General features: G+C 65.9%; 55 protein-coding genes and 2 tRNA genes (2 of these 57 only partly in view). 30 read left to right on the forward strand and 27 right to left on the reverse strand.

Annotated features, from left to right (window positions below; translation table 11 throughout):
- The 3 genes in view from queC to ACP7BH_RS00585 are tightly spaced (each overlapping or abutting the next) and all read left to right on the forward strand, a layout consistent with a single transcriptional unit that may run on beyond the window.
- On the forward strand, positions 1-469 hold the 3' portion of the coding sequence (queC, locus tag ACP7BH_RS00575) for a 7-cyano-7-deazaguanine synthase QueC (protein WP_425984570.1). It extends 275 nt beyond the left edge of the window; only the last 469 of its 744 coding nucleotides appear in the window; its start codon lies beyond the left edge, outside the window; the stop codon is at positions 467-469.
- Entirely contained in the window at positions 466-1,101 is a 636-nt protein-coding gene (gene queE / locus ACP7BH_RS00580) for a 7-carboxy-7-deazaguanine synthase (RefSeq protein WP_425984568.1), read from the forward strand. Before queC ends, queE begins: the two co-directional genes overlap by 4 nt.
- Entirely contained in the window at positions 1,101-1,469 is a 369-nt protein-coding gene (locus ACP7BH_RS00585) for a 6-pyruvoyl trahydropterin synthase family protein (protein WP_425984566.1), read from the forward strand. Before queE ends, ACP7BH_RS00585 begins: the two co-directional genes overlap by 1 nt.
- Here ACP7BH_RS00585 and ACP7BH_RS00590 read toward each other — a convergent pair whose 3' ends face one another.
- Together ACP7BH_RS00590 and ACP7BH_RS00595 are read right to left on the reverse strand one after the other, a co-directional pair.
- Positions 1,470-1,748: a hypothetical protein gene (locus ACP7BH_RS00590; RefSeq protein WP_425984564.1), complete on the reverse strand. Its 279-nt coding sequence runs from the start codon at positions 1,746-1,748 to the stop codon at positions 1,470-1,472.
- A gap of 57 nt (positions 1,749-1,805) precedes the next feature.
- Entirely contained in the window at positions 1,806-2,654 is an 849-nt protein-coding gene (locus ACP7BH_RS00595) for a thioesterase family protein (protein ID WP_425984562.1), read from the reverse strand.
- A 179-nt stretch (positions 2,655-2,833) separates the two neighbouring features.
- Here ACP7BH_RS00595 and ACP7BH_RS00600 point away from each other — a divergent pair, with 179 nt between their 5' ends.
- The gene (locus ACP7BH_RS00600; protein ID WP_425984560.1) at positions 2,834-3,322 is read left to right on the forward strand and encodes a winged helix-turn-helix transcriptional regulator; all 489 of its coding nucleotides are present in this window, start codon (positions 2,834-2,836) and stop codon (positions 3,320-3,322) included.
- 10 nt (positions 3,323-3,332) lie between these two features.
- Here the strand turns inward: ACP7BH_RS00600 and ACP7BH_RS00605 are convergent, their stop codons facing one another.
- Positions 3,333-4,298 carry an oxidoreductase gene (locus tag ACP7BH_RS00605; RefSeq protein WP_425984558.1) on the reverse strand — a complete coding sequence of 322 codons (966 nt, stop codon included), beginning with the start codon at positions 4,296-4,298 and terminating at the stop codon, positions 3,333-3,335.
- 81 nt (positions 4,299-4,379) lie between these two features.
- Between ACP7BH_RS00605 and ACP7BH_RS00610 the strand changes: the two genes are divergently transcribed.
- Genes ACP7BH_RS00610 through ACP7BH_RS00620 form a run of 3 tightly spaced genes read left to right on the forward strand, consistent with a single transcriptional unit; the run spans position 4,380 to position 6,462 of the window.
- Positions 4,380-5,312 (forward strand): AraC family transcriptional regulator, encoded by a 933-nt coding sequence (locus ACP7BH_RS00610; protein WP_425984556.1) that lies wholly within the window; start codon positions 4,380-4,382, stop codon positions 5,310-5,312.
- 40 nt (positions 5,313-5,352) lie between these two features.
- Complete coding sequence (locus ACP7BH_RS00615; RefSeq protein WP_425984554.1) at positions 5,353-6,054, forward strand: helix-turn-helix transcriptional regulator; 702 nt, start codon at positions 5,353-5,355, stop codon at positions 6,052-6,054.
- A gap of 57 nt (positions 6,055-6,111) precedes the next feature.
- Positions 6,112-6,462, forward strand: a complete 351-nt coding sequence (locus tag ACP7BH_RS00620; RefSeq protein ID WP_425984552.1) for a VOC family protein — start codon at positions 6,112-6,114, stop codon at positions 6,460-6,462.
- A 69-nt stretch (positions 6,463-6,531) separates the two neighbouring features.
- On the opposite strand, the gene mnmA is transcribed toward ACP7BH_RS00620, so the two are convergent.
- The 5 genes from mnmA to ACP7BH_RS00645 all read right to left on the reverse strand — a co-directional run bounded on the left by mnmA (position 6,532) and on the right by ACP7BH_RS00645 (position 11,890).
- Positions 6,532-7,734, reverse strand: a complete 1,203-nt coding sequence (gene mnmA, locus ACP7BH_RS00625) for a tRNA 2-thiouridine(34) synthase MnmA (RefSeq protein WP_425984550.1) — start codon at positions 7,732-7,734, stop codon at positions 6,532-6,534.
- 101 nt (positions 7,735-7,835) lie between these two features.
- Entirely contained in the window at positions 7,836-8,120 is a 285-nt protein-coding gene (locus ACP7BH_RS00630; RefSeq protein WP_026108337.1) for a DUF1153 domain-containing protein, read from the reverse strand.
- A 172-nt stretch (positions 8,121-8,292) separates the two neighbouring features.
- Positions 8,293-10,050, reverse strand: coding sequence for a flagellar hook protein FlgE (flgE, locus tag ACP7BH_RS00635; protein WP_425984548.1), 1,758 nt, complete (start codon positions 10,048-10,050; stop codon positions 8,293-8,295).
- Positions 10,051-10,098: 48 nt separating this feature from the next.
- Entirely contained in the window at positions 10,099-10,827 is a 729-nt protein-coding gene (locus ACP7BH_RS00640) for a flagellar hook assembly protein FlgD (protein WP_425984546.1), read from the reverse strand.
- A gap of 4 nt (positions 10,828-10,831) precedes the next feature.
- On the reverse strand, positions 10,832-11,890 hold the full coding sequence (locus ACP7BH_RS00645) for a flagellar hook-length control protein FliK (RefSeq protein ID WP_425984544.1): 1,059 nt from the start codon (positions 11,888-11,890) through the stop codon (positions 10,832-10,834).
- A 1,092-nt stretch (positions 11,891-12,982) separates the two neighbouring features.
- On the opposite strand from ACP7BH_RS00645, the gene flgK reads away from it, so the two are divergent.
- From flgK to ACP7BH_RS00690, 9 genes are all read left to right on the forward strand, one after another.
- The gene (gene flgK / locus ACP7BH_RS00650) at positions 12,983-15,100 is read left to right on the forward strand and encodes a flagellar hook-associated protein FlgK (protein WP_426043321.1); all 2,118 of its coding nucleotides are present in this window, start codon (positions 12,983-12,985) and stop codon (positions 15,098-15,100) included.
- A complete protein-coding gene (locus ACP7BH_RS00655; RefSeq protein ID WP_425984540.1) occupies positions 15,097-16,062 on the forward strand; it encodes a flagellin in 966 nt (321 codons plus the stop codon). Before flgK ends, ACP7BH_RS00655 begins: the two co-directional genes overlap by 4 nt.
- A 66-nt stretch (positions 16,063-16,128) precedes the next feature.
- The gene (locus ACP7BH_RS00660) at positions 16,129-17,367 is read left to right on the forward strand and encodes a putative DNA modification/repair radical SAM protein (protein ID WP_425984538.1); all 1,239 of its coding nucleotides are present in this window, start codon (positions 16,129-16,131) and stop codon (positions 17,365-17,367) included.
- Entirely contained in the window at positions 17,367-18,929 is a 1,563-nt protein-coding gene (locus tag ACP7BH_RS00665; protein ID WP_425984536.1) for a UdgX family uracil-DNA binding protein, read from the forward strand. Before ACP7BH_RS00660 ends, ACP7BH_RS00665 begins: the two co-directional genes overlap by 1 nt.
- A gap of 230 nt (positions 18,930-19,159) precedes the next feature.
- Positions 19,160-20,275, forward strand: a complete 1,116-nt coding sequence (locus tag ACP7BH_RS00670; protein ID WP_409715665.1) for an MlaE family ABC transporter permease — start codon at positions 19,160-19,162, stop codon at positions 20,273-20,275.
- Entirely contained in the window at positions 20,272-21,048 is a 777-nt protein-coding gene (locus ACP7BH_RS00675) for an ABC transporter ATP-binding protein (protein ID WP_425984534.1), read from the forward strand. The genes ACP7BH_RS00670 and ACP7BH_RS00675 overlap by 4 nt, the downstream gene beginning before the upstream one ends.
- Positions 21,049-21,060: 12 nt before the next feature.
- Positions 21,061-21,999 (forward strand): MlaD family protein, encoded by a 939-nt coding sequence (locus ACP7BH_RS00680; RefSeq protein ID WP_159845126.1) that lies wholly within the window; start codon positions 21,061-21,063, stop codon positions 21,997-21,999.
- Positions 21,996-22,649, forward strand: coding sequence for an ABC-type transport auxiliary lipoprotein family protein (locus ACP7BH_RS00685; RefSeq protein ID WP_425984532.1), 654 nt, complete (start codon positions 21,996-21,998; stop codon positions 22,647-22,649). The genes ACP7BH_RS00680 and ACP7BH_RS00685 overlap by 4 nt, the downstream gene beginning before the upstream one ends.
- An 83-nt stretch (positions 22,650-22,732) precedes the next feature.
- Complete coding sequence (locus ACP7BH_RS00690; protein WP_425984531.1) at positions 22,733-23,614, forward strand: hypothetical protein; 882 nt, start codon at positions 22,733-22,735, stop codon at positions 23,612-23,614.
- Between the two features lie 52 nt (positions 23,615-23,666).
- Here the strand turns inward: ACP7BH_RS00690 and uvrA are convergent, their stop codons facing one another.
- Positions 23,667-26,612: an excinuclease ABC subunit UvrA gene (gene uvrA, locus ACP7BH_RS00695; protein WP_425984529.1), complete on the reverse strand. Its 2,946-nt coding sequence runs from the start codon at positions 26,610-26,612 to the stop codon at positions 23,667-23,669.
- A 90-nt stretch (positions 26,613-26,702) separates the two neighbouring features.
- On the opposite strand from uvrA, the gene ACP7BH_RS00700 reads away from it, so the two are divergent.
- Together ACP7BH_RS00700 and ACP7BH_RS00705 are read left to right on the forward strand one after the other, a co-directional pair.
- Positions 26,703-27,029, forward strand: coding sequence for a hypothetical protein (locus ACP7BH_RS00700; RefSeq protein ID WP_425984527.1), 327 nt, complete (start codon positions 26,703-26,705; stop codon positions 27,027-27,029).
- The gene (locus ACP7BH_RS00705) at positions 27,026-27,313 is read left to right on the forward strand and encodes a type II toxin-antitoxin system RelE/ParE family toxin (protein ID WP_425984525.1); all 288 of its coding nucleotides are present in this window, start codon (positions 27,026-27,028) and stop codon (positions 27,311-27,313) included. The genes ACP7BH_RS00700 and ACP7BH_RS00705 overlap by 4 nt, the downstream gene beginning before the upstream one ends.
- A gap of 1 nt (position 27,314) precedes the next feature.
- Here the strand turns inward: ACP7BH_RS00705 and ACP7BH_RS00710 are convergent, their stop codons facing one another.
- Together ACP7BH_RS00710 and ACP7BH_RS00715 are read right to left on the reverse strand one after the other, a co-directional pair.
- The gene (locus tag ACP7BH_RS00710) at positions 27,315-27,809 is read right to left on the reverse strand and encodes a group III truncated hemoglobin (RefSeq protein ID WP_425984523.1); all 495 of its coding nucleotides are present in this window, start codon (positions 27,807-27,809) and stop codon (positions 27,315-27,317) included.
- 25 nt (positions 27,810-27,834) lie between these two features.
- On the reverse strand, positions 27,835-28,269 hold the full coding sequence (locus ACP7BH_RS00715; protein ID WP_425984521.1) for a hypothetical protein: 435 nt from the start codon (positions 28,267-28,269) through the stop codon (positions 27,835-27,837).
- Between the two features lie 175 nt (positions 28,270-28,444).
- Between ACP7BH_RS00715 and ACP7BH_RS00720 the strand changes: the two genes are divergently transcribed.
- Positions 28,445-30,055 (forward strand): ABC-F family ATP-binding cassette domain-containing protein, encoded by a 1,611-nt coding sequence (locus tag ACP7BH_RS00720; protein WP_425984519.1) that lies wholly within the window; start codon positions 28,445-28,447, stop codon positions 30,053-30,055.
- A 13-nt stretch (positions 30,056-30,068) separates the two neighbouring features.
- Here ACP7BH_RS00720 and ACP7BH_RS00725 read toward each other — a convergent pair whose 3' ends face one another.
- From ACP7BH_RS00725 to ACP7BH_RS00740, 4 genes are all read right to left on the reverse strand, one after another.
- Positions 30,069-31,646, reverse strand: a complete 1,578-nt coding sequence (locus ACP7BH_RS00725; RefSeq protein ID WP_425984517.1) for an EAL domain-containing protein — start codon at positions 31,644-31,646, stop codon at positions 30,069-30,071.
- Between the two features lie 88 nt (positions 31,647-31,734).
- Positions 31,735-32,184: a flagellar basal-body protein FlbY gene (locus ACP7BH_RS00730; RefSeq protein WP_425984515.1), complete on the reverse strand. Its 450-nt coding sequence runs from the start codon at positions 32,182-32,184 to the stop codon at positions 31,735-31,737.
- Complete coding sequence (locus ACP7BH_RS00735) at positions 32,181-32,483, reverse strand: rod-binding protein (protein WP_425984513.1); 303 nt, start codon at positions 32,481-32,483, stop codon at positions 32,181-32,183. Before ACP7BH_RS00735 ends, ACP7BH_RS00730 begins: the two co-directional genes overlap by 4 nt.
- A 2-nt stretch (positions 32,484-32,485) precedes the next feature.
- Positions 32,486-33,607, reverse strand: coding sequence for a flagellar basal body P-ring protein FlgI (locus tag ACP7BH_RS00740; RefSeq protein WP_409715623.1), 1,122 nt, complete (start codon positions 33,605-33,607; stop codon positions 32,486-32,488).
- A gap of 183 nt (positions 33,608-33,790) precedes the next feature.
- On the opposite strand from ACP7BH_RS00740, the gene ACP7BH_RS00745 reads away from it, so the two are divergent.
- Both ACP7BH_RS00745 and dksA read left to right on the forward strand, forming a co-directional pair.
- The gene (locus ACP7BH_RS00745) at positions 33,791-34,216 is read left to right on the forward strand and encodes a flagellar assembly protein FliX (RefSeq protein ID WP_425984511.1); all 426 of its coding nucleotides are present in this window, start codon (positions 33,791-33,793) and stop codon (positions 34,214-34,216) included.
- A 179-nt stretch (positions 34,217-34,395) separates the two neighbouring features.
- Positions 34,396-34,830, forward strand: a complete 435-nt coding sequence (gene dksA, locus ACP7BH_RS00750; protein ID WP_425984509.1) for an RNA polymerase-binding protein DksA — start codon at positions 34,396-34,398, stop codon at positions 34,828-34,830.
- Between the two features lie 12 nt (positions 34,831-34,842).
- Here dksA and ACP7BH_RS00755 read toward each other — a convergent pair whose 3' ends face one another.
- Positions 34,843-35,238, reverse strand: coding sequence for a type II toxin-antitoxin system VapC family toxin (locus tag ACP7BH_RS00755; protein WP_425984507.1), 396 nt, complete (start codon positions 35,236-35,238; stop codon positions 34,843-34,845).
- Positions 35,235-35,498, reverse strand: coding sequence for a type II toxin-antitoxin system VapB family antitoxin (locus tag ACP7BH_RS00760; protein ID WP_425984505.1), 264 nt, complete (start codon positions 35,496-35,498; stop codon positions 35,235-35,237). The genes ACP7BH_RS00755 and ACP7BH_RS00760 overlap by 4 nt, the downstream gene beginning before the upstream one ends.
- Positions 35,499-35,602: 104 nt before the next feature.
- Between ACP7BH_RS00760 and gltX the strand changes: the two genes are divergently transcribed.
- Positions 35,603-36,937, forward strand: a complete 1,335-nt coding sequence (gene gltX / locus ACP7BH_RS00765; protein WP_425984503.1) for a glutamate--tRNA ligase — start codon at positions 35,603-35,605, stop codon at positions 36,935-36,937.
- 16 nt (positions 36,938-36,953) lie between these two features.
- Here the strand turns inward: gltX and ACP7BH_RS00770 are convergent, their stop codons facing one another.
- Together ACP7BH_RS00770 and ACP7BH_RS00775 are read right to left on the reverse strand one after the other, a co-directional pair.
- On the reverse strand, positions 36,954-37,247 hold the full coding sequence (locus ACP7BH_RS00770) for a CC_3452 family protein (protein ID WP_425984501.1): 294 nt from the start codon (positions 37,245-37,247) through the stop codon (positions 36,954-36,956).
- A gap of 105 nt (positions 37,248-37,352) precedes the next feature.
- Positions 37,353-37,958, reverse strand: a complete 606-nt coding sequence (locus ACP7BH_RS00775; protein ID WP_425984499.1) for a TIGR00730 family Rossman fold protein — start codon at positions 37,956-37,958, stop codon at positions 37,353-37,355.
- Positions 37,959-38,069: 111 nt separating this feature from the next.
- Here ACP7BH_RS00775 and ACP7BH_RS00780 point away from each other — a divergent pair, with 111 nt between their 5' ends.
- Positions 38,070-38,801, forward strand: a complete 732-nt coding sequence (locus ACP7BH_RS00780; RefSeq protein ID WP_425984497.1) for a hypothetical protein — start codon at positions 38,070-38,072, stop codon at positions 38,799-38,801.
- Positions 38,802-38,908: 107 nt separating this feature from the next.
- Here ACP7BH_RS00780 and mnhG read toward each other — a convergent pair whose 3' ends face one another.
- Genes mnhG through ACP7BH_RS00810 form a run of 6 tightly spaced genes read right to left on the reverse strand, consistent with a single transcriptional unit; the run spans position 38,909 to position 44,861 of the window.
- Positions 38,909-39,250: a monovalent cation/H(+) antiporter subunit G gene (gene mnhG / locus ACP7BH_RS00785; protein ID WP_425984495.1), complete on the reverse strand. Its 342-nt coding sequence runs from the start codon at positions 39,248-39,250 to the stop codon at positions 38,909-38,911.
- Positions 39,247-39,528 carry a K+/H+ antiporter subunit F gene (locus ACP7BH_RS00790; protein WP_045810222.1) on the reverse strand — a complete coding sequence of 94 codons (282 nt, stop codon included), beginning with the start codon at positions 39,526-39,528 and terminating at the stop codon, positions 39,247-39,249. Before ACP7BH_RS00790 ends, mnhG begins: the two co-directional genes overlap by 4 nt.
- Entirely contained in the window at positions 39,525-40,013 is a 489-nt protein-coding gene (locus ACP7BH_RS00795; RefSeq protein ID WP_425984493.1) for a Na+/H+ antiporter subunit E, read from the reverse strand. The genes ACP7BH_RS00790 and ACP7BH_RS00795 overlap by 4 nt, the downstream gene beginning before the upstream one ends.
- On the reverse strand, positions 40,010-41,605 hold the full coding sequence (locus ACP7BH_RS00800) for a monovalent cation/H+ antiporter subunit D (RefSeq protein WP_425984491.1): 1,596 nt from the start codon (positions 41,603-41,605) through the stop codon (positions 40,010-40,012). Before ACP7BH_RS00800 ends, ACP7BH_RS00795 begins: the two co-directional genes overlap by 4 nt.
- Positions 41,602-41,946, reverse strand: a complete 345-nt coding sequence (locus ACP7BH_RS00805; RefSeq protein WP_425984489.1) for a Na+/H+ antiporter subunit C — start codon at positions 41,944-41,946, stop codon at positions 41,602-41,604. Before ACP7BH_RS00805 ends, ACP7BH_RS00800 begins: the two co-directional genes overlap by 4 nt.
- Positions 41,943-44,861, reverse strand: a complete 2,919-nt coding sequence (locus ACP7BH_RS00810) for a monovalent cation/H+ antiporter subunit A (protein ID WP_425984487.1) — start codon at positions 44,859-44,861, stop codon at positions 41,943-41,945. The genes ACP7BH_RS00805 and ACP7BH_RS00810 overlap by 4 nt, the downstream gene beginning before the upstream one ends.
- A gap of 418 nt (positions 44,862-45,279) precedes the next feature.
- Between ACP7BH_RS00810 and ACP7BH_RS00815 the strand changes: the two genes are divergently transcribed.
- A complete protein-coding gene (locus ACP7BH_RS00815; RefSeq protein WP_425984485.1) occupies positions 45,280-46,116 on the forward strand; it encodes a methyltransferase domain-containing protein in 837 nt (278 codons plus the stop codon).
- Between the two features lie 73 nt (positions 46,117-46,189).
- On the opposite strand, the gene ACP7BH_RS00820 is transcribed toward ACP7BH_RS00815, so the two are convergent.
- Positions 46,190-46,264 (reverse strand) — tRNA-Asn (locus ACP7BH_RS00820).
- Positions 46,265-46,306: 42 nt separating this feature from the next.
- On the opposite strand from ACP7BH_RS00820, the gene ACP7BH_RS00825 reads away from it, so the two are divergent.
- On the forward strand, positions 46,307-47,140 hold the full coding sequence (locus ACP7BH_RS00825; RefSeq protein WP_425984483.1) for a TrmH family RNA methyltransferase: 834 nt from the start codon (positions 46,307-46,309) through the stop codon (positions 47,138-47,140).
- Positions 47,141-47,188: 48 nt separating this feature from the next.
- Here the strand turns inward: ACP7BH_RS00825 and ACP7BH_RS00830 are convergent.
- Positions 47,189-47,262 (reverse strand) — tRNA-Cys (locus tag ACP7BH_RS00830).
- Between the two features lie 162 nt (positions 47,263-47,424).
- Between ACP7BH_RS00830 and ACP7BH_RS00835 the strand changes: the two genes are divergently transcribed.
- From ACP7BH_RS00835 to ACP7BH_RS00855, 5 genes are all read left to right on the forward strand, one after another.
- Positions 47,425-48,027, forward strand: coding sequence for a protein-L-isoaspartate O-methyltransferase family protein (locus ACP7BH_RS00835; protein WP_425984481.1), 603 nt, complete (start codon positions 47,425-47,427; stop codon positions 48,025-48,027).
- A 140-nt stretch (positions 48,028-48,167) separates the two neighbouring features.
- Positions 48,168-49,703 (forward strand): TolC family outer membrane protein, encoded by a 1,536-nt coding sequence (locus ACP7BH_RS00840; protein WP_425984479.1) that lies wholly within the window; start codon positions 48,168-48,170, stop codon positions 49,701-49,703.
- Between the two features lie 164 nt (positions 49,704-49,867).
- Complete coding sequence (locus tag ACP7BH_RS00845) at positions 49,868-50,476, forward strand: DUF2497 domain-containing protein (RefSeq protein ID WP_425984477.1); 609 nt, start codon at positions 49,868-49,870, stop codon at positions 50,474-50,476.
- Between the two features lie 117 nt (positions 50,477-50,593).
- The gene (locus ACP7BH_RS00850; RefSeq protein WP_425984475.1) at positions 50,594-53,434 is read left to right on the forward strand and encodes a valine--tRNA ligase; all 2,841 of its coding nucleotides are present in this window, start codon (positions 50,594-50,596) and stop codon (positions 53,432-53,434) included.
- Positions 53,431-54,092, forward strand: the 5' portion of a protein-coding gene (locus tag ACP7BH_RS00855) for a TlyA family RNA methyltransferase (RefSeq protein ID WP_425984473.1). 64 nt of this gene lie beyond the right edge of the window; only the first 662 of its 726 coding nucleotides appear in the window; it begins with the start codon at positions 53,431-53,433; its stop codon lies beyond the right edge, outside the window. Before ACP7BH_RS00850 ends, ACP7BH_RS00855 begins: the two co-directional genes overlap by 4 nt.

Raw genomic sequence — 54,092 nt, forward strand, 5'->3', positions numbered from 1 at the left:
GAGCGCCCTGACCGCCGACCGCAAGATTGAGATGGACGCGCGCGGCCTGCCGACGACCTTCGTGCCGGGTCGCAACCTAATCTTCCTTGTGGCTGCGGCGGCTCTGGCGGATCGACGGGGGCTGGAGGTGCTGGTCGGCGGCATGTGCGAGACGGATTTTTCGGGCTACCCGGATTGCCGCCATGAGACCATGGAGGCCATGGCGCGGGCGCTGTCGCTGGGGCTGGACAAGCCGGTGGTGATCGACACGCCGCTGATGTGGCTGACCAAAGCCCAGACCTGGGAACTGGCCGATAGACTAGGCGGGGCCAAACTGGTCGAGCTGATCGTCGAGGATAGCCATACCTGTTACCGGGGCGACCGGACCCATCGGCACGCCTGGGGCTATGGCTGCGGCGAATGCCCGGCCTGCGAACTGCGCGCGGCGGGGTATGAAGACTGGGTCGCGTCCCAAGGCGCCAAGACGTGACCTATTCGGCCAAGGAAGTCTTTCTGACGGTGCAGGGCGAGGGCGGGCAGGCGGGACGGCCGGCGGTCTTCCTGCGCTTCGCCGGCTGCAATCTGTGGAGCGGGCGCGAGCAGGATCGCGCGATGGCCGTCTGCAGCTTCTGCGACACGGACTTCGTCGGCACAGACGGCGACGGGGGCGGCAAGTTCGCCACGGCGGACCTGTTGGCCGATCATGTTGCGGCGATGTGGCGAGGACGCGAGGGCGACCCGAAACTGGTCGTTTGCACCGGCGGCGAGCCCTTGCTTCAACTGGATCCGCCGCTGGTTGACGCTTTGCACGGGCGCGGCTTCGAGATCGCCATAGAGTCGAACGGCACCCTGGCGGCGCCCGATGGCATCGACTGGATATGCATCAGTCCCAAGGCCGATGCGGCGGTAGTTCAGACGCACGGAGCGGAACTGAAGCTGGTCTATCCGCAAGCCAAGGCCATGCCGGATCGGTTCGAACACCTTGATTTCGAGCGGTTTTGGCTCCAGCCCATGGACGGTCCCGACCAGGCGGAGAACACTGCCGCCGCCATCGAATACTGCCTGACCCATCCCCAGTGGCGCCTGAGCGTCCAGACCCACAAATACATCGGCGTCCGCTAATGCCCGTTTTCGAGATCACCAAACAGGCGACCTTCGACGCCGCCCATCATTTTCCGAACGAACCCGAGGGCAGCATCTATCGCCGCGTCCACGGCCATTCCTTCACGGTCGAGGCGACGATTCGCTCCGAGACCCTGGACGCCGAGCACGGCTGGGTCGCCGATCTGGGCGCACTGGATCGCGCGCTGAAGACGGCGGCCGAGACGCTGGATCACGGCATGCTGAACGAACACGAAGGGCTGGAACTGCCCAGCCTGGAGAACCTGTGCCTGTGGTTCGTCAAGACGCTGAAACCCGAGTGGCCCGGCCTTTGCCGGGTGCAGGTGGCGCGGCCGACGATCAACGAACGGTGCGTGTTGACCCTCTAATCAGCAGCGCTTGCCCTGGCGTTGCCGCTCTTCGCAGCGGCGTTGCTCACGTTCGTAATGGCGCTGTTCACGTTCGCGGCGCAGCTTGGTCTCCTCGTCCGAGGTGGTGACGGCGTCGAAGCCGGCGCCGACCACCGCGCCGGTGGCCTTGGCCGTCCCGCCGACGACGGCCGCAGTGCCTCCGACGACAGCGCCGACCAGGCAGCCCTGGAGCATCAGACAGCCCCCCAGAACGACGACGACTTGAGATACGGAAACGAGGCGATTTCGACGACGCATGAGGGACGACTCCAGAGATTTGGAATAGTCGCTGATAATCATGAATGAGGGCTGACTTCAGGCCGTGCGTTGCGGCAGCAGTTTGCGGCGCTGGCGCGAGAGAGCCAGCGGGGTTCCGTCGGCGCCCCAGGCGGCGGCCTCGTCCACGGTCCAGCCCAGGCCCAGGTCCAGCATCCGAAACTCGAAGAAGGCCCAGCCGTCGGGCGCCGTCTGCGGGGTCGGATCGGTCAGGATGTCGATACGCAGGTCCACGGTCGTCATCGCCGCCGGCGTCTTCGACAGGGTCCAGGCCGGCGGATAGAGGGCGTCCAGCAGGTAGCAGAGCCCGACCTCGTCCAACGCGCGACCGTCCGCCATCCGCATCCAGGTGCGCTCGACCGCGGGCCGGCCCTCGTTGCCGCCCAGGATGTTGGGGCCGCCGTCGAACCGATATTCGACATGCTGCGAGAAGTGCGGGGCCATGGGTCCGTGGATGGTCGCCCTGGGGTTCAGGCTGTCCAATGGTGGGGGCGGCAGGTGCAGGGGCGTGACCGGCGGCGTGGCGCCGTCCAGTCCGTATGTGCCGGTGGCGTGGTGGGTAAGGCGACCGTCCTGTTCCGCTTCGACCGCCGCATAGACGACGTTGCGGCCGCCGCGCAGCAGGCGCGGGCGGAAGGCGACCTGATCGCCGAACTTGGCCGCCGACAGGTATTGCACCGACAGGGTGCGCAAGGGCGCGGTCAGGGCCAGACCCCGCCGCATCGACTGGGCGCACAGGGCCGCCAGCAGGCCGCCGAAGGGAAAGCCCTTTTCCGGCGCCATGCCGGACGGGCCGTTGGAGAAATGGCCAGGCACCGGGGCGGACAGACCGCCGTCGTCGAGGGTGCGAAAGGCCAGGGCGGCGTCGAGGGAGATCGGCAGCGTCATTCCGCAATCCTGCGTCAGGCGAAGAGGCGGCGGAAGACCTGATGAAGATCTTCCGCCGAAGTCGAAGGAACAAGGCCACGAACCGCGAGGTTCGCACGTCCGTTGCCAAACAAGACTGACTTGGACCGTTCTGATTTGCAACCCTTGCCAAATGCCTGACGCGGGGTCACTTTCGCCGCATGGGACGCACCGCCGACTACAGCCGCCAAAGCTGCTCCATCGCCGCCACGCTTGAGGTGATCGGCGACCCCTGGACCCTGCTGGTCATCCGCGACGCCTTCAACGGCGTCAGCCGGTTCGAACAGTGGCAGGACAATCTGGGCGTGGCGCGCAACGTCCTGGCCGCCCGCCTGAAAAGCCTGGTCCAGCACGGGGTGCTGGAGCCGCAGCTCTATTCCCAACGCCCGCCGCGCAACGAATATGTCCTGACCGCAAAGGGCAAGGATTTGTACGGGGTGCTGGTCACTCTGCACGGCTGGGGCGCCAAACACGTCTATGGCGACGCCGACAGCGGCATCGACATGATCCACAAGACCTGCGGCTCGACCCTGACGCCGCGCATCGCCTGCGGCTGCTGTAACGAGATCGTCAAACCCCGGGACATCCTGCTGACGCGGGCCGAGAACCGGCCGACGGTGGGGGATGTGATGCCGAAAGAAGCCGCCTAGGCGCTATCGATCATCGTAGACTCTCGCCGGTCCATTCTTCCGATATAGTCCAAAGCCGCTCGGCCAGATCAATGTCGGCCGCCCGGGCGGCGACACCCCTGCGCCCGGTTTCGCCGGTGTTGAGCGGAGCGATGTCGCAATCTTCGCAATAGACTCCACCCAGCTCCGCCAGCGAGGGGCTGGTTGCGCACCAAAGGCTGGTGGCTGCGCCTTGGTCGAGGCTCTTCATGCCGCGGTCAGGATCGATGATGGGCTGTCCTTCGGCGTCCAAAGCCTCGAATCCTGCGATCTCTTCTTCTGAGAGATGACGCGCCAGATCCGTCAGAATTTGACCTGGATGAAGAGAGAAGGCGCGGACACCATTCGCCGCGCCGCGCCGATCCAACGCCATGGCGAACAGGGCGTTTGCGGTCTTGGACTGACCATAAGCGGCCCATTTGTCGTAGGGGCGACGCAGGAAGTCGATGTCGTCGAAATCGATCCCAGCGATTTGATGGCCCCGCGAAGAGACGGCAACGACGCGCCCCCCTTCAGCCGTCAGCAAGGGCCAAAGGGCGCAGGTCAGGCGGAAATGGCCCAAGTGGTTGGTGGCGAATTGCCCCTCGTGTCCGTCAGGATCACGGAATAGCGATGTCGCCATAACGCCGGCGCTGTTCACCAGGATCGAGACAGAGCGCGCCTCGTCTCGCATCTGCGAGGCGAATGCCAGTATTGAGCCGGGCGCGGTCAGGTCCATGTCCGCCACCATGGCGCCCGTGACGCCGTCCAAGGCGGCCTCGGCCCGAGCCCGATCGCGAGCGGGTACGACAACGCGGGCGCCGGCGGCAGCCAGGCTGCGAACGGTGACCAGGCCAATGCCGGAATAGCCGCCGGTGACGACTGCGGTCCGGCCGCCCAGATTTACCCCTGACATTACGTCATCGGCGGTGCTTGCGGCGCTGAAACCTGATCCGATGGGTTGCTGTCGCGTGATCATAGAAGATGTCCTGTTTGGCTGTAGCCAAAGGATCGACTATGGGGATCGAATGAAACAGACTTCCAAATACGTTTTTCTGTCGTGATAATCCAGAAATCGCCGATTGATCCCTTGTCCAGCGTCTTGGGCGCTATCGGCTTCAGCGTCGCCTGTTCGGTGCGATTGACGGCTGGCGGCGATTGGGCGCTGCGCTTTCAACCTATCGCGCTGAAGTTCAATGCTGTGCGCCACGGCGGCTGCTGGCTGACATTGGAAGGCGAGACGCCGATCAGGCTGGAGAGCGGCGACTGTTTCATCGTCTCCGGGCGGCCGTTCGTGCTGGCCAGCGCGCCTGATTTGCCTGCGGTCGATGCGGCGAAGGTGTTTGGCGAGAATGGTCTGTCAGCGGTCTACGGCCAAGGCGAGGACGTGGCCTTTCTGGGCGGGAGCGTGGAATTCACTGACACGGGCGCGGGGGATCTTCTGAATCTTTTGCCGCCCGCGTTGGTGATCCGAAGAGGTGCCGATGGGGCGGGTGTTATGGGCTGGCTGCTGGAGCAGCTGGATTTGGAATGGCGCGAAGGTCAGGCCGGCGGGCAGGCGGCTTGCGAGGACCTGCTGCGATTGATGTTCATCAACGCACTGCGCAGCCATTTGACTCAGGCGGACGAGGGGGCGCTGGGATGGTTGGCGGGTTTGAATGACCGGCCGACTGCGGCGGCCTTGCGAGCCATACATGCAGAGCCAGCGCGCACTTGGCGGCTTTCGGAACTGGCGCAGGAAGCAGGCCTGTCGCGAACAGGCTTCGCTGAGCGGTTTAAGACCAAGGTTGGTCGGACGCCCATTGAATACGCCACACGCTGGCGTATGCGCGTCGCAGCACGCCGTTTGAAAGACGGGCGTCGCAGCATCTCTAATGTCGCTCAGGAACTAGGCTTTTTGTCAGACAGCGCGTTCGGCGCGGCTTTTCGCCGTGTGTATGGCGTATCGCCTGGAAGCTATCGGGCCACTCACAAGGCATCCCAAGGGAACTGATGCTGCCGCTTTCTGGCAGCAAGTCTGCTAGGGTCATCGTGTGTCCCGGTCCGAACGCCTGCTTGATCTGCTGAACGTCCTGCGGCGGCATCGTCGGCCGGTGAGCGGGCAGGTGTTGGCGGATGAGATGGGCGTCAGCCTGCGCACCCTGTATCGCGACATCGCCAGCCTGCAGGCGCAGGGCGCGACGATCGAGGGGGAGGCGGGGGTCGGCTATGTGCTGAAGCCCGGCTTCATGCTGCCGCCGCTGATGTTCACGCCGGAAGAGATCGAGGCCCTGGTGCTGGGCTCGCGCTGGGTGGCGGACCGGGCCGATCCTCGCATGCGAGATGCGGCGCTGGCGGCGCTGGGGCGGATATCGGCGGTGCTGCCGCCCGATCTGCGCGACGAAATGGAGACCTCGGCGCTGCTGGTCGTGCCGGGCGCGCCGTTCCCGACAGACCAGGTCGATCCGGGGCTGTTGAGGAAGGCGATCCGCACCGAGCGGCGGCTGCGGCTGTGCTATCGCGACGAGGCGGGCGCGGCGTCCGAACGGGTGGTCTGGCCCTTCGCCCTGGCCTTCTTCGACCGGGTGCGGCTGCTGATCGCCTGGTGCGAACTGCGCGGCGATTTCCGTAGTTTTCGAACGGATCGCATCGTCGAGGCCGAGGTGATGGAAGCCCGCTACCCAGCCCGACGTCAGGCCCTGATGAAGACATGGCGCGAGGCGCACGAAAGGTCGAGGTCGTCCGAAGGTTGCTGACGGAAACTGGCAGCAGGACCGGCTAGGCTCCGTCGTGTTGGAGCAAGGGACGGGCTGATGATCGAGATCAAAGACATTCTTCTCGCTGTCGCGGATCCAGAGACCAGCGCGCGCTTCTATGCGGGCCTGCTCGGTTGTCGGCCGGTGATGGCGGGACCGGATCGGGCGCTGTTCGTGCTGAGTTCGGGGCGGGCGTTGGGGTTGTTGCGGTGCGCGGGCGATCGGCGCGAGGTGTGCGAGATCGATTTCCCTCTGGAAGGCGCAGCCGCCGTTGATCAGGCCCACATCGACTGGTGGGACCGGGGCGCGCGCATCCTGACGCCGCCGGTGGATACGCAGCCGGGCCGCAGCTTCGTGGCCGGCGACCCGGACGGGCATCGGTTGAGGGTCTATGCCGTCGCGACTTGAGGGGACCAATGAGCGGGCCCCCTCGGCTAAGTCGGGCCTATTTTCGCACGTGTTTGTCCAGAACCGCCGCTATGCGACGACCGCCGTCGTGTCGCGGATGAAGCCGCCGCCGAGCACACGTTCGGTGTCCACGGGGTCGTAGAGGGCGCAGGCCTGGCCGGGGGCCACGCCTTCTTCGCCGTCATCGAACACGATGCGGACGTCGCCGTCGATCATCGCCAGTCGGGCAGGGGAGGGCTGACGGGTCGAGCGGACGCGGGCCAGGACCGGGATGTTGGCTTCGGCGGCCTCGACGATTGTCGCCTCATCGCCCAGCCAGTTGGTTTCTTCCAAGGTCAGGCTGGCGGTCAGCAGGGCTTCGCGCTGGCCGACGATGACACGGCGGGTTTCGGGTTCCAGCTTGACGACGAACAGCGGCTCGCCCACGGCGACGTTCAGCCCCCGGCGCTGGCCGATGGTGTAGTCGGTGATGCCGGCGTGGGTTCCGAGAACCCGACCGTCCATATGCACGATCTCGCCGGCCTCGCGCCCCTGCGGACGCAGCCTGTCGATCAGGGTGCGATAGTCGCCGGAGGGGACGAAACAGATGTCCTGGCTGTCCGGCTTGGCGGCGATCTTCAGCCCTAGTTCGGCGGCGACGCCGCGTACCTGGGGCTTTTCCAGATCGGCCAAGGGGAAGCGCAGATAGTCGAGCTGGTCCGGGGTCGTGGCGAACAGGAAATAGGACTGGTCTCGGGAATGGTCGATCGCCTTGCGCATCTGCGAGCGATTGCCGGCGACGGCGCGTCGGACATAGTGGCCGGTCGCCATGGCCTCGGCGCCCAGATCGCGGGCGACGTCCAGCAGGTCGCGGAACTTGACCGTCTGATTACAGCGGATGCAGGGGACCGGGGTCTGGCCCTTCAGATAGGAATCCGCGAACTGGTCGATGACGGCGTCCTTGAACCGGCTTTCATAGTCCAGGACATAGTGGGGGATGCCGATCATCTCGGCGGCCAGGCGTGCGTCGTGAATATCCTGGCCGGCGCAGCAGGCGCCCTTCTTCTTCAGCGCCGCGCCGTGGTCATAGAGTTGAAGCGTCACGCCGACGACGTCATAGCCGGCCTTGTGCAGCAGAGCCGCGACCACGGTGGAATCCACGCCGCCCGACATGGCCGCGACGACGCGCGCCCCGACGGGCAGACCCACCGCCGCCCGCGCGCTTTCGACCGCCGCATCCATGTCGGTGCGGACGATGTTCGGAATAGCGCAGATGTCTTCGACCAGGGTCATTGCGGCCATTTAGTGCGGAACCCGCGCGATTTCGAGGCCTGTAACGAAAAGGGCCGCACCCGTTTCCGGATGCGGCCCTCCTTCGTCTTCGGGGGGAACCCTTAGGAGCGGTAGCTCTGGATCCGCGTCGTGCGCAGACCCTGCATGCCCCACTTATCGATGGCCTTCTGCCATGCGAGGAATTCTTCGGCCGTCAGGCGATACTTCGCCAGGGCGTCGTCAAGGCTGAGCAGGCCGCCGCGAACGGCGGCGACGACCTCGGCCTTGCGGCGGATCACCCACCGGTCCGTATTGGACGGCGGCAGATCGTTCAGGGTCAGGGGCGTGCCAGTCGGTCCGACCACGTATTGTTCGCCTTTGCTATTCAGGCGTCGCTCTTGCAACATGGGCTTATGCCTCTTTCACCAACACCGTAGTGTCATGAAAATAGGCGGTCCCGACTAAGGTCCGTTTAAGCGTCGTGGTGAAGGAACGGATAAAATCCGTCCCTCCCCGAACGACTCTGTAAACCTTGATTGCGCGACGATTCATCGAGACTAACGCTTACTTACTCGCCGATCAGCGTTTGATGTTGATCAGCTCGGCCAGCATTTCATCGGCCGTGGTGATGATCTTGGACGAGGCGGAATAGGCCCGCTGGGTTGTGATCAGGCCCGTGAACTCAGCGGACAGATCGACCGTCGAGGACTCTAGCTGCTTGGCCGCGATCTCGCCCGCGCCGCCCGTGCCGGCGGCTTTAAGGTTGAAGGTGCCGGACTGCAGGCTGACGGCGTAGGCGTTGCCGGAGACTTCACGAAGGCTGTCGGGGCTGGGGAAGGTGGCGACCGCGACCTGGGCGATGCGACGCATCACGCCATTGTCGAAGATGGCGGTGACGTAGCCGCCTTCGTCGATCTTGATCTCGCTCAAATTGCCGAAGGCCGTTCCGTTGGTGACCGTCGATTGAACCACCGAGGCCGTGTTCAGTTGGCTGAGGCCGCCTGCGGAGGTATTAAGCTCCAGTGTCACGGCTTGGGCGGCGATGCCCAGGCCGCCGGCCCAGGCGACCTGGCCCGGCGCCATGGTCAGGTTGTTCGGATCGGACATGCCGAAGTCCATCGTGGCCATGGTGGGGTCGGCAAACAGGCCCATGCCCTCCGGCCAGGTCTTCATCGTCTCGACATCCAGACGACCCGACGGGGTGAATGCGATCTTGCCCGTCTTGATCTGGCCGTTGGAATAGGGCGCGCCGGTCACGACATCGTCGGCCGGCACAGAAACGATTTCAGAATACCAGATGTTAGGCTCGTCGCTCTTCAGGAAGCGAATTTCCAGATTGCGCTGGCCGCCTTTGGAGTCCGAGACCGGAATGTTCATCTTGAAGTCGGGTTTGACGCCGACGGGGTTGTCGTCGTCGGCGTTGTACATGGCCATCGAGTTGACCGACGGATCATATTTCGTCCCGGCGACATTGGCGTTGCCCAGGCCGATGTCGGCCAGGTTCACCGTGTAGGCTGCGCCGCTCGCGGGCGTGAACTGCAACTGGGTCGGCGGCGTGCCGACAGGGGTGGCCGAGCCCGCGTTCGCGCCCGTGATCGTAAGGCCGGTCAGGGCCCCGGTCGTCGGGTCGAAGGTCGCCGCGCCATCGATCCTTTGCGAGCCGGATTTGATGACGACGTCATGGCTGTCGGCGCCGGTGCGGGTATAGCGGACCGAAACGTCGTGCGTGACCGGCGGCGTCGCCGTGTCGGTGACCCCCGTATAGGATTGGGCGCTGGCGGCGGCGGACGATGCCTGGTCCGAACGCAGGTTGGCATTGATCTGGATGCGAGTCGTCGGTTCGGCGGTGCCGCCAACGGATCCGATGTTGATCGAGCGCAGGCGCGACAGGTCCGACGGATCGGTCGCAATCTCGCCGTTGGAGTCCACCGGCCAACCTTGCAGATAAAGGCCTGCGCTATTTTTCAGATAGCCCTGCTTGTCGACAGTGAAGGCGCCGGCGCGGGTGAACAGGCGAGTGTCCGTGGCGCCGACGTCCTCGGCCTGTGTCGTGGTGACGAAAAAGCCCTGGCCGCTGACGGCGAGGTCGGTGCTGGAGGTCGTGCGCTGAAGCTGACCTTCCTGACTGACGAACGATCGCGTGTTGGTGGTCACGCCGCCGGCGGAATAGCTGCCGCCGGTCGAGGACTGGCTGTTGACCAGGGTCTGGAACTCGCTGGCCGTACGTTTGTAACCGACGGTGTTGACGTTGGCGATGTTCTGGGAAATCGCCGCCAGGGCGGCGGAGTTGGCGGCGAGACCGGAAACGCCGGCCAGCATTGCACTGTTGAGGCTCATCGTAGAACGCTCCTTAAATGAAGATCATCGGGAAGGCGGCGGATCGCATCATGCGGCCGCCTCCTCGGTGGGGACGTTCGGATTCTCCGTATCGTCGGTGTCGTTGTCGGCCTGCGCCTTGATCTCGTTCAGCGAGATCACGGTCGAGAGCGGAAGGATGGAGTCGCCGATCACCAGGTACGGCGCGCCGTCGTACATTTCGACGCCGGTCACCCGACCCTGGATCAGAGCCTGGGCGTCGACCTTGGCGCCTGTCGCGTTGGTCGCCGCGACCTTGAGCGTGTAGACGCCGCCGTCCTCTGCCGTTCCGCCGTTGTTGAGTTTTCCGTCCCAGTTGAAGGTATGCAGGCCGGAGTTCTTGTCCGGCGCGGCGCCCTCCCAAACCACGGCGCCCTTGCTGTCGACGACCTGCAGCGTCGCCTTGTCGGCGTCGGCGCCCAGTTCGTAGGCCCAGGTCGCCTTGCCGTCGTTGAACTCTGTGGCCGTCCATGCCGCCGTGACGCTCTTGCCGATATAGTTGGAGGCGTTGTCGAGGCCGCCTCCCGCCTGAGCGGCGAGCAGGCTGGTCAGCAGGTCGTTGGTCAGCAGTTGCTGCTCGACGCCTGCCATCTGGGTCAGCTGTCCGGTGAACTCGTTGGAATCCAGCGGCGACAGTGGATCCTGATTTTTCATCTGTGTGGTCAGCAGCGTCAGGAAGGTCTCGAAGTTCGAGGCCAGCATGGTGGTGCTGCTGTTCAGACGACCAGAGGCGTCGGCGGTGGAGATGGCGTCGACCATGGGGTCAGACCTTCACATCGACGCGGTCAGGCGTCTGGGAATGGTTGATCCAGGCGCCGGGCGCCGGGACGATGGGGGTGTCGGCCTGGGCCGCCAGGCGAGAGCCGCCGGCGAACAAGGCGTTGCGTTGCTGCTGACGGTCGAAGGCGCCGCCATTGCCGGCCGACGGATCGCGTTGCGAGAAGTCGAGCGCATCGCCTGCGACCTGGAAGCCGGCGTCCTGAAGCTGGCGACGCAGTTCGTCCGCGCGGCCTTTTAGATCGGCCGCCGCGGCGGGGTTGTCGAAGGCCAGGCGAGCGGACAACTGGCCGTCCTTGCCGATCTCCAGGCTGACATCCACGCGGCCCAGGTCTTCCGGCGTCAGCACCATGTCGAACCGTGTCGAACGGTTGTCCAGCCTGCGGGCGATCTGGGCGGCGAGTTGCGCGGTCGTCTCGACGGTCGCGCGCGACAAGGTCGAGAGGCCCTGGTCGCGATCAGGCGCGACGGCCTGCTGGACGCCTTGAGGGTCAGCAGGAGCCGCCGTGCCCCCCGTCTGTGCGGCGTCTGCTACGACGGGGAAAGGCATCGGCTCGGCAGTTGCGTCGGTTGTCGCCGTCGGTTTGGCGGAAAGGGGCGAGGCGGCGCCGGCGTCCGCCAGAGACGGCGTTTGTACGCCTGTCGCTTTTGCGTCGGCTGTGTCGGTCGAGACGGTCGATGTCGCGGCGTTGGCGGTCTGATGGGCGACTTCGTGACGCAAGGGCTTGAGAGGCGGCGCGGGCATTGTCTGCGGCGGCAGATCGTGAGCGGGGCCCGCCGCAGCGTCTGTGGACAGGTCGGGCATGCCAATCGCTGCGGCGATGTCGGCCGATACGATCTGAGCGGGCTTCGGCGACGCCGCAGCGACGGAAATTTGGACCAGAGCCGTCGAGATTTGGGCGGCGGTCATGGCTTGGGCGATGGGCGAGGGCGCGGACGGTGTGGCGTCGCCTGACGACATCGCCTGAAAGGCGGCCTTCTCGGCCCCTGATGCGGAAATATCGACGCCCGAAGGTTCGGCGGAATGCGTCGCGGTTTGTATCACGAATCGGACCGTAGGCGTTGGCTCTCCCGACTGCTTCTGGGCGGCCGATCCGGACGCCGAACGAGCGGCTTCGCTTTGCGGCCCATCGGTTGTCGTTTTTCCCGACGCTTCCGCGGCAAAGCTTGAAGAGGGGGGAGCGTTTTCCACCGCCATAACGTCGGTCGCCTCGTCTGCAGTCGCTTCAGGCGCCGCGGGCGGCACAATGGCGAAGGTCGCGCTTGTGTTAGCCGGCGCGGCGACGAGTTCGCGTGCGGCGACCTCTGTGGCCAAGGCCGTCAGCGGCGTCGGCTGCGCTGAGAGGAAAGATGACGCAAAAGCCGCGACCGCAATGTCGTCGTGGTCCAGCACTTCTTCGACCGCAATCGTGGTCTCGTCGGACGCTGAAGATGCGATTCCAGACTTTGAAGCGCCCTGAGTGCTCTGTGTTTGGCTTTCGAGCGGCGGTTCAAATGCGACGTTGTGACTTTCGTCATCGATGGCTTGCGTCACGGCGACGCTAGGCGTGCGGGAGATCGTAAAGCGGCCGAACGCGCCTCGTTCGACCGACGTATTGCCGAGGCCGGCGTCCAGAATACCGGCGACTTTGCTGGAGAACAGGCCGGCGTCGCCCATGTCTGCGGCGCCGGAGGCGGCAACCGGCGTTCCGGTCGAAACCGGAGCGTCAGGCGCAAACAGTGCGGAAACGATCGACATTGAATTGCGGCGGCTTTCGTGAAGGACGAAGACGGCGCCTGCTGCGCCCAAGGGTTCGCCGAAGTCAACGCAAGGGGCGGGCCAAGACCTTAGTTGAGCAGAAACAATAGCTAATGCAGGTCGATCGATGTGCGATCGTCAGGGTGGAGGTCGTTTATTGCCGCGCTATCGCCATTTTTTGCCCGGCTGTCGGCGAACGGCCTTCATTGCGGCGTTGAGCCTCAAAACCGCATCCGCGATGTTGGCCCGACCTTTGCGCGTCTTGCCGATCATGACGGCTGTCCGATCTGCGATCTTGTTGAAAAACAAAGCTCTGTGCGAGCGGGGACGGCGCGTGGCTGGGCAAGAACTGCGCGCGACGATGCAGCGGTTGCCGGGTAGGGCGGGGGAGACGCGTCAATGTCGCTGAACTCGATCATGAACATCGCGACGTCGGGGCTGAAGACGGCCCAGACCCAGTTGCGCGTGACCGCCGACAATATCGCCAACGTCGATACGCCCGGCTACATCCGCAAGGTCGCCGACCAGTCGGCCGCCGTCACCAACGGCTATGGCTCCGGCGTCGATGTCACGCGGGTGCGTCTGGCGACCGACCGCTTCCTGCAGGCGGCGAGTTTGAGCGCGGGGTCGGACGCTGCGCGTCAGACCGTGCGTTACGAGCTTTACGACCAGATCCAGAACCAGTTCGGCGATCCCAGCAGCGACAGCAACTTCTTCGCCCAGGTGGACAAGCTGTTCGCCAGCTACGCCACCCTGGCCGAAAGCCCGACCTCGTCCGCCGGGCGTCAGGACACGATCTACAAGACCCAGGCGATCTTCAATCAGGCCTCGGGCATCGCCGCGCAGATCCAGTCGGCACGCCAGGAGGCGGACGGCCGACTGTTGAGCGCAGTCGAGGCGGTCAATCCGCTGCTTGAGCAGATCGCCAAGCTGAACAAGACGATCGCCTCGGGCACGGTGACCAATGAGGATGTGACCGGCGCCCAAAACGCCCAGCTTGGACTGATCAACGAACTGTCCAAATATATGGATGTGAAGGTCGAGGCCCGCTCCAATGGCGGCGTGACCCTGCGCACCAATGCCGGCACGACCCTGGTGGGCGAAGGCGCGGCGACGCTGTCGTATCAGTCCGCCGGCACGGTAGACGCCACGACGGCCTTCTCCGACATCATGATCACCGAGCCCAGCGGCACGCGCTGGCCGCTGCTGGACGGCGTTTCGTCGGGTCAGATCAGGGGCCTGGTCGAAATCCGCGATGTCGATGCCCCAGCCGCCGCCACGCGCCTGGGCGAACTGACGGCCAAGCTGGCCGATGAACTGAACCGCGCACACAACGCCAACAGCAGCGTGCCGGCGCCGACGACCCTCACAGGGCGCAATACCGGACAGTCGCTTGAGAATGCTCTGACCGGCTTCACCGGCACGACCACGATCACGGCGGTCGATGCGGCCGGCGTGGTGCAGGCATCGGCTCGCATCGTTTTCTCCGGCGGCACGATGACGATCAATGGCGCAGCCGCCGACCCGACCACCTTCCTCAGCGTCCTGAACGCCCAGATGGGTGGGGCGGCGACGGCCAGCTTCTCGGACGGCAAGCTGCAACTGGACGGTGCTGGCGGCAACGGCGTCGCCATCGCCGACGATGCGACATCGCCCAGCGCCAAGGGCGGTCGCGGGTTCTCGCACTGGTTCGGTCTGAACGACCTGGTTTCGACCACCACGCCCAGCTTCTATGAGACTGGCCTGACCCTGGCGTCGGAACACGGCTTCGATCCGGGCGAAAGCCTGACCCTGCGCGTCTCTGGACAGTCCGGGTCGCGTCAGCGCGACATCACTGTCTCGGTCCCGGCGGGTACAGGGACGATGGGCGAGATGCTGGGCGCGTTGAACGACCCGATCACGGGCGTCGGACGCTATGGCTCCTTCAGCCTGGATGCGGCCGGCAAGCTGGCGTTCAAGGCCTACGATCCGGCCGCCACGACCCTGAGCGTGGTCAATGACAGCACGATCCAGGACCCGTCCGGCGTTTCGATGTCGCAATTGTTTGGCCTTGGGGAAACCGGGGCGACGCGGGCCGGCGCCTATACGGTTCGCAGCGACATTCAGCGGGACCCCGGCAAGCTTGCGCTGGCGCAACTGAACCTGTCGGCGGCGGCGGGCGCGCCGGCGCTGAGCAAGAGCGACGGACGCGGCGGCCTGGTGCTGGGCGACGTCGGCAAGAAAAATGTCGCCTTCGGCGCAGCCGGTGGAAACTCGGGTGGGACCAAGACCCTGTCTTCCTATGCCGCAGACTTCGCCGGCGAGATCGGCGGCAAGGCCTCTGCCGCCAAGACCCGCAGCGAGACCGCGACCGCTTTGGCCAGGGAGGCGGACAGTCGCCGCACCTCGGCCGAGGGCGTGAACATGGACGAGGAACTGGTCAATATGACCACCTTCCAGCAAGCCTATAACGCCTCCGCCCGCCTGATCCAGGCGAGCAAGGATATGTACGACGTTCTGATCGGAATCCTGCAATGAACCGCGTTGCGACCAACGGGAACTACCAGTCGGCCCTTCTCAGTCTGATGAACGCGCAGAGCCGCGCCCAGCAGGCGCAGGAGCGGATCGACAGCGAAAAGATCGCCACCGACATGTCCGGCTATGGCCGGGGCGCCGAGCAGCTGACCAGCCTGACCTCGACCCAGGCGCGGCTGGATGGTTTCATCGCCACCGGAGAAGCGGTCGCCGCGAGGTTAAGCGCGCAGGACTTGGCGATGAGCCGCATCTACGAGGGCGGAACGGGTGCGCGCGAAGCCATCGCCACCAGTCTGGCCGCCGGTCGGATCGACAATCTGATGGTCGAACTGGGCTTGAATTATCAAAACGTGCAGGGCGGTTTGAACGCCGAGCATCAGGGGTCTTATCTGTTCGCGGGCGGGCAGGGGGATGTCGCGCCGGCCACTGCCGGAACCATGGCCGCCTTGGCCACGGCGCCGTCGACCGCCTCGACCTTCGCCAACGACACGCTGAAACAGAAGTCGCGCATCGACGAGAAGACGACCGTCGAGACGGGCTTCCTGGCCAGCGAGATAGGCGGGCCGTTGACCGAGGTGTTCCGCAACATCCAGGCCTTCCAGAACGGCACGCCGGTGACGGTGGGCGGCGTGACCTATACGCCGACCGGGCCGGGCACGCTGACGGGCCAGCCCAATGCCGACATCACCGCCTTCCTGAACGCGCAGATGGGCGAACTGGACAAGGCCAATGCGGGTCTGACCAATCAGACCGCCAAGAACGGCCTGATGCAGAACCACGTCGAGTCGGCGCTGGAGTCTCAGGAAGGGCAGAAGACGGCCCTGCAGAAGATGATGCAGGACAAGTCGGGCTATGATCCTGCGCGCGCGATCACCGACCTTCAGATGGCGCAGGTGGCGATCGAGGCCTCGGCCCAGATCATCAACTCGCTGAAGAACACGTCGCTGTTGAACCTGCTGCGTTAAGCCGCCGCTTTAAAAAAGAAAACGGCTACGCTGGACCGATTGGTGGTCGAGAACGTATCATGAACAATGGCTCGTCTCGATCTGCGTCGAAAACTGTCCGTTCTCGCTGATGCGGCGAAATACGACGCCTCGTGTTCGTCGTCGGGGACGTCGAAACGGAACTCTGTCGGCGGCAAGGGGATCGGCTCGACCGAGGGCATGGGCATCTGCCACGCCTATACGCCGGACGGGCGCTGCATCAGCCTGCTGAAGATCCTGCTGACGAACTTCTGCATCTACGACTGCGCCTACTGCATCAATCGGGTGTCGTCGAACGTGGAGCGGGCGCGGTTCGATGTGGATGAGGTCGTCGACCTGACCCTGAACTTCTACAAGCGCAACTATATCGAGGGTCTGTTCCTGTCGTCGGGCATCATTCGATCCGGCGACTATACGATGGAGCAGCTGGTCCTGGTCGCCAAGACCCTGCGCGAGGTTCACGACTTTCGCGGCTACATCCACCTAAAGCTGATCCCCGAGGCCGATCCAAGGCTGGTGGAGATGGCGGGCCTGTACGCCGACCGGCTGTCGGCCAATATCGAACTGCCCCGCGACGAAGCCTTGGCGCGACTGGCGCCGCAAAAGGATGTCGCCGTCATCAAGAAGGCGATGAGCCAGGTGCGGCTGGGCGTCGAGGCGGCCAAGCCCGGCAAACGCGACAAGATCAAGCCGCCGAAGTTCGCGCCGGGCGGCCAGAGCACGCAGCTGATCATCGGAGCCGACGGTGCGCCGGACACCGAAATCCTGGATCGCAGCGCGTCGCTTTATGGCGGCTATGGTTTGCGACGGGTCTATTATTCGGCGTTCAGCCCGATCCCTGATTCCAGCGCCGTCCTGCCGCTGTCCAAGCCGCCGCTGATGCGCGAGCATCGCCTCTATCAGGCCGACTGGCTGATGCGGTTTTACGGCTTTTCCGCGCCAGAAATCGGGGAGGGCGCGACGGGCGGCATGCTGGACCTGGCCGTCGACCCCAAGCTGGCCTGGGCGCTGAACAAGCGCGAGCAGTTTCCGGTCGATGTGAACCGGGCGCCGCGCGAGATGCTGCTGCGGGTGCCGGGGCTTGGCGTGAAGGCGGTGGACCGGATCGTGTCGGTTCGGCGCTATCGAACGTTGCGGCTTGAGGATGTCGGGCGGCTGACGCGGTCGGTGGCCAAGATCCGGCCGTTCATCACGGCGCTGGACTGGACGCCGGGCGGGCTGACGGATGCGGCGGACCTGAGGGCGCGCGTGACCAGCCGCACGCCCGAGCAGTTGAGCCTGTTCTGATGGCGACGGCGATGCTGGACGGCGAAACCGACTTCGACGGCTGGCGCAAGGCGGCGCGGGCGTTGCGGCTGGCGGGGGTGGAGCCGGCGGCGGCGCGGTTCGTGGTGCGCGGCGGGCTGTCTGCTGCTCAAGGCGGATTGTTCGATACACCCCATTCCGCTCATCCCCGCGAAAGCGGGGACCCAGTGCTGTCGTGGAGCACGATGGCTGGGATCGGCAGCGGGACATACGCCGAGAGTGGAACACCCAAAGATCTGGGTCCCCGCTTTCGCGGGGATGAGCGGTTAGAAAAAGAGTTCTCCGTCCCTGCCGCCTTCGTGGAGCTCGCCCGCGAGGTAATCCTGCACCGATCCGCCGACCGGTTCGACCTGATGTATCGGCTGCTGTGGCGTCTGCGGGATGAACCGGATCTGATCAAGGTGATTTCGGACCGCGACGTGGCGGACGCGCTGGAGCGGGTGAAAAACGTCAGTCGGGCGTCGCACAAGATGAAGGCCTTCGTGCGATTTCGTCAGGTTCACGATGATCGCGGTGAGGCCTGGGTGGCGTGGTTCGAGCCGCCGCACCGGGTGCTTGAAAAGACTGCGCCCTTCTTCCAGCGGCGGTTCACGACGATGCGGTGGTCGATCCTGACGCCGGACGGCTCGGCCTTCTGGGACGGAGAGACCTTGGGGTTCGGCCCGCCCGCGACACGCGACATGGCGCCGGCCGAGGACGAGATCGAGGACTTCTGGAAGACCTACTACGCCTCGACCTTCAATCCCGCGCGTCTGAAGGTGAAGACCATGCAGGGCGAGATGGCCAAATCCTATTGGAAGAACCTGCCCGAGGCCGCGCTGATCCCTGAACTGATCGCCGCATCATCAGCTCGCACCGAGACCATGGTCGCCGCGCCCGCGCCCGAACCCAATCCACGTTTCGCGCGCCTGACCGCCCCGGACCTTCATGCCGCGCGGCCGGACGCCGAGGCGGTGCCCAACAGCTTGGCCGATGTGACGGACGGCGTTCAGGCTTGCCGCCGTTGCCCCCTTTATCGTGATGCGACCCAGGGCGTGTGCGGGGAGGGGCCGGCGACGGCGCGGCTGATGATCGTTGGCGAACAGCCGGGCGATCAGGAGGATCTGGCGGGCCGCGCCTTCATCGGGCCGTCGGGGCAGGTGCTGAATGCGGCGCTGTCCGAGGCGGGCATCGACCGATCCGACGTCTATGTCACCAACGCCGTCAAACACTTCAAGCACGAGCCGCGCGGCAAACGCCGTCTGCACAAGACGCCGAACGCAGGCGAGGTCCAGGCCTGTCGCTGGTGGTTGGATGCGGAGCGGCGGCTGATCAAGCCCAAGGTCGTCTTGGCCCTGGGCGCGACGGCCGGTCTGGCGCTGTTGGGGCGCAAGCCCGCCGTGATGCAGGAACGCGGCGCGCCGATCCCGCTGGAGGATGGATCGAGCGCCGTCCTGACCGTACACCCCTCCTATCTGCTGCGCCTGCCCGATGCGGAGGCCAAGGCTCAGGCGCGTCGGCTGTTCCTCGACGATCTGGTCGCGGTTCGGCGTCGTATGGACTGATCCGAGAACGAATCCCGTTCGGCCGCGTTTGGCATCAGCGCCAGCGTGACAGTTGGGGAAAATCGAATGGGGGAGGCGGTCTCGACACGGTCGAACGACAAACATCCGCGCAAATGTCATCGCGCGTTGACATCGTCTGCCGGCTTGACCATTAGCGCGGTTGGGATTTCGGCTGCCTGGAGAGGCGGCCTGGGGAAGATCGTGATGTCCGACCGGTCGTTCGAGGCCCGATGAGCCAGCCGCAGTATGAAATCGTCGATGCGGACGGCGCTGCTAATCTGCGCCTGTCCGGCGACTGGACAACGACGGCGCTCGGCCGTCTGCCGACCGAGCTGAGCCGCGATCTCGAAGGCCGCGAGATCGCCAGTATCGACACCGCCGATCTGGGCCGGTTCGACACCGCCGGCGCGCTGGCGTTGGTGCAGGCGTCCAGTGGGCGTTTGTCGAAAAGCCAGTGGAAGGACCGGCCCGAGGCGGGTCGCATCTACCACATGATCGAATTGCTGGAGCGCGAGAGCGCCCCGGCCCCGAAACGCCCCAGCGCCTTCATCCGCACCTTCGCCAAGATCGGCCGGGGCGTCTATGATTTCGGCGGCGAGGCCATGCTGTCGCTGGCCTTCCTTGGTCGATTGATGGCGGCTGTGGTCGAGGCGGCCAAACACCCCGGCGGCATTCGCTGGCCCGCCTGGGTCAGCCAGGCCGAGCGGGCCGGGCTCGACGCCATCCCGATCGTCATGATCACCAACTTCTTCATCGGCGCCGTGATCGCCTTCATCGGCGTGGACCTGCTGACCGATTTCGGCGCCCAGGTGTTCGCTGTTCAGCTGATAGGCGTGGCCATGTTCCGCGAGTTTGCGGTGGTGATCGCCTCTGTCCTGCTGGCCGGGCGTTCGGCGTCTGCGTTCGCGGCCGAGATCGGCTCGATGCGGATGAACCAGGAGGTCGACGCCATGCAGGTCATGGGCGTCAATCCGTTCCAGGCGCTGGTGATCCCGCGTGTCGCGTCACTGGTGCTGATGCTGCCGCTGCTGACCTTCATGGGCATGATCGGCGGCCTGCTGGGTGGTCTGGTGGTGTGCTGGAGCTCGCTGAACCTTGGCCCGTCCTTCTTCTTCCAGCGTCTTGTCGAGGACGGCACCATGGCGCAGCACCTGATGGTAGGCCTGGTGAAGGCGCCGGTCTTCGCCCTCGTCATCGCCGCCATCGGTTGCCGTCAGGGCATGTCGGTCGCCGGCGATGTCGAAAGCCTGGGGCGCCGGGTGACCGCCGCCGTGGTGCAGGCCATCTTCGCCATCATCTTCCTGGACGCCGTGTTCGCCCTGATCTTCCTGGAGCTGAACATATGACCGATGCACCGGAAAACATGATCGAGGTGCGCGGCCTGCTGAGCCAGTTCGGCGATCGAACCATCCACGAGAATCTGGACCTCGACCTGGTGCGGGGCGAGGTCATGGGCGTGGTCGGCGGATCCGGCGCGGGCAAGACCGTGCTGCTGAACACCATCATCGGCCTGAAGGAGCCCGAGGGCGGCACGGTCAATGTCCTGGGCTACGACCGCGCGACCCTGACCGACGATCAGTCGGCGGACATCGAGCGCCGCACCGGCATCCTGTTCCAGCAGGGCGCGCTGTTCTCGTCGCTGAGCGTGCTGGAGAACGTCGCCTCGCCCCTGGTGGAGCACACCAAACTGCCCAAGGCGATTATCTATGAGTTGGCTGAGCTGAAGATCGCCATGGTGGGCCTCAAGCCCGAACACCATCATCTCAAGCCCGCCGAGCTGTCGGGCGGGATGAAGAAGCGGGCGGGGCTGGCGCGGGCGCTGGCGCTGGATCCGGAACTGGTCTTCCTGGACGAGCCGACGGCGGGTCTGGATCCCATCGGGGCGGCGGCGTTCGACGAGCTGATCCGGCAACTGGCGGACGACCTGGGTCTGTCCGTCTTCATGATCACCCACGACCTCGATACGCTGTACGCCATCTGTGACAAGGTGGCGGTGCTGGCGGACAAGCGAGTCGTGGAAAAGGCCACGGTGCAGGAGCTGGAACGCTCCGACCATCCGTGGATCAAGGAATACTTCCTGGGGCCGCGCGGTCGCGCAGCCACCAAGACGGCGGCCTGAGGAGAGCCGACTATGGAAAGAGACGCACATTACGCCGCAGTCGGGATCGCCACCGTCTGCCTTCTGGCGGCGCTGGCCGTGTTCACCATCTGGCTGGCCCGGCTGCAGTTCAACAGCGATTACGACATGTACGACATCGTCTTTTATGGGCCGGTGAACGGCCTGTCGGAAGGCGGCGAGGTGCATTTCAACGGCATCCGCGTCGGCGAAGTCACGGACCTGAACATCGACACCAAGCGCGGCGACCAGGTCATCGCCCGCGTTCGCGTGGACGGCACCACGCCGGTGCGCGTCACCTCGCGCGCCCAGCTGGAGCCGCAGGGCATCACGGGCCTGAACTACATCCAGATCACCGCCGGATCGCCCAACAGCGCCCTGCTGAAGGAGCAGTATCCTGACAACGTCGTACCGGTGCTGCAGAGCCAGCCGTCGCCGATCGCCGAGCTGCTGAGCGGTTCGGGCACGGTGCTGGCCCAGACGGTGGATGCGCTGAACCGGATTAATCGCGTCATGTCCGACGACAACATTCGCAGCTTCTCGACCAGCGTGAAGAATGTGGAATCCCTGACGACCGAGCTTGAGGCCCGCAAGGCCATCTTCCAGCAGTTGGAAGAGGCCGTCACCAACGCCAACGCGGCGGTGAAGGAATACCAGGGACTGGCCGTCGATACGCGCCAGATCATCAACACCGACGGTCGCCAGGCCATCGCCAATATCAACTCGGCGACGGCGGAGGCCCGCACGGCCATCGCCTCGGCCAACCGGTCGATCAGCGGGCTGGAGCGTCCGCTGGGCGACTTCACCACCAACAGCCTGCCGCAACTGAGCGGCACGATCGAAGAGCTGCAGGACGCCACCCGTTCGCTGCAGTCCCTGATCGACGACGTCCGCGCCAGCCCGCGCGACTTCATCGGTCGTCCCCAATCCAAAGAGCTGGAGGTGCAGCCGTGATCCTTTGTCCTGTCCTTCGAATGGCCGTCGCCGCGGCCGCTATGGCCGCGCTGAGCGGGTGCGCCCTCCTGTCGAGCCCAGACCCGGTGCAGAACTATCGGTTCGGCCTGCCGGTCGAGGCGCCGTCGGCCGTGGGCGACACGCCCGCGCCGCTGACGGTCTCGATCCGCCGCATCGAGTTTCCGCAGGCGACCGGCGACGACCGCATCCTGGGCGTCACGGGTCTGGAGACGGCCTATATCGGCGGGGCGCGGTGGGTGTCGCCGGCCTCGACCCTGTTCGACGACAGCCTGAAAGCCGCCTTCGCCAACCGGGCCGACCGGATTCGCGTGCTGGGCCGTCGCGAAGCCGGCACGCCGCCGCTGGTGTTGCAGGTGACGGTCACGACGTTCGAGGCGCGTTACGCCGCGCCGGGCGCCGTGCCGGACGTGGTGGTGACGGCGCGCGCGCAACTGCGCTCCACGCCTGAACGGCGCGCCGCGTCCGGCGGGACCATTCGCCCGGAAGAAGGGCGGTCGGTCGAACGCGTCTTCACCGTGACCCAGCCGGCCGGCGACAATCGCGTGTCGGCCATCGTCGCGGCCTTCGATACCGCCACCCGCGACATTAACACCCAGATCGCCGACTGGACCATCAGTTCCGCCAACTGACGGCCGGTCGGCCTTCATTCAGGGCTGCAGGACGCAGGCCTGCGGATGCGCTAGGCTGTCTCCGAATCTGACCCGGAGTTGTCATGAGTTTTTCCGCCACCGACGCTGCCTTCGAAGGCTTTCGGGTCGTTCGTCGTCACCCGGTCGTCGCCCTGGCCTGGGGGCTGGTCTATCTGCTGATGTATGTCGTCATGTTCGGCCTGGGCGCCGACAAATGGGCGGCCCTGATGGCGGCGGGCGAGGCGTTGGAACAGTCGGCCAACCCGTCGATGGCGGACTTCCAGGCCCTGGGTCAGGTCTATGCCGGCGCGCTGGCCTGGGCGGCCCCGGCCGGGCTGTTGATCGGGACGGTGCTCAGCGCCGCCGTCGCCCGGTCGGTCCTGCGTCCTGAAGAGTCGCGTTGGGGCTATGTCCGTGTGGGCATGGACGAGGTGCGCGTGCTGGTCGTCAGCCTGCTGGTCAGCATCATCGTGGGTCTCGCCTCCGGCGTGGGCATGGCCTTGGTGGGCGCCGCCATCGGCTTCGGCTCCGCGTCGGGCCAGCCTCTGCTGATCCTGGCGGGCGTGCTGCTGGTCTTCGCCGTCTTCGCCCTGATCGTTTGGCTGGCGATCAAGTTCAGCCTGGCCGTGCCGATGACCGTTGATCGCCGCAAGATCACGCTGTTCGAATCCTTCGGCGCCACCAAGGGCCATTTCTGGGCGCTGCTGGGCATGGCCGTGATCGCGGTCATCATGTCTCTGATCGTCAGCATCCTGGGCATGATCATTGGCGCGGCGACCGACCTGATGACCGGCGGGATCCAGACCCTGGCCCGCTTCGACGGCGTCGGCACGATGCAGATACTGGCCCAGGCCTGGCCGGCCATTCTGGTGTCGTCCGTCGTCAACGCCCTGATGTCGGCGCTGCAACTGGCCGTGCTCTATGCCCCGTTCTCGGCCGCCTGGGCGGCGCTGAAGCCGCGTTGAATCTCATCTCTCCCTCGCCGCCGGTTTCCGGCGGCGAGGGAGACTAAGGGTGTCAGGCCGACGCCTTGGCCCGCTTCTTCTTCGCCGGTTCGCCGACGGATCCGCCCAAGGCCGCGACCCGCGCCTTGCGTCGGGTCTCGTGCCGATCCAGCACCTCCTTGAGGTATTTGCCGGTCCAACTGGCGGTGTTATCCGCGACCTGTTCCGGCGTGCCGACCGCGACGATCTCGCCGCCGCCGTCGCCGCCCTCGGGGCCGAAGTCGAGCAGATAGTCGGCGACCTTGATGACATCGAGATTGTGCTCGATCACCACGATGGTGTTGCCGGCCTCGACCAGTTCCTGAAGCACCTCAAGCAGTTTGCGCGTGTCCTCGAAATGCAGGCCGGTGGTCGGCTCGTCGAGGATGTACAGGGTGCGGCCGGTCGCGCGTTTCGACAGTTCCTTGGACAGCTTGACCCGCTGGGCCTCGCCGCCTGACAGGGTGGTCGCCGGCTGGCCCACCTTGACGTAGCCCAGGCCCACCCGTTCCAGCGTCAGCATCTTGTCGCGGATCGGCGGCACGGCCTTGAAGAAGGTCGCGGCTTCCTCGACCGTCATGTCCAGCACGTCCGAGATCGACTTGCCCTTGAACACGATCTCCAGCGTCTCGCGGTTGTAGCGTTTGCCCTTGCAGACGTCGCAGGTGACATAGACGTCGGGCAGGAAGTGCATTTCGATCTTGATGACGCCGTCGCCCTGGCAGGCCTCGCAGCGGCCGCCCTTGACGTTGAAGCTGAACCGACCGGGGCCGTAGCCCCGCGCCTTGGATTCTGGCAGGCCGGCATACCAGTCGCGGATGGGGCCGAAGGCGCCGGTGTAGGTCGCCGGGTTCGAGCGCGGGGTGCGGCCGATGGGCGACTGGTCGATGTCGATGACCTTGTCGAAATGCTCCAGCCCTTCGATCCGGTCGAACGGGGCGGGGGCTTCGGACGCATTGTTCAGGCGACGCGCGGCGGCCTTGTACAGGGTCTCGATGGTGAAGGTGGACTTGCCGCCGCCGGACACGCCGGTGATGCAGGTGAAGACGCCGACGGGGATTTCGCCGGTCACGCTCTTCAGATTGTTGCCGCTGGCGCCGCTGATCTTCAGCATCCGCTTGCGGTCGATGGGGCGGCGGCCGTCGGCGGGGATCTCGATCTCGCGCTCGCCGGTCAGATATTTGCCAGTTAGGGACTTGGGATTGGCCATGACCTCGGCCGGCGTGCCCTCGGCGCAGACCTCGCCGCCGTGGATGCCGGCGGCCGGGCCCATGTCGATGACATAGTCGGCGGTCAGGATGGCCTCCTCGTCATGCTCGACGACGAGCACGGAGTTGCCGAGGTCGCGCAGCCCCTTCAGGCTTTCCAGCAGGCGGGTGTTGTCGCGCTGGTGCAGGCCGATGGAGGGTTCGTCCAGCACATAGAGGACGCCGGTCAGGCCGGAGCCGATCTGCGACGCCAGACGGATACGCTGGCTCTCGCCGCCCGACAGGGTGCCGGAGGCGCGCGACAGCGACAGATAGTCGAGGCCGACGTTATTGAGGAACCGCAGCCGGTCGCCGATCTCCTTCAAGATGCGCCGGCCGATCTCCATCTGCTTATCGCTGAGCGCCTCGGGCAGGGCCTGGACCCAGTCGTAGGCCTTCTTGATCGACAGGGTGGAGACGTCGGCGATGTCCTGGCCCCCGACCTTGACCGCCAGGGCCTCGGGCTTCAGCCGTTTGCCGTGGCAGGCGTCGCAGGGGGTCTCGGACTGATAGCGGGCCAGCTCCTCGCGCACCCAGGCGCTGTCGGTCTCGCGCCAGCGTCGCTCCAGGTTCGGCACGACGCCCTCGAAGGGCTTGGAGACCTCATATTTGCGGGCGTTGTCGTCGTAGGTGAACTTGATCTTCTCGGCGCCGGTTCCGTACAGGATCGCCTTGTGCGCCTGGGCCGGAAGCTCGCGCCAGGCCACGTCCATCGAGAAGCCGTAGTGGCGGCTGAGCGACTGAAGCGTCTGGGTGTAGAGGGGCGAGGGGCCGCGCGCCCAGGGGGCGACGGCGCCCTTGTGCAGGCTCTTGTCGCGATCCGGGATCACCAGATCGGCGTCGAAGGCCAGCTTGACCCCCAGGCCGTCGCAGACCGGGCAGGCGCCGAAGGGATTGTTGAACGAGAACAGCCGCGGCTCAATCTCCGAGATCGTGAAGCCCGACACCGGACAGGCGAACCGTTCGGAGAACAGCAGGCTGCGCGGGGTGGTCTCGCCCTCGGCGACACTGGCCCATTCGGCGTTGGCGATGCCGTCGGCCAGACCGAGCGCGGTCTGCAGGCTGTCGGCGTAGCGGGCTTCCTGGTCAGGCTTGGTGACGATCCGGTCCACGACGATGTCGATGTCGTGCTTGAACTTCTTGTCCAGGGTCGGGGCTTCGTCGATCGGATAGAATTGCCCGTCGATCTTCAGGCGCTGGAAGCCCTGGCGCTGCCATTCGGCGATCTCTTTCTTGTACTCGCCTTTGCGGCCGCGCACGACCGGCGCCAGCAGCAGGATGCGTTCGCCGTCGGGCAGGGCGACCAGCTTGTCGACCATCTGGCTGATGGTCTGGCTCTCGATCGGCAGGCCGGTGGCCGGCGAATAGGGCACCCCGACCCGCGCCCACAGCAGGCGCATATAATCATGGATTTCCGTCACCGTGCCGACGGTCGAGCGCGGGTTCTTGGACGTGGTCTTCTGTTCGATGGAAATGGCCGGCGACAGACCCTCGATCAGGTCCACGTCCGGCTTGCCCATAAGCTCCAGGAACTGGCGCGCATAGGCCGACAGGCTCTCGACATAGCGGCGCTGGCCCTCGGCGTAGATGGTGTCGAACGCCAGGGAGGATTTGCCCGAACCCGACAGGCCGGTCATCACCACCAGCTGCTCGCGCGGAATGTCGAGGTCCACGCCCTTGAGATTATGCTCGCGGGCGCCGCGAACGCGGATGAAGTTGTGCTTTTCGGTCATGCTGTCCGGAGAACGCGGAGGAGGGCCGGTCGGGTCCGGCGCGACATCGCTATATGGGGATGAATCGCTGGATTGAAGCAAGAACAATGTGTGAACATTGCGGCGATCCGCCGGCTGGGTTATCGTCGCGGCATGGCCGATGGTTTCGACATTCATCTGAACGAAGATCAGGCGCGGCGGCTGAAGGCTGCGGCCGAGGCGGCAGGCGTAGAACCGACGGCCTATGCCTTGAAAGCGCTGGAAGGCGTGATCGGCGATATCAGCATCGCAGGCGTCAGCGAATATTCGGCGGCTTGGGTCGCGGAGGACGCCGAACGCTGGGCGGAATATGAGCGAACAGGCGTAACAATTCCGCTGGAGGACGCCTTGCAGGACTTCCACGCCAATCTGGCTCGACGGCTGGCGGAGAAGTCGTGAAGTATCGGGTCCGGTTGCTGCCACCCGCGCGCAGCGATCTGATCCGCGTTTCGAACTTTCTGGCCGATGTAGCGCCGAGCGCCGCTCTACGCGCTGCTGATGTGCTGGACGATGCGCTCAGGACACTCGAAACCTTTCCCGAGCGTGCGCCGAAGAACCAGTTTGGCAGTCGAGACATGATCGTCCGATTTGGGCAGGCTGGTTATGTCATCCGCTATCATGTCGAGCGGGCGAGTGTCGTCATAACCCGTATCTTCCATACGCTGGAGGATCGTTCGTTCTGACCTAATCTGGCGTCCACGCCTGCGTCGGCCGCACGAACCGCTCACCCTTGGCCAGTATCACCCCGTTGGCGGTGGCGACGCCCAGTTCCAGGCTTTCGGCGATGCGGCGGGCGCGTTCGATGAAGTGATTGGCGGCGACAGTCGGGCACAGGTCGCGGGCGGTCTCGACGAAGAGGTCCAGCCAGCGGTCGAAGTGGCGGGCGTCGATGGGCAAGGGCAGGTGTTTCGGCATCGGCCGGCCCTGATAGACGCCGGTCGAGAGCGCGATTGACGACCAGAACAACTTCATCTGCGCCAGGTGCGGGGCCCAGTCGGTGATACGGGCCGCGAAGATCGGGCCGATCAGAACGTCATCGCGGACGCGGGCGTAGAAGCCTTCGACCAGGGCGTCGATCATGGCCTCGTCTATGCCGGTCTCTTCGCGCAGTCTCTGGACCGCAGCCTCGCGGCGGGCGGCGACGCCGGCGGGATCGTCGATGCGGAAACGGCTTTCCATAGCGGCCTGTCTAGCCGGAGCGAGCCTATTGGTCGAGGAAATCGCCGGCGTTGAAAGACAGGATGCAGACGGGATCGCCGCCCGCCGCATCGGTGGAGCAGGCATCCACGCCGAACAGATCGGCCTGGACCTTGGCGGTGGAGCGGAAGGTGCGGCCGTCGCGCTGGAACACCGAGCCGATCCTGTCGCTCCAGGGGATCAGGGCCGTCGCGAAAGCCGCGGCCGGCGCGCCGGTGCAGGTGAACAGCAGGAACTCCGCGCCGCGCCCGTCATCAGTGCGGCGATAGGCGCCAGCGGCGGCGGCCTGTGCGAGGCAGGCGGCGTAGAGGCGGGCGTTCGGCGTCGGACCCTGGGTCGGAACAGCGGCGTAGTTTGGAGCCATGGACGGGGCCTCGGGCGTGGTAGCGCAGGCGCCGGAGGTGAGAGTAAAGATGAGGGCGAGAGCGGCGACGGGCTTCATGAAAGTCTCCTGACGGTCAAGCTTCTCACGCGGCCGTGTTCGACGCCAGACTTGCGCATTGCACGATTACGACCCATCCTCCTTGTTCTGACGCGTTTTGCAGAAGGTTTGACGATCATGATCATCGCATTGGCCACCGGTTCCGCCCTGTCCGCCATGCTGCTCGTGATCCTCAATGCGAACCAGCCCAAGCCGAAACCCGTCCCCGTCCGCACTCGCGACACTCGACAAGGTCGCCGCTAGGACGCCTGACGGCGTAACCCTATTCGATAATCTGAGCCTGACGTTCGGCGCCGAGCGCACGGGCGTCATCGGCCGCAATGGCGCGGGCAAGAGCACGCTGCTGCGCCTGATCTCGGGCGCTTCGGCGCCGGCCGAAGGCGTGGTAGCGCGCACCGGCTCTATCGGTGTGCTGGATCAGCGGTACGACCCTGGGCCGAACGAGACGGCGGCGCAGACCCTGGGCGTCGCAGAAGACCTAACCATCATTGCGCGGGTGTTGGCGGGCGACGGCACGGCCGATGACCTGGCCGAGGCCGACTGGACATTGGAGGCGCGGCTGGGCCAGGCGCTGGCTGCCGTGGGGCTGTCGGGGGTGGCGCTGCATCGGCTGACCGTCAGCCTGAGCGGGGGCGAACAGACGCGGCTGAGGCTGGCCTGCTTGATGCTGGCGCAGCCGGACCTGATCCTGCTGGACGAGCCGACCAATCATCTGGACGTAGAGGCGCGGGCGCTGGTCGCCGAAGTGATCGGGCGCTGGGACGGCGGGGCCGTGGTGGTCAGCCATGACCGCAACCTGCTGCGTCGGATGGACCGGATCGTGGAGGTGTCGGGTCTGGGCGTTTCGATCTACGGCGGCGGCTATGACCTCTATGCCGCGCGCAAGGCGGCCGAGCGGGAGGCGGCGGAGCGGGGGTTGGCCGAGGCCGAGCGCGACGTCGCGCGTACGGGCGCCGAGGCGCAGAGGCGAACCGAAACCAAGGCCAAGCGCGACGCGGCGGGGCGGCGCAAGGCGGCCAAGGGCGACATGCCCAAAATCCTCCTGGGCGCACGGGCCGAGCGGGCCGAAAACAGCGGCGGGCGCGACCGGCTGCTGGCCACGCGACAGGCCGAGGCGGCGCAAGCCGCGCTGGCGGCGGCGCAGGATCGGGTGGAGCGGACGCGGGCGCTGGCGATCCCGATGCCGACGACGGGACTGGCGGCCGGACGAACGGTGCTGACGCTGGATCAGGCGTCGTGGGCGGCGCCCGAGGGGCGGACGATCGTCGCACCGATCGATCTGAGGCTGGTCGGGCCGGAGCGGGTGGCGGTGACCGGGGCGAACGGAGCCGGCAAGACGACCTTGTTGCGGCTGATCACCGGTGATCTGGAGCCCACGGCGGGGTCCGTCGAGCGGCCGGTGCGGGCGGTTCTGCTGGATCAGGAGGCGGCGATCCTGAAGCCGGACGAGACGCTGGTCGAGGCGTGGCGGCGGCTGAACCCCCAAGGGACCGTCAACGACGCCCAGGCGGCGCTGGCGCGGTTCCTGTTTCGCAACACGGCGGCCCAGCGTCGGGTCGGCGACCTGTCAGGCGGGGAGCGGCTGAGGGCTGCCCTGGCCTGCGTCATGACCGGCGCGACGCCGCCGCAACTGCTGGTGCTGGATGAGCCGACGAACCATCTGGATCTGGACGCCATCGCGGCCGTGGAGACGGCGCTTGTCGCCTACGACGGGGCGCTGGTCGTGGTCAGCCACGATGCGGATTTCCTGGCCGCGCTGGAGGTCACACGCACCTTGGTGCTGTGATGGGCTTAGGCTGTCAGCCCCAGGCTTCGACGGCGCCCTTGCGGCGGACCATCGAGGGGCTGGTGAGCTGGGTGCGCGGTTCGGCCTCGGCACGGCCGAACAGCCAGCCCTGGCCGTATTCGACGCCTGCGGTCTTCAGCTCGGCGGCGACGCCGTCGGTTTCGATCATCTCGGCGATGGTTTCCAGCTTCATCGAGCGGCACAGTTCCACGATGCTGTGCAGCATGGCCCTTGACCGTTCGTCCGTCTGGATGTCGCGCACGATGGCGCCGTCTATCTTGACCGCATCGACCGAGAGCTTTCGCAGATAGTCGAAGGCGGCGGCGCCCGCGCCGAAGTCGTCGATGCAGACCCTGATGCCGGCTTCGCGCAGGGCGGCCAGACGACGGTCGGCGGCCTCGATGTCGGCGAGGGCCGAGGTCTCGGTGACTTCGACCATCAGGCGTCGACGTTCCTCGGGCGCGCCGGCGGTCATGCGCAGCAGGTGTTCGACATAGGAGTCGTCGCCCAGCGAGGCGCCGGAGACATTGATCGCCATCTTCAGCAGGCCGGCGCCTGACTGACGCATCCGCTTAAGCACCTTTTCCGCGACGGCGAGGTCGAAAGATTCGATCAAGTCCAGCTCCTCGGCCATGCGGATGGCGTCGGCGGGGCCGCTGTTTGAGTTGAAGCGGGTCAGGGCCTCGAAATGATGAACGGCGCGAGAGTCGAGGTGGACGATGGGCTGGTAGTGGACCTGGAATTCGCGCGACTTGACCAGGCTGCGGAAGGTCTCGGCGTCGCGGAAGGTGCGTTTCAGCGAGTCCGCGAAGGCGATCTGCGGATTGATCAGGCCGTCGCCCTTCAAACAGCCCTCTATGGCAAACCGCATGGCGCGCAGGACGCACAGCGAATCCGATCCAGGCGGCACGGGTGAGCTGAAGGCTTCGGCGCCGAGGGACAGACCTTCGGCGCGGCCCGCTTCGACGATTTCGGCGGCGATGTCGCGGCGGTCGTTGGCGGGACGCAGCAGGGCGAACCGCACACCGGTCACCTGGGCCGCGCTTGATCCCTCGACGGCGGCAGACTGGAGGGTCGCCTCGATGCGGCGGTTCAGACGGTAGGCGGCGTCGCCGCTGACGTTCTCAAGACCCCGAATGTCCAGGAAGGACAGTGCGAGATCTGTGTCGCCGTCCAGCACCCGCCCGGCGTCTGTCAGGAATTCTTCCGCCTCCAGCAGAGGACGGGTTTCAAGATCTTCGAGCGCGAAGGCCGGGCCTTCATAGGAGATGGCGCAGGACACGGCCGGCGCCATCTGCGGCAGGACGAAAGCCCTGAAAGAGGCGCGCCGGACGCGGTCGGGACCTGCCGCCACCAGGACGGAGGTGGAGGGAATGCGCACGCCGGGCTTCATGCCGCGCAGGGCCGTCATCGTGGATGCGCCATCGTGCAACAGATCGAGCAGCGGTCGGCCGGTCCAGGTCGCGCCGGCATCCTCGCCCGCCAGCGCGCCGGCGCCGATCGCGAAGGAGACAACGCCCTCAGAATCCACCTCCACCAATGTGTCGGCGGATGCGAAGGCCAAGCCTAGGAGGCGGGTGGTCAGCGTCATGAAGACATGCTGACACGCAGTCGCTTAAAAAATAGGCAATTATCCTGAGGTCGCGAACCGTGATTTGCGGCGTCGATGACGTCGCCCCTCAGGCCATCCGGTTCAGCGCGACGGCGCGTCCGTCGCCCAACGCAGCACGCCCATCGGCGGCATAGGCGGAGGCCGGCGTGCGGGCGGCGGTCACCTCGGCGGCGATGGCTCGGACCAGGCCCTCTGAAATCTGACGGGCGGCGTCGACGGCGCGACCGTGACGGGTCAGGACGGCGTCGAAAGCGCGGGTGGCGTCGATCAGGGTCTTGCGGTCTTCGAGCGGCGCGCCGCTCAGCAGGGCCGGGTTCGCCTTCACGTGGGCGGAATCTCGACGGTAGAGATTGGCCATTTCCTGGGTCTCCGCCAGGCCTGACGCCACGTCCTGGGGCCGGCCGCCGGCGAAGGCGAGGGTCTCGGCTTCCAGCCGTTCGGTCAGGCGCAGCGTCAGGGTGGTCAGTTGACGCACGCGCGCCTGTGCCAGTTCGGGGGCCAGTTCGGTGTCCCTCATTGCCGCCCCTCCTGCATCTTCAGCATTTCGGCCATGACCGTGTTGCTCAGGCCGATGCCCCCGGCCTTGACTGTGCTCTTGGCCATTTCGTCCAGCATGAAGCTGCGCCAAGTCGCCTCTCCCTGACCGCCGCCGAACAGGCCGTCGGTCGAAATGCCCTCGAACATCGGCTTCAGCATCTGCGATATGAAGGTGGCCTCGAAGGCCTTGGCGGTTTCCTCGATCTTGTCGCGGTTCGGCGCTGTGGGCGCGGCCGCAGCGGGACGCAACAGATCAGGCGAGACGGTCAGATCGCTCATGCTCACATCACCTCGATGTCGGCCTGAAGGGCGCCGGCGGCCTTGATGGCCTGAAGAATGCTGATCATGTCGCGCGGGCTGACGCCCAGAGCGTTCAGACCGTTGACCAGGGTGGACAGGTTCGCCCCGCCCCCGACCATCCTCATCTGGGTGCCCAGATCCTCTTCGACGCTGACCTGGGTGGACGGCACGACAGCGGTCTGGCCCTGGCTGAAAGGTGCGGGTTGGCTGACGAACGGCTGTTCGTCGACCGAGATGGTCAGATTGCCCTGGGCGATGGCGACGCGGGAGATGCGGACGGCGTCGCCCATGACGATGACGCCGTTGACCTCGTCGATGATGACCTTGGCGGGGGTGTCGACGCTGACCGCCAAGTTCTCGATCCGGCTGATGAAGCCGGCCATGCCCAACTGTCCCGGCGCCCGCAGGGCGACCACGGTCCCGTTCTCGGCCAGGGCTGAGCCAGGGTAGGCGGCGTTCACCACAGCGGCGACGCGTTGGGCGGTGGTGAAGTCGGGGTTGCGCAGGTTCAGGCGCACCTCGTTCATGTTCGCCATCTGGAAGCCGGTCTCGCGTTCGACCACGGCGCCCGAGGCGATGCGGCCGGCGGTCGGAACGCCGCGCGTCACCGAAGAACCCGAACCGCCCGAGGCCGAGACCGCGCCAGTCTGGACCGAGCCCTGGGCCACCGCATAGACTTGTCCGTCCGCGCCCTGCAGGCTGGTGACGACCAGCGAACCGCCCAGCAGGCTCTTTGCGTCGCACATCGAGGCGACCGATACGTCGACGCGCGAGCCGGGCGTGGCGAAGGCCGGCAGATCGGCCGTGACCATGACGGCGGCCATATTCTTGGTGTTGGCGTTGGCGCCGCGGATGTTGACGCCCAGCCGCTCGGTCATGCCTTCCAGCGACTGACGGGTGAAGGGGCAGTTGCGCAAGCTGTCGCCCGTGCCGTTCAATCCCATAACCATGCCGTAGCCGACCAGCTGGTTGCCGCGCACGCCTTCGACGGCGACGATGTCCTTGATGCGGGACTGCGATTGGGCCAGCGCCGAGGTCGCACCGCCGGCGACGACGATCGTCGCGGCGACGGAGGCGATGAGGCGGGCAAGCAGATTTTGCATCGGTCAGGCGTCCACGCAAGGTTACGCCCCTTTCCCTGCGAGGATCATGCCGGATAATTAACGACGTGAATTCAACGTCGGCTGGCTTTGCAGCGGTATTGAAGCGGCAGGATTTGCCGGGGCGTTAACCAAACAGTCACCGCCGCCCGTCATGCATGGGCTCATGACGCGGAGCACCTACGCATGAAGGTTGTCGGCCCAAACGGCGTCAGCACGCCCGCAAGCACACGCACGACGCGATCCGCCAGCGGCTTTTCGCTGGGCCAGGCGCCGGCTGTGGCGTCGCCTTCAGCCGCGACGGCCAGCTCTGCGACCGGCGGCGTCTCTGACGTTTCGGCCCTTATGGCGCTGCAAGGGATCGAGGGGCCGCTTGAGAAGCGTCGCCGGGCGATCCGACGGGGCGGCGGTCTTCTGGACCGCTTGGAAGAACTCAAGCTAGCGCTTCTGACGGGCGACGCGGACGAAGGCTCGCTGGATCAGATGGCGCGAACCCTGCGCGAGGAGCGCACAGACGACGGTGATGCGGATCTGAGCGCCTTGCTGGACCAGATCGACCTGCGAGCCTCGGTGGAACTGGCAAAGGCCGAAATGCGCGGAAAACGGGGCTGAGGCGGAATAATCCCCTAATCTCAGTCGGCTAAGCTTCCCAGGTGAGTGACATTTGTCACTGTAAGCCCTCCGGTCACCGTAATCGGATCACGGAAGCGAGAACCGCGTTGCCGCGACTCGACAGGCTGACTATACGGCCATCTACGCCACAGGGGGGCGTGTTAGAGAGCGTGAGATCGATGAACGCTTTGGCGTCCGTTGTGTCCGACGAAACCGGCCCGTATCGGCCGTCTGACAGCGAGCCGTTCATGAACGAACGGCAGCAAGCCTATTTCAAGAAGAAGCTGATGGACTGGAAGGACGAGATCCTTCGCGAGTCCAAGGGCACGGTGGTCAATCTGAAAGCGGAGACCGAAAACCACCCCGATCTGGTGGATCGCGCCTCTTCTGAATCCGACCGCGCCCTTGAGCTTCGCACCCGGGACCGCCAGCGCAAGTTGATCTCCAAGATCGACGACGCCCTGCGCCGGATCGAGGACGGTTCCTACGGCTACTGCGAGGACACCGGCGAACCGATCAGCCTGGGTCGTCTGGAAGCCCGCCCGACGGCGACCCTGTCGGTCGAGGCCCAGGAACGCCACGAACGCCGCGAACGCGTCCACCGCGACGACTAACTTTCAGCCCGTTCAGGCGGAAAGAGCCGGGATCAGATCGGTCTGGCTGAAGTCGTCGCCCTTGAACAACAAAGGCGCGTCGCTTTCCTTAGCCAGGGCATAGGCGAAACAGTCGCCGAGATTGAGCCTAGCGGGCGTGCGCTTTCCGAAGTCTCGTTCAGCGCCTGCGGCCAGAGACGCCGTGCGTGATGTGGCGGGGGCGATCCGTATTCCCAAACTTGCGATCACGAGATCCAGATCCGCGACGCCGGCCTCACCGCGCAGTGCTCTCAGACGCGTGGCCGCTTCCCAATAACCGACAGGCGACATGAACAGGTCTGTTTCCCGCGCCATGAACCGACGGAACGCCATGTCTTCCGGTTCTCGCAGAAGCACCGCCACCAGGGCGGACGCATCGACCACGATCATTTGGGCAGACCGTCTTCGTCATAAATGTCATCGTCGGTCAGCAGGGGGCCAATGATCGGCAGGCTGTTGAAGTGAGCGACGATTTCTTCCACGGCGGCGAGTTTGGCCTCGATTTCAGCCTCGCGTCTGGCGACCAGCCGTTCGTCCCGCTCTCGGACCATGTCCTCGACCAAGTCGGTGATGGACTTCCCTTCAAGACGTGCAAGTTCACGCAGCCGTTCGGCGACTTCGGGCTTTCTGATCTGAACCGGCGCATTCATGACGGATCGAGTTCTATCATGATAAGCCGTTCAATCCTACCCACGCCTTGACTTCGCCGGGTTGCGGGGCGACCTAGCCGCCTCGCTTTCGAGGTCGTCTATCCATGTCCGTCAAGGTCCGTTTCGCCCCGTCTCCCACGGGTAAGCTGCACGTCGGCAATGTCCGCACCGCCCTGGTGAACTGGATGTTCGCCAAGGGGCAGGGCGGGTCGTTCGTGCTGCGGATCGACGATACCGACCTGGCGCGCTCCACGCCCGAGTTCGAACAGGGGATCGAGGACGATCTGACCTGGCTGGGGATGCTGTGGGACGAGCGTTACAACCAGTCCAAGCGGTTCGACCGCTATGAGGAGGCCGCCGCCAAGCTGAAGGCTTCGGGCCGGCTGTATCCGGCCTATGAGACCGCCGACGAACTGGACCGGCGTCGCAAGGTGCAGCTGTCGCGCGGCCTGCCGCCGATCTACGACCGCGCCGCGCTGGAGCTGACCGAAGACCAGAAGGCCGCCTATGAGGACGAGGGCCGTCGCCCGCATTGGCGTTTCAAGCTGGAAGGCAAGCGGGTCGCCTGGGAAGACCTGGCGCGCGGTCATGCCGAGGTGGACACGGCCTCGATGTCGGACCCCGTGCTGATCCGCGAGGACGGTCTGTTCCTCTACACGCTGCCGTCGGTGGTCGACGATATCGACATGGCCATCACGCATATCATCCGGGGCGAGGACCACGTCACCAACACGGGCGCTCAGATCGAGATCTTCGAAGCGCTGGGCGCGACCGTGCCCGGCTTCGCCCATATGCCGCTGCTGGTCGGCGCCGACGGCGCGGCCCTGTCGAAACGCCTGGGCTCGCTGTCGATCAGCGACATGCGCGACCAGGGCTACGAACCCATCGCGATCACCAGCCACCTGGGCCGGATCGGAACGTCCGATCCGCTGGAAGTGGGCGCCTCTGTCGAGGCCCTGGGCCAGAGCTTCGCCTTTTCCAAGATGGGCCGGTCCCCGGCGCGGTACGACACCGCCGATTTGGACCGTCTGAACGCCCAGGCTCTGCATGTCATGGACTATGCGACGGCCCAGCCGCGTCTTCAGGCGCTGGGCGCCGATCTGGGCGAGACCTTCTGGTCTGTGGTGCGCGGCAACCTGACCAAGTTCGCCGATGTCGCTGAAATGGCGAAGATCGTGCAGGGGCCGGTCCAGCCGGTGATCGAGGACGCCGCATTCATCGAGACGGCGCTGCGTCTGCTGCCGGACGTGATCGACGAGAACGCCTGGTCGGCGTGGACCTCGGCCGTCAAGGCCGAGACGGGCGCCAAGGGCAAGGCGTTGTTCATGCCGCTGCGTCTGGCGCTGACGGGCCAGCCGCACGGGCCGGACATGGCGGCCATGGCGCCGCTGATCGGTCGCGAGACGATAGAACGACGTCTGAGAGGCGAGGCGGCCTAAACCGCCTCGCACTTCATTAGGCGTTGCAGACGGCCAGTTCGTCGGCGCTCAGTTCCACGCCCTTGTAGGAGAAGGCGGTCACTGGACCGAACTTCTGAACCACGCGACGGCAGGCGCGCGTTGCAGGTTGCGGCGTGCCGCCCGAAGCGGTGCAGGTCGCGCCTTCGCAGGACCAGCGCGCGCCGTCGATGATGGTGGCGCGAGCGGGCGCCGAGGCGGCGTCGACCAGGGTCAGGCTGGTGGCGGTAGGGGCCTGGGCGACGGCCGGAGCGGCGGCGAACAGGGCAGCGGCGATGAGCAGGGCGCGCATGGAAAACTCTCCGAAATGAAGAACGGCGTCGTGCCGCTGAGCCCCAATGTCAGTTTTCCATAAAAACTGTCAATACGTAGTCGCGCGAATATTAGCGACGATCACTTATCGCCGATCATGCTTCAACTGCGGCATGTCGCCGCCAGTCTGAACCTGGGCCATCGCCTCTTCGACCGTGTCGGCGACGGTCCAGGCGTCGAGGAACGAAGGCGGGGTCATCCCTTCCTCGACGCTGTGCTTCATCAGGGCGAAGAAGCCGTTCCAGAAGCCGTTCAGGTTCAGGAAGACGACCGGCTTGTGGTGCAGATCCAGCCGCTTCCACGACAGCAGTTCGACGACCTCTTCCAGGGTACCGATGCCGCCGGGGGCGACCACGAAGGCGTCCGACTGATCGTACATCAGCTGTTTGCGCTCGTGCATCGAGGTGACGACGACGGTCTCGACCTCGTCGAACAGGCGTTCGCGGCTGCGCAGGAAGGCCGGCATGATGCCGACGACCCGGCCGCCCGTGTCATGTGCGCCGCGCGCCGATGCGCCCATCAGGCCCACGCCGCCGCCGCCATAGACCAGCCGCCACCCGGCCTGGGCCGTCGCCTTGCCAAAGGCGTAGGCGGCCTCGGTGTAGGAAGGATCGGCTGTCTCGGAAGCGCCGCAGAACAGGCAGACGGAAGAGCCGTCGAACGGCAGGAACGAAACGGGGGGCAGGGACATGGAGCCTCGAAGAAAACGAATACCCGATCTGGCCATGGCCAAACCGACGGCGCTCAAGCTAACACAGGCTCAAGCCGCTGGGTCGCCAGTCCTATATCGTAGAGGCGAAGGATGAAACGTCGGATGATCGTCGCGTGTGTCGCGGTCCTGGCTGCGGCGGCCTGTTCCGACCCGCAAGGCGGCGTTGCGGGGCCGACAGGGGCGGATGAAGCCTCGCCCTGGGTCCGGCCGCCGCTGATCGACGGTGTGACACGTGATGGCGGGGTGCTGGTCGTGCGCGGGGCGGCGGGTCCGAATGCGCGCGTCGTGCTGCGTGCGCCGGGTGCGGCTGCGGTGGCCGCCAGCGCGGATGGGGCGGGCCGATTCGAGCTTCGGCTGCCGCCCCTGCACGGCGATGTGCGGTTCACGCCCGAGGTGCAGGTGGGCGAGGACGCCGCCGTTTCGCCCGAGACACTGGTGGTCATCCAGGGCGGGGCGGGGCCTGTGGCGCTGATCGCCGCAGGCCAGCCGACCGTCCGTCTGGATGGCGCAGGCGGGCTGGACGCGGTGGACTCGGACGGCGCCACGCTGATGGCGTCGGGTCAGGCGGAAAGCACGGCGCCCGTCGTGACGATCAACGGCGTCGGCGTGACGGCGACGGCGATCGGGCGCGGGCGGTGGCGGGCCGTCACGGGACACGCGGGCGCAGCGGCGATCACGGTGAACGGCAAGAGCGTCGACTATCCGGGCGCGGGCGGTGCGACGGTTTTCGTCATCGAGCGAGCCGGGCAGGGTTGGCGGATTACCTGGCCCGTGGCGCCGAACGGTCGCCAGTCGGCGTGGCTGCCGGATCGGGTCGGTTAACGTCCTGGAAACCAATTCGGTTAACTAAGAGGGTCGTCCTCAGGGACACCATCACCGAACCTTATTTCAGCCCGGCGCCCCCCGCCGGGCTTCTTTTTGATCGAAGATCAGCCCTTGTCGGGCGTGTCCTTCACCTTTTCCGTGCGGTCGCGGAACAGGGCGGCGCGGGCCAGAAGGGTCAGGGTGACCGGTGTGGTGACGGTCAGGAACAGTCCGATCAGGATTTCGCGCGGCATGAAGCGCCCCTCGACTGTCGTGAACCACACCACAGACGCCGCGAGGATCAACGCCATGCCCAACGTCGCGCCCAACGTCGGCGCGTGGACACGCTCGTAGAAGGTCTTCAGCCGCGTCAGCCCGACTGCGCCCAGCAGCGACAGGGCAGAGCCGGCAACAGCCAGACCCACGACGACGAAGGCGGCCCATGCGGGAATCTGAGCCTCGGTCATTCGATCACCTCGCCGCGCATCAAGAACTTGGCCAGGGCCACGGTGGCGGCGAAGCCCAGCATGCCGATCACCAAGGCGGCCTCGAAATAGAGCTGGCTGTTGGTGCGGATGCCGAACACCACGACCAGCAGCATGCCGTTCAGATAGAGGGTGTCCATACCCAGCACGCGGTCCTGGGCGCGCGGGCCGTGGATGATGCGCCACGCGGCCAGGCCCATGGCGCAGATTAGCATCAACTGGGCCAGGCCCAGGCCCCAGGTGAGCACCGCCGCCGTCATTCGAAAATCTCCATCAGCCGGCGCTCGTATCGGTCCTTGATCAGGCGCACCCAGGTCTCTTCGTCCACCAGGTCGAGCACGTGCAGCAGCAGCCGGCCGGTCGCGGACTCGTACTCGACCCACAGGGTGCCGGGCGTCGAGGTGACGATGATGGCCAGGACCGCCAGGCCATATCGGTCGCGCAGGTCCAGCGGGATATGGATGAAGCCGGACGTCCGTTCGTGGCGACGACGACCCAGGATGATCTGCGACACCGCCCAGTTCGAGCGCACGATGTCGCTGACGACGTCGATGGCGAGGCGCGCCATGGCCTTGGGCGCCTTCAGCCGCACGCGATCCACGCCCAGGGCCAACATGATGATCGGCGCCAGCAAGGCCAGCAACAGGGCGAGCACCAGGGACGGCGGGGCGACCGAGGCGCTGAGCAGGATCGAGGCGACGAACAGGCCCAGCGACAGGACGGGGTAGGGCAGGATGCGTCTCATCGGCCGCCACCACCCAGCACGGCGTGGATGTAGCCCTGCGGCTCGGCCAGCCAGGCCGCCGTATGGTCAGTGTAGATCAGGGCGGACCCGGCGAAGATGGCCAGGAACACGCAGGCGCCGAGCAGGGCGGCGACCGCCGTCAGCTCGGCCGCGCCCACGACGAACGCCGGCGCATCCTCGTCGCGGGTCCAGATGGCGCCGACGCCCAGGCGGGTCAGGCCGATCAGGGCGCCGAGGCTGGACACGGACAGCACCGCCACCAGCGTCCAGGCCGCCGCGCCGCCGACGCCGACTAACGCGCTGATCATCGACAGCTTGCCGACAAAGCCCGCCAATGGCGGCATGCCGGCCACCATCAGGGTGCAGATCAGAAAGGCCCCGCCCAGGGCCGCCACGGCCGCCGGAATGACCAGGCCGGGTTCGTTGCGTTCCTCGTCGTCGAAGGGATCGCGATATTCGTCGTCGAAGACGGCGCGCGCCTCGCCCACATCGGCTTCGCGTCCGCGCTGCAGAATCTCGGCCAGAAGGAACAGGGCCGCACAGGCTAGGGTGGAGCCGATCAGATAGAAGAGCGCGCCGCTGAGGGCCGCCGTGTCGCCCACGCCCAGGATCGCCAGCACGGTGCCGGACGAGATCATCACTCCGAACCCTGCGGCGCGCGACAGGTCGCGCGAAGCGATCAGGCCGAAGGTGCCGAACGCGATGGTCGCCAGACCGCCGAACATCAGCCAGGTGAGCCCGAACCCGGCCGAGGCCCCTGCGTCGGCGCCGAACAACAGCAGGCTGAGGCGGATGATCACATAGACCCCGACCTTGGACAGGATGGCGAAGACCGCCGCCGCCGGGGCGCTGGCGGCCGAATAGGTCGAGGTCAGCCAGAAGCCGACCGGCCACATGGCGCACTTGACCAGGAAGGCCGTGCCCAGCACCGCCGCCCCGATGTGGAACAGGCCCAGGTCATTGGCGGCGATGGTCGGCACCCGCGTCGCCAGATCGGCCATGTTCAGGGTGCCCGTCACCCCATAGATCAGGCTGACGCCGATCAGGAACAGCAGGGATGCGGTCAGGTTGACGGCGATGTAGATCACGCCCGCCCGCACCCTGGCCTCGCCCGAGCCGTGCAAGGCTAGGCCGTAGGAGGCGGCCAGCATCACCTCGAAAAAGACGAACAGGTTGAACAGATCGCCGGTCAACAGGGCGCCGTTGACGCCCATGATCAGCAGTAGGAACAGGGCGTGGAAACGCGGCCCGGCGCGGTCCCAGCGCGCCAGGGCGAAGATCAGGGCACAGCCGCCCAGGACGCTGGTCAGCGCCACCATCATCGTCGACAGCCGGTCGGCGACAAGGACGACGCCGTAGGGCGCGGCCCATGATCCCAGGCGATAAACGCGTGCGGTGTCGCCGCCGCCCACCGCGCCATTGGCGCTCTCGTGCAGCAGGATCAGCGCCATGATCAGAATGGCCGCCATGGCCGCCAGGCTGAGCGAGGCCTTCAGGATGCGGCGGCGCTCGTTCGCCATCAGCATGGCCGAGGCGATGATCATCGGCAGGACGATGGGGCCGATGATCAGGTGGGAATACCAGTCGGTCATGCGTCGGGCTCCTTGCCGTCGACATGGTCGCTGCCGGTGATGCCGCGGGCGGTCAGTATGACCACCAGGAAAAGCGCCGTCAGGGCGAAACTGATGACGATGGCCGTCAGGACCAGGGCCTGGGGCGTGGGGTCGGCATAGCGGGCGGGATCGAACACATCGCCCTTCAGCACCGGCGGGGCGCCCGACTTCAGCCGTCCCATGGCGAAGATGAAGATGTTGACCGCATAGGACAGCAGCGACAAGCCCATGATCACCTGGAAGGTGCGAGGCCGCAGCATCAGCCACACGCCCGAGGCCGACAGCACGCCGATGGCCAGGGCCAGAACCAGTTCCATCATGACGGCTCTCCTTCCTCGGCGTCTCTTTGCTTGGGCTTGCGCAGCGACTGGTGCGCCAGGGCCACCAAAGTCAGCACTGTCGCGCCGACCACCAGGACCACCACGCCCAAGTCGAACAGCACGGCGCTGGCCAGGGGCACGCGGCCCAGGATCGGCAGGTCCGCGTACTGGAACCAGGAGGTCAGGAAGGGATAGCCGAACAGCCACGACCCGATCCCGCTGAGCGCGGCGATCACCAGGCCGGCGCCGATCCAGAAGATAGGCCGGATGGCCAGCCGCTCCTCGACCCACCGGGCGCCCGAGGCCATGTATTGCAGGATGAAGGCGATCGACAGGGTTACCCCGGCTGCGAATCCGCCGCCCGGCAGGTCATGCCCGCGCAGGAACAGATGGACGGCCAGCAGGATGATGAAGGGGAAGATCCAGCGCATGACCACGCGCGGGATCAGCATGGTCTCCTTCAGGGTGTCGCCTTCCGAGCGGGTGTCGTGATCGCGGTCCGAGGCGTTCTGGGCTTTCTGCTGACTGGGATCCGGCAGGGTGTCGTCCGCTGGGCGGAACCGGCGCAGCAGGGCGAAGATCGTCAGGCCGACGATTCCCAGGACCGTGATCTCGCCGAAGGTGTCGAAGGCGCGGAAGTCGACCAGGATGACGTTGACGATGTTGCGCCCGCCCGCGTCCTTGTAGGCGTGCTCCACGAAGAAGCGCGAAGTTCCCTCGACCGACGGCCGCGTCATGACGGCGTAGGAGATGGCGGCTAAGGCCGTACCGACCGCTGCGGCGATGACGACGTCGATGCGGCGGCGACGACGCGAACGCCGCTCCATGGCCTGGGGCAGGCGGATGGTCTCCAGCCGTTTAGGCAACCAGCGCAGGCCCAGCAGCAGAAGGACGGTGGTCACCACCTCGACCAGCAACTGGGTCACGGCCAGGTCCGGCGCCGACAGCCAGACGAAAGACAGGCAACTGGCCAAACCCGCCCCGCCCATCAGCACCACGGCCGCCAGCCGGTGATACTTCGCCTGCCAGGCCGCCGCGACCGCGCAACTGGCGCCCACCAGCCACAGGCCTGCAAAGGCCCAGTTCGCCAGGGTCGGGGTCGGCATGATCGGCCTGATGACCAGGCCCGCGCCGAGGGCGGCAAGACCGCCCGCCAGCAGGGCGACCAGGACGATGGCGCGCAACTGCGGCTGTTGCCGCGTCGCGCCGAACAGGCGGACCAGGGCTTCGGACCCCTTGAACAGGCCGGTCATGGTCCGTTCGAACAACCAGCCGCCGTTCAGCCGCTTCCAGCCCCAAGGGCCGCCGCGCGGGTTGGCGTTGATACGTTTGCCGAAGACGACATACAGGCCCACGCCTCCGGCCAGGGCGACGAAGCTCAGCACCAGCGGCAGGTTGAACCCGTGCCACAGGGCCAGGCTGTAATAGGGCAGGTCGAAGCCCAGCACCGAGACGGCGGCGCTCTTCAGAAACGGTCCCACGGTCACGGCCGGGAAGATTCCCACGACCAGGCACAGGGCCACCAGCACCTCGACCGGACGCCGCATCCAGGCGACCGGCTCGTGCGGGACGCGGTCCAGCTTGGTCGGCGGCGGGCCGAAGAAGGTCGTGTGGATGAATCGCAGCGAATAGAGGACGCTGAAGGCGCTGGCCAAGGTCGCCAGGGCGGGAAGAAGCAGGTTCAGGCCGTGCGTGTGCACGCTGGCCACCGCCTCGGCCAAGAACATCTCCTTGGACAGAAAACCGTTCAACAGGGGCACGCCCGCCATGGCCGCCGCCGCCACCATGGCCAGGGTCGCGGTGAAGGGCATGAAGCGGAACAGACCGCTGAGCTTCCTCATATCCCGCGTGCCGGCCTCATGGTCGATGATGCCGGCGGCCATGAACAGTGAGGCCTTGAAGGTGGCGTGGTTCACCGTGTGGAAGATGGCGGCGATACAGCCCAGGGGACTTCCTAGCCCCAAAAGCAGGACGATCAGGCCCAGATGGCTGATGGTCGAGTAGGCCAGCAAGCCCTTAAGGTCATGCTGGAAGATGGCGCACCAGGCGCCCAGCAACAGAGTCGCCAGACCCATGCCGCCGACGATCAGATACCAGCTCTCCGTCCCCGCAAAGACCGGCCAGAACCGGATCAGCAGGAAGATGCCCGCCTTCACCATGGTCGCGGAATGCAGATAGGCGCTCACCGGCGTCGGCGCGGCCATGGCGCGCGGCAGCCAGAAGTGGAACGGGAACTGGGCGCTCTTGGTCATGGCGCCAAGCAGCAACAGGATCAGGGCCGGCAGATAGAGCGGGCTCTCCTGGATCGCCTCGCGCGAGGCCAGGACGACATCCAGATCGTAGCTGCCGACGATCCGCCCGATCAGGATCATGCCGACCAACAGCGCGATCCCGCCTGTCGCCGTGACCGTCAGCGCCATGCGCGAACCCTCACGCGCGGCCGAATTCTGGTGCCAATAGCCGATCAGCAGGAAGGAAAAGAGGCTGGTCAGTTCCCAGAAAACCACCAGTTGGATCAGGTTGCCCGACAGCACCACCCCCTGCATCGCGCCCATGAAGGCCAGCAGAAAGGAGAAGAAGCGCGGCACCGGATCCTTCGGCGACATGTAGTAGCGGGCGTACAGCACCACCAAGGCGCCGATCCCCAGGATCAGGGCGCTGAACAACCACGACAGCCCGTCCAGCCGCAGCACCAGATTGACCCCCAGCGATGGAAGCCAGGGAATCTCGTAGCGCAGCGTCTCTCCGTCCTGGAACATCGGCCATAGCGCCGCCAGACACCCCAGGCTGACCAGGGCCACGACCCAGGACAGGATGGCCGCAGACGTTCGTGCATGGCGCGGCAGGCCGGACGCGACGATGGCGCCGAGGAAGGGCAGGACGAGAATGACGACGAGGAGGAAGCTGATGGACATTACGGCGGCGCGTCTCTCCGAAGTCTCGTGAGGGGCATGGCCGAACGCTCAAGGTTCGGCAAGGTTCTGATCGCCTTTCACCTACGAACTGGAAAGCGGCGCGTCAAAGCGCCACCCCGGCGCGGCGGCGCTGATGGCGGGCGTGCGAATTCGCTGTTGCAAGCAGCCCGTCGGCCGATGCCTGGCGAATATTGCTTTGTCAGGGAGGAGCTTAGGTCAAAGTCCTGTAAGAACGGTGGTCTTTACTTCCGAGTGGCTCCGCGGGTAGGATTCGAACCTACGACCAGCCGATTAACAGTCGGCGTAATGTTGTTGTAAATGGGCCCGGTCTTCTGACTGTTCCGCAAATGTTTACGTCCGATAAACGATTGATTTGTTTAGGGCTGAGACAAGAGCCAGACGATCCGAGGTCGTCGTTATGAGCATGTATGAAGACGAAACTGCAGCTTTTTGGATGAGCCGCCCGGTCGCCGACGTCGTGGCGGCTTGCGCTGATCTCCACGCGTGGCGCCGGCAAGCACTTGCGGAATCAGAAATGAAGCTCGTGCTTGGCGCTCGTCTCGGATTGGCAAGTCGCCTCAAGGGTCGTGGAATAGAGGTTGGCGCTGGGTCGCGACCGTTCCCTGTGCCTGGTCACCTTCAGGTGGCCTACGGCGACATCCGCGATGAGCCTGCGCTCGCGGCATATTTCGGGGTCGATACGGTGTCAGGAGGCGACACCTTTATTGACGCGCAGACGTTCGCTGGAATCCCAGACAGCAGCGCCGACTTCATCATCAGCGCGCATGTGATCGAGCATTTGCTTGACCCTATTGGCGCCATCCAAGCGGCCGCCCGCGTCTTGAAGCAAGGAGGGCAGATGATCTTGGTGGCGCCCGATCGCAGGAAGACGTTTGATCAGTTGCGTCCCGACACGACCTTGGCCCACCTGATTGCCGACGCACTTGATGGCGGTGTCGGCACGCGCCTAGACGCCTATCGTGAACACGTAAGGTTCGTGCACCCATACATGACCGGTGAGACGATTGCAGAGCATGAGGTGGATGACCACGCGCAACGCCTGAGCGACGCAGGGATGGACATCCACGTTCACGCCTGGGGCATGGATGCGCTTACCGAACTGGTCAAGCACTGCTGCAAGATCACCCAGCTTTCTGTTGAAGGCGCTCTGTCTGTTGGAAACGAGAACGCGTTCGTCCTGCGCAAACGCGGTCTCGTGAACAAGCTGGAAATAAAGAGTCTGACGGGGAGCTGATAATGAGTCTGACGGGCATTGCCTGCCGCCACGATCTGAGAGCGAAAAGCTCAATCAGATCAAAGCCCCCGAGTGGCTCCGCGGGTAGGATTCGAACCTACGACCAGCCGATTAACAGTCGGCTGCTCTACCACTGAGCTACCGCGGAACATGCTCGGGAGGCGGGCCTATAGCAGCGCCTCTTCTGATCTTGCAATGGGAAATTGAGCAAATCGACCCGATAATTATCGACGATCCCGAAGACCCGCGTGTTGCGGCCTATCGAGACATCCGCGAACGCGATCTGACGGGCCGCAAGGGCCTGTTCATCGCCGAGGGGGAGGTGGTGGTGCGTGGGCTGGCGTCGGCAGCGTCGCGCTGTCGGCCGTTGTCGCTGCTGCTGGCCGAGAAGAGGGTAGCGGCCCTGACGGATGTGATCCAGGCCTTGCCGCCCGCAACACCCGTCTATGTGGCGCGCCAACCGGTGCTGGACCGGATCGCCGGGTTTGAGCTTCACCGGGGCATATTGGCCCTGGGCGAAAAGCCTGCGCCGCCGTCGCTGGCCGAACTGCTGGCGGATGTGAGGCCTCAGGATGTGTTCGTTGTCGCCAGCGGCATCGGCAATCACGACAATATGGGCGGGCTGTTTCGGAACGCCGCCGCCTTCGGGGCCAAGGCGGTGTTGCTGGATGCGACTTGCTGCGATCCCTTCTACCGCAAGGCCATTCGCGTCTCGGTCGGGGCCGTGCTGCGCACGACGTTCGCTGTCGCCGAGGCCGAGTTCATTGTGGACGCGCTGCAACAGGCGGGCGTCGAAGTGCTGGCCCTGACGCCGTCGGCGACGGAGCGCCTGTCGGATTATCGGCGCACCGGGCCGGTCGCTCTGGTGCTGGGATCGGAGGGGCCGGGTCTGCCCCGTGACCTGATCGAGCGCTGTCGGTCCATAGGAATCGCCATGGCGGGCGGATTTGATTCGCTGAACGTCGCCGCGACCAGCGCGGTGGCCCTGCATCATCTGACGACGACGGCGCTGGCGCGGGGCTGAAAACGCGAAGGCCGCCCCAAGGGGCGGCCTTCGTCCGTGTCATCGCGATGGAGGCCTGACCGGGAATCGAACCCGGGTGCAAGGATTTGCAGTCCTCTGCGTCACCACTCCGCCATCAGGCCGCTTTTGGTCCCCGATTTCTCGGGGGCGGTCATCGCGAGGGGCGTTCGCTATCAGATCGGATTGTCCGCTGCAACGCACGGACCTATAAGCGCGCGAGTTTTCCTCCCGGATTATCGTTGAAGGCTGCCCTACAGATGGATTTCACCGCAGAGCGCAAGGCTATGGTCGACTCGCAGGTGCGGGTGAACGACGTGACCGATCGCGCCATTCACCTGGCCATGATGGCCGTGCCGCGTGAAAAGTTCTGCGCGCCCGATCGCGCATTCGCCGCCTATTCCGAAGAATCGGTCGTCATCGCCGGCGAGCGTCGCCTGATGCCCGCCCGCGATGTCGCCAAGCTGCTGCAGGCCGCCGATGCGCGGACAGGCGAGAAGGCCCTGGCCATCGCCGCCCCTTACGCCGCCGCTGTGCTGGCGCGCATGGGCGTGGCGGTCACCGCTCAGGAATCGGACGACGCCGTATTCGCCGTTGTCGGCGAGACCCTGGCGGCCGAGGGCGTGACGACGGTGGTCGCGCCTCTGACCCAGCCGACCGGCGAGGGCTGGGACCTGATCATTTCCGAAGGCGGCGTGCAGAGCCTGCCCGAATCGTGGGGCGCCGCCCTGCGTCCCGGCGGCCGTATCGTGGTGGTCGAGCGTCGCGGCGCCATCGGCAAGGCGGCTTTGTATGTGCAGACGCGCGAAGGCCTGTCGCGCCGCGAACTGTTCGATTCGTCGCCGTCGGTCCTTGCCGAGCTGACGCCGGCCCCCACCTTCGCGCTGTAAGAAACAAGAGACGCACGGTTGCGACGGAAATCCCGTTCGCAACCGTGAAGAAAACTTAACTGGCGTGTGGTTCAGTCAGGCCGCAGTTACGCTTGAGAAAACATTCGGGCGTTCCTCGGGGCGTCAGGCAAGGACGGACAATGTTGAAACGCTCGCGTGTGCTGGCTTCGGCCGCAGTGGTCGCCGTGATGACCGGACTTGGCGCGCCTGCCTGGGCAGAGACGCTGCAGGACGCGATCGCCTTGGCCTATCGGACCAATCCCAACCTGCTGGCCCAGCGCGCCACCCAGCGCGCGCTGGATGAGACGGTGGTCCAGGCCCGCTCCGGCCTGCGCCCGACCCTCAGCGCCTCGGCGGGCGTGGACTACACCCGCAGCGACTTCCCCACCGTGACCCAGTTCGTCGACACCAATGGCGACGGCGTGCCGGACACGCAGGTCTCGTCGTCCTCGTCGGAAACCGACGGCGCGAATGTGGGCGTCAGCCTGAGCCAGAACATCTGGACCGCCGGCCGCACCTCTCGCGCCATCGACCAGGCCCGCGCCAGCGTCCTGGCCGGCCGCGAGAACCTGCGCGAGATCGAACAGTCGGTCATGCTGTCGGTCATTCAGGCCTATGTGAACGTGACCCGCGACATGGAAATCCTGCGCATCCGCCAGGAAAACCTGACTGTCCTGCAGCGCCAGCTGGAAGAGACCAGCGCCCGTTTCGAAGTCGGCGAAATCACCCGCACCGACGTCGCCCAGGCCGAGGCGTCGCAGGCGCAGTCCGAAGCCGATCTGGCCAACGCCCAGGCCCAGCTGTCCACCTCGCGCGCCGCCTATGCCGCCGTCGTGGGCCAGTCGCCCGCCGATCTGGAAGCCGCGCCGGCCCTGCCGCCCGTGCCCAGCGACTTCGACGTGGCCATCGAAACCGCCCTTCAGCGGAATCCCGGCGTGCTGGCCGCCACCTATACGCTGCAAGGCGCAGAGGCGGCTGTCGCCGCCGCCCGCTCGGAATATCTGCCGTCTGTTCGCGCCACCGCTTCGTATGGCGGTTCGACCAACGATCTGGGCGATCTGGGTGAACTGGCCGACCGTCGCAGCTTCACCGCCGGCGCCACCCTGTCGGTGCCGCTGTTCACGGGCGGTCTGAACCGTTCGCGAGTCGCCCAGGCGCTGGAACGCGCCAATGCGGCTCAGATTTCCATCGAGGGCGAGCGCCGCACCGTCTTGCAGGACGTCAGCTCGGCTTACGCCCAAGTCCTGTCCACCCGCGCCACGGTGTCGGCAGGCAGCGAAGCGGTTCGCGCCGCCTCGGTCGCCGCCGAGGGCGTGCGTCAGGAGGCCCAGGTGGGGCTGCGGACCACGCTGGATGTGCTGAACCAAGAACTGGCTCTGCGGAACTCGCAAACCTTGGTCGCCAGCGCGCGCGCCGCCGAGTATGTGGCCCGCGCCTCGCTGCTGGCCGCCATGGGTCAGCTGGAAGGCCCTGCGCTGAACCCCTCCATCGACGCCTATGATCCCGCGACCAACTACGACCGGGTCAAGGGGCGCGGCGGTCTGCCTTGGGATGGCGTGATCGAGACGCTGGACCGCGTGGCCTCGCCGCCGATCGTCGCAGCCGCCGATGCCGCCGATGCGCCGATCGACACGCAGTTGAAAGGCGAGGTCGTTCGCACCGCGCCGCAGAACTGACGGCCGCCAAATACGGACTGAAACCGCCCGTTGATTCCGACGGGCGAAGATGCGACGACAAGGCATAGGCGCCGAACGATCCGTCGTGCGGCGCCTGACCCTTTCGCGGCGTGCGGCTTAGTCCGTAAGCCAACTTCTTCCCAGGCCTCGCCCAAGGTTGCGCCATGACCGATCAGTCCGCCCAGGAACCGACCATGGAAGAGATCCTGGCGTCGATTCGCCGGATCATCTCCGAAGACGACGCTCCGGCCGAGACGCCGGCCGCAGCTGCGCCTGAAGCCACGCCTGAGCCTGTGCCCGAGCCGCTTGCGGCCGAGACCATCTTCGCCGCACCGGTCGAGCCGACGCCGGAACCCGCCGCCGTCGAGGACGACGTGCTGGAACTGACCGATCGTTACGAAGCGCCAGCGGAGATCATCGGCGACCTGGACGTGGTCGAACACACGCCTGAACCCTATCAGCCCGAGCCGGAACCCGCGCCGCTCTATGCCGAATCGGCGCCCGAGCCTGCGCCCTCTTATGACACCCTGGTCGGCGACAGCGCCGCCGCCAGCGCCGCCTCGGCCTTCGCCGGCCTGGCCGCCTCCTTCAAGAAGCCGGAGCCGGCACAGGCCGCGTCGGGCGACCTGCCCTTCGTCAGCGGCAACACCGTCGAGGCCATGGTCGCCGAGATGCTGCGTCCGATGCTGAAGGACTGGCTGGACAACAATTTGCCCGGCATCGTCCAGGCGGCCGTACAAAAGGAAGTCGAACGCATCGCGCGCAGCGCCTAGCCCTTCGCTTCACCGCAGACTAATCGAAGGGCGGCTCCTGCTGGGGCCGCCCTTTGTCATTCGAGGCCCCGTGCGGCCGCGCCGCTTGCGCCGCACGACAACGAACAAAGAAGTCCCATGCTTGAGAAGACCTTCGAACCCCAGGCCGCCGAGCCCCGTCTGTACGCCCAGTGGGAAGAGAGCGGCCTGTTCGCGCCGCGCGCCGCCGCCGCGACCGACGGCGCCGCCGACGCCTATTCGATCGTTATCCCACCGCCGAACGTGACCGGAAGCTTGCACGTCGGCCATGCGCTGAACAACACGCTGCAGGACATCCTGGCCCGTTATCATCGGATGAAGGGCAAGGCGGTGCTGTGGCTGCCGGGCACGGACCACGCGGGCATCGCCACCCAGATGGTGGTCGAGCGTCAGCTGGCCGCCGCCGGCAACGTCGGCCGCCGTGACATGGGCCGTGACGCCTTCATCAAGAAGGTCTGGGAATGGAAGGCCGAGAGCGGCGGCGCTATCGTCCAGCAACTGCGTCGCCTGGGGGCCTCGTGCGACTGGTCACGCGAACGGTTCACCTTGGACGAGGGGCTGAACGCGGCCGTGCGCAAGGTCTTCGTGCAACTGCACAAGGAAGGCCTGATCTATCGCGACAAGCGATTGGTGAACTGGGACCCGCATTTCCAGACCGCCATCTCGGACCTGGAGGTCGAACAGCGCGAGGTGGACGGGGCCTATTGGCATTTCGCCTATCCGCTGGCGGACGGCGTCACCTACGAACACCCCATCGCCTTCGACGAGGACGGCAAGGCGACGGAATGGGAGACGCGCGACTTCATCGTCGTCGCCACGACCCGGCCGGAGACCATGCTGGGCGACACCGGCGTGGCGGTTCATCCCGAGGACGAACGCTACGCCGGCCTTGTCGGCAAGTTCGTGACCCTGCCCATCGTGGGGCGTCGCATCCCCATCGTCGCCGACGATTACGCCGATCCGACCAAGGGCTCGGGCGCAGTTAAGATCACGCCGGCGCACGACTTCAACGACTTCGGCGTGGGCAAGCGGGCGGGTCTGCCGGCTATCAATATTCTGACCAATACAGCGCAGATCACAAACGAGCCGAGCATACCGCAGGAGTATGTCAGTATGGACCGCTTCGCCGCGCGTAAGGCCATCGTCGCCCGCGCCGAGGAGGACGGCTGGCTGCGCGAAATCGAGAAGACCAAGCACGTCGTCCCGCACGGCGACCGCTCTGGCGTGGTGATCGAGCCATGGTTGACTGACCAGTGGTACGTCGATGCTCACGCCCTAGCCCAACCCGCTGTGAAGGCTGTGGAGCAAGGCGAGACGGTGTTCGAGCCTAAGTCCTACGAGAAAATTTATTTCGAGTGGTTACGCAATATCGAACCTTGGTGCATCTCGCGCCAACTGTGGTGGGGCCACCAAATCCCTGCTTGGTATGGACCGGGTTTGGACGATAACGGAGCTTGGTCGTTAGCGAATGGTGAGGCACTGCCACGCCATACTTTCGTTGCTGAAACAGAAGAAGAAGTGCTTCAAGCAGCATCGAATTTCTACAAGATGCCGGTCCGGTTGGGCACCCGCGAGGAATGGAGTGCTTCGTTCTGGGCAGGGGGCGATGATGTCGTCATCTTCCGCGATCCAGACGTTCTGGACACCTGGTTCTCATCCGCCCTGTGGCCGTTCTCGACCATGGGCTGGCCCGATAAGACCGAGGATCTGGAGCGGTTCTATCCGACCAGCGACCTGGTGACGGCGGCGGACATCATCTTCTTCTGGGTCGCCCGGATGATGATGATGGGCCAGCACTTCATGGGCGAGGTCCCGTTCAAGCGCGTCATCATCAACGGTCTGGTCCGCGACGAGAAGGGCCAGAAGATGAGCAAGTCCAAGGGGAACGTCATCGATCCCCTGGGCATCATCGACGAGCTGGGCGCCGATCCGCTGCGGTTCACCATGGCCATCCTGTCGGGCACGCGCGACATCAAGCTGTCGAAGCAGCGCATCGAGGGCTACCGCAACTTCGGCACCAAGCTGTGGAACGCCGCCCGCTTCAGCCAGATGAACGAGGCGCGCCGCGTCGAGGGCTTTGATCCGGCTACCGTCGAACAGACGATCAACCGCTGGATCCGCGGCGAGCTGACCAAGGCCGAGCGCGCCGTGTCTGAGGCCATCGAGGGCGGGCGGTTCGACGATGCGGCGGGGGCGCTGTACCGATTCGTCTGGAACGTCTTCTGCGACTGGTATCTGGAACTGGCGAAGCCGGTGTTCAATGGCGCGGACGAGGCGGCCAAGGCCGAGACGCGGGCCATGACTGCCTGGACCCTGGACCAGACGCTGAAACTGCTGCACCCGGTCATGCCGTTCATCACCGAGGAGCTGTGGGCCGAACTGGGCAAGGAAGGGCCGGCGCGCGAGAGCCTGCTGATCGGCGCGGAATGGCCGGTGCTGCCGGACGGCTTCATCGACGCCTCGGCCGAAGCCGAGATCGGTTGGCTGGTCGATCTGGTCGGCGAGATCCGGGGGCTGCGGGCCGAGATGAACGTGCCGCCGGCGGCCAAGCCGCCGCTGGCCTTCGTCGCGCCGGACGCCGTCACGGCTGAACGGATCGCACGCCACCGCGACCTGATCCTGACCCTGGGTCGGGTGTCGGAGGTCGGATCGGCGGACGCCGCGCCGACCGGGGCCGTGACCTTTGTTTCCGGCGGATCGACGGTCGCCCTGTCGCTGGCGGGCATCATCGACCTGACCGCCGAGCGGACACGTCTGGAAAAGGAGATCGCCGCCTTCGACAGCGATATCGGCCATGTGAACAAGAAGCTGGGCAATCCCAATTTCGTGTCGCGCGCTGCGCCGGAAGTCGTTGACGAGCAACGCGCCAAACTGGCCGAAGCCGAGGCGGGCAAGGTCAAGCTGCAGGCGGCGCTGGCGCGGCTGAGCGAGATCGGATGAGGCTGGACCAGCTTCTGGTCACGCGCGGCCTGGCGGAAAGCCGGGCCAGGGCGAAGGCAGCCATTGAGGCCGGCGGCGTCACCGTGGATGGGGCGCCGGCCAGGTCCGGCTCCCAGACCGTGGGGCCCAAGTCCGTCATCGGCTATGTCGACGCCCACCGCTGGGTCGGGCGCGGGGCGCTGAAGCTGGATCACGCTCTGACCGTCTGGCCCGTGGCGGTCGAGAGGCGGGTGGTGCTGGACGTCGGGGCGTCGACCGGCGGCTTCACCGAGGTCTGTTTGGATCGAGGGGCGGAGAAGGTGTTCGCGGTCGACGTCGGCTTTGGCCAGATGCACGAGCGGGTCGCGGCCGATCCGCGCGTGGTCAGTCTGGAGCGGACCGACGCGCGCGACCTGACGCCGGATCTGATCCCTCAACCGCCGTCGCTGATCGTGTGCGACGCCAGTTTCATTAGCCTGATCAAGGTGCTGCCCGCCGCTCTGGATCTGGCGGCGCCGGACGCAGACCTGATCACCCTGGTCAAACCGCAGTTCGAGGCCGACGGTCCCGGCAGTGGCAAGAAGGGGGTGGTCAAGGATCCCGCCGCCCACGCGGCCGCCGTCGAACGTGTGCGGGACTGGCTGGAGGCGATGGGCTGGACCGTGCAGGCGACGATCGA

The organism is Brevundimonas sp. TWP2-1, from assembly GCF_049897645.1.
Lineage (GTDB): Bacteria > Pseudomonadota > Alphaproteobacteria > Caulobacterales > Caulobacteraceae > Brevundimonas.

What these genes read in the sequence shown, in the direction of transcription:
- ACP7BH_RS00780 (WP_425984497.1), top strand. Translation starts at nt 38,070, where the DNA reads ATGAAACGTCGGATGATCGTCGCGTGTGTCGCGGTCCTGGCTGCGGCG.
- ACP7BH_RS00755 (WP_425984507.1), bottom strand. Translation starts at nt 35,238, where the DNA reads ATGATCGTGGTCGATGCGTCCGCCCTGGTGGCGGTGCTTCTGCGAGAA.
- ACP7BH_RS00805 (WP_425984489.1), bottom strand. Translation starts at nt 41,946, where the DNA reads ATGATGGAACTGGTTCTGGCCCTGGCCATCGGCGTGCTGTCGGCCTCG.
- dksA (WP_425984509.1), top strand. Translation starts at nt 34,396, where the DNA reads ATGAACGCTTTGGCGTCCGTTGTGTCCGACGAAACCGGCCCGTATCGG.
- ACP7BH_RS00655 (WP_425984540.1), top strand. Translation starts at nt 15,097, where the DNA reads ATGAACCGCGTTGCGACCAACGGGAACTACCAGTCGGCCCTTCTCAGT.
- ACP7BH_RS00675 (WP_425984534.1), top strand. Translation starts at nt 20,272, where the DNA reads ATGACCGATGCACCGGAAAACATGATCGAGGTGCGCGGCCTGCTGAGC.
- ACP7BH_RS00840 (WP_425984479.1), top strand. Translation starts at nt 48,168, where the DNA reads ATGTTGAAACGCTCGCGTGTGCTGGCTTCGGCCGCAGTGGTCGCCGTG.
- ACP7BH_RS00775 (WP_425984499.1), bottom strand. Translation starts at nt 37,958, where the DNA reads ATGTCCCTGCCCCCCGTTTCGTTCCTGCCGTTCGACGGCTCTTCCGTC.
- ACP7BH_RS00800 (WP_425984491.1), bottom strand. Translation starts at nt 41,605, where the DNA reads ATGACCGACTGGTATTCCCACCTGATCATCGGCCCCATCGTCCTGCCG.
- ACP7BH_RS00710 (WP_425984523.1), bottom strand. Translation starts at nt 27,809, where the DNA reads ATGGAAAGCCGTTTCCGCATCGACGATCCCGCCGGCGTCGCCGCCCGC.
- ACP7BH_RS00720 (WP_425984519.1), top strand. Translation starts at nt 28,445, where the DNA reads ATGCGAACCAGCCCAAGCCGAAACCCGTCCCCGTCCGCACTCGCGACA.
- mnmA (WP_425984550.1), bottom strand. Translation starts at nt 7,734, where the DNA reads ATGACCCTGGTCGAAGACATCTGCGCTATTCCGAACATCGTCCGCACC.
- gltX (WP_425984503.1), top strand. Translation starts at nt 35,603, where the DNA reads ATGTCCGTCAAGGTCCGTTTCGCCCCGTCTCCCACGGGTAAGCTGCAC.
- ACP7BH_RS00585 (WP_425984566.1), top strand. Translation starts at nt 1,101, where the DNA reads ATGCCCGTTTTCGAGATCACCAAACAGGCGACCTTCGACGCCGCCCAT.
- ACP7BH_RS00590 (WP_425984564.1), bottom strand. Translation starts at nt 1,748, where the DNA reads ATGCGTCGTCGAAATCGCCTCGTTTCCGTATCTCAAGTCGTCGTCGTT.
- ACP7BH_RS00630 (WP_026108337.1), bottom strand. Translation starts at nt 8,120, where the DNA reads ATGTTGCAAGAGCGACGCCTGAATAGCAAAGGCGAACAATACGTGGTC.
- uvrA (WP_425984529.1), bottom strand. Translation starts at nt 26,612, where the DNA reads ATGACCGAAAAGCACAACTTCATCCGCGTTCGCGGCGCCCGCGAGCAT.
- ACP7BH_RS00770 (WP_425984501.1), bottom strand. Translation starts at nt 37,247, where the DNA reads ATGCGCGCCCTGCTCATCGCCGCTGCCCTGTTCGCCGCCGCTCCGGCC.
- ACP7BH_RS00680 (WP_159845126.1), top strand. Translation starts at nt 21,061, where the DNA reads ATGGAAAGAGACGCACATTACGCCGCAGTCGGGATCGCCACCGTCTGC.
- ACP7BH_RS00725 (WP_425984517.1), bottom strand. Translation starts at nt 31,646, where the DNA reads ATGACGCTGACCACCCGCCTCCTAGGCTTGGCCTTCGCATCCGCCGAC.
- ACP7BH_RS00745 (WP_425984511.1), top strand. Translation starts at nt 33,791, where the DNA reads ATGAAGGTTGTCGGCCCAAACGGCGTCAGCACGCCCGCAAGCACACGC.
- ACP7BH_RS00660 (WP_425984538.1), top strand. Translation starts at nt 16,129, where the DNA reads ATGGCTCGTCTCGATCTGCGTCGAAAACTGTCCGTTCTCGCTGATGCG.
- ACP7BH_RS00850 (WP_425984475.1), top strand. Translation starts at nt 50,594, where the DNA reads ATGCTTGAGAAGACCTTCGAACCCCAGGCCGCCGAGCCCCGTCTGTAC.
- ACP7BH_RS00690 (WP_425984531.1), top strand. Translation starts at nt 22,733, where the DNA reads ATGAGTTTTTCCGCCACCGACGCTGCCTTCGAAGGCTTTCGGGTCGTT.
- ACP7BH_RS00665 (WP_425984536.1), top strand. Translation starts at nt 17,367, where the DNA reads ATGGCGACGGCGATGCTGGACGGCGAAACCGACTTCGACGGCTGGCGC.
- flgK (WP_426043321.1), top strand. Translation starts at nt 12,983, where the DNA reads ATGTCGCTGAACTCGATCATGAACATCGCGACGTCGGGGCTGAAGACG.
- ACP7BH_RS00620 (WP_425984552.1), top strand. Translation starts at nt 6,112, where the DNA reads ATGATCGAGATCAAAGACATTCTTCTCGCTGTCGCGGATCCAGAGACC.
- ACP7BH_RS00730 (WP_425984515.1), bottom strand. Translation starts at nt 32,184, where the DNA reads ATGAGGGACACCGAACTGGCCCCCGAACTGGCACAGGCGCGCGTGCGT.
- ACP7BH_RS00735 (WP_425984513.1), bottom strand. Translation starts at nt 32,483, where the DNA reads ATGAGCGATCTGACCGTCTCGCCTGATCTGTTGCGTCCCGCTGCGGCC.
- ACP7BH_RS00760 (WP_425984505.1), bottom strand. Translation starts at nt 35,498, where the DNA reads ATGAATGCGCCGGTTCAGATCAGAAAGCCCGAAGTCGCCGAACGGCTG.
- ACP7BH_RS00835 (WP_425984481.1), top strand. Translation starts at nt 47,425, where the DNA reads ATGGTCGACTCGCAGGTGCGGGTGAACGACGTGACCGATCGCGCCATT.
- ACP7BH_RS00790 (WP_045810222.1), bottom strand. Translation starts at nt 39,528, where the DNA reads ATGACGGCGGCGGTGCTCACCTGGGGCCTGGGCCTGGCCCAGTTGATG.
- ACP7BH_RS00640 (WP_425984546.1), bottom strand. Translation starts at nt 10,827, where the DNA reads ATGGTCGACGCCATCTCCACCGCCGACGCCTCTGGTCGTCTGAACAGC.
- ACP7BH_RS00670 (WP_409715665.1), top strand. Translation starts at nt 19,160, where the DNA reads ATGAGCCAGCCGCAGTATGAAATCGTCGATGCGGACGGCGCTGCTAAT.
- ACP7BH_RS00605 (WP_425984558.1), bottom strand. Translation starts at nt 4,298, where the DNA reads ATGATCACGCGACAGCAACCCATCGGATCAGGTTTCAGCGCCGCAAGC.
- ACP7BH_RS00600 (WP_425984560.1), top strand. Translation starts at nt 2,834, where the DNA reads ATGGGACGCACCGCCGACTACAGCCGCCAAAGCTGCTCCATCGCCGCC.
- ACP7BH_RS00845 (WP_425984477.1), top strand. Translation starts at nt 49,868, where the DNA reads ATGACCGATCAGTCCGCCCAGGAACCGACCATGGAAGAGATCCTGGCG.
- ACP7BH_RS00810 (WP_425984487.1), bottom strand. Translation starts at nt 44,861, where the DNA reads ATGTCCATCAGCTTCCTCCTCGTCGTCATTCTCGTCCTGCCCTTCCTC.
- ACP7BH_RS00815 (WP_425984485.1), top strand. Translation starts at nt 45,280, where the DNA reads ATGAGCATGTATGAAGACGAAACTGCAGCTTTTTGGATGAGCCGCCCG.
- flgE (WP_425984548.1), bottom strand. Translation starts at nt 10,050, where the DNA reads ATGAGCCTCAACAGTGCAATGCTGGCCGGCGTTTCCGGTCTCGCCGCC.
- mnhG (WP_425984495.1), bottom strand. Translation starts at nt 39,250, where the DNA reads ATGACCGAGGCTCAGATTCCCGCATGGGCCGCCTTCGTCGTCGTGGGT.
- ACP7BH_RS00795 (WP_425984493.1), bottom strand. Translation starts at nt 40,013, where the DNA reads ATGAGACGCATCCTGCCCTACCCCGTCCTGTCGCTGGGCCTGTTCGTC.
- ACP7BH_RS00740 (WP_409715623.1), bottom strand. Translation starts at nt 33,607, where the DNA reads ATGCAAAATCTGCTTGCCCGCCTCATCGCCTCCGTCGCCGCGACGATC.
- ACP7BH_RS00715 (WP_425984521.1), bottom strand. Translation starts at nt 28,269, where the DNA reads ATGAAGCCCGTCGCCGCTCTCGCCCTCATCTTTACTCTCACCTCCGGC.
- ACP7BH_RS00595 (WP_425984562.1), bottom strand. Translation starts at nt 2,654, where the DNA reads ATGACGCTGCCGATCTCCCTCGACGCCGCCCTGGCCTTTCGCACCCTC.